The 57,671-nt window shown below is 51.8% G+C and carries 50 protein-coding genes (1 of these 50 cut by a window edge); 34 read left to right on the top strand and 16 right to left on the bottom strand.

Annotated elements, in window-relative coordinates; translation table 11 throughout:
* Positions 1-93: 93 nt before the first annotated feature.
* Complete coding sequence (locus tag JRJ22_RS24245; RefSeq protein ID WP_206101881.1) at positions 94-1,287, top strand: NAD(P)/FAD-dependent oxidoreductase; 1,194 nt, start codon at positions 94-96, stop codon at positions 1,285-1,287.
* 1 nt (position 1,288) lies between these two features.
* Entirely contained in the window at positions 1,289-1,564 is a 276-nt protein-coding gene (locus JRJ22_RS24240) for a hypothetical protein (protein ID WP_206101880.1), read from the top strand.
* Between the two features lie 75 nt (positions 1,565-1,639).
* Here the strand turns inward: JRJ22_RS24240 and hemQ are convergent, their stop codons facing one another.
* Complete coding sequence (gene hemQ, locus JRJ22_RS24235; protein ID WP_206101879.1) at positions 1,640-2,398, bottom strand: hydrogen peroxide-dependent heme synthase; 759 nt, start codon at positions 2,396-2,398, stop codon at positions 1,640-1,642.
* Between the two features lie 244 nt (positions 2,399-2,642).
* Between hemQ and JRJ22_RS24230 the strand changes: the two genes are divergently transcribed.
* From JRJ22_RS24230 to dnaI, 3 genes are all read left to right on the top strand, one after another.
* Complete coding sequence (locus JRJ22_RS24230; RefSeq protein WP_206101878.1) at positions 2,643-2,939, top strand: YuiB family protein; 297 nt, start codon at positions 2,643-2,645, stop codon at positions 2,937-2,939.
* A 256-nt stretch (positions 2,940-3,195) separates the two neighbouring features.
* Positions 3,196-4,743 carry a replication initiation and membrane attachment family protein gene (locus JRJ22_RS24225; RefSeq protein WP_206101877.1) on the top strand — a complete coding sequence of 516 codons (1,548 nt, stop codon included), beginning with the start codon at positions 3,196-3,198 and terminating at the stop codon, positions 4,741-4,743.
* 18 nt (positions 4,744-4,761) lie between these two features.
* On the top strand, positions 4,762-5,718 hold the full coding sequence (gene dnaI / locus JRJ22_RS24220) for a primosomal protein DnaI (protein ID WP_206101876.1): 957 nt from the start codon (positions 4,762-4,764) through the stop codon (positions 5,716-5,718).
* Positions 5,719-5,815: 97 nt separating this feature from the next.
* On the opposite strand, the gene JRJ22_RS24215 is transcribed toward dnaI, so the two are convergent.
* A complete protein-coding gene (locus tag JRJ22_RS24215; RefSeq protein WP_108722093.1) occupies positions 5,816-5,974 on the bottom strand; it encodes a YqzM family protein in 159 nt (52 codons plus the stop codon).
* A 350-nt stretch (positions 5,975-6,324) separates the two neighbouring features.
* Between JRJ22_RS24215 and trxA the strand changes: the two genes are divergently transcribed.
* Positions 6,325-6,642 (top strand): thioredoxin, encoded by a 318-nt coding sequence (trxA, locus tag JRJ22_RS24210; protein WP_206101875.1) that lies wholly within the window; start codon positions 6,325-6,327, stop codon positions 6,640-6,642.
* A gap of 168 nt (positions 6,643-6,810) precedes the next feature.
* The gene (gene uvrC / locus JRJ22_RS24205; RefSeq protein ID WP_206101874.1) at positions 6,811-8,778 is read left to right on the top strand and encodes an excinuclease ABC subunit UvrC; all 1,968 of its coding nucleotides are present in this window, start codon (positions 6,811-6,813) and stop codon (positions 8,776-8,778) included.
* A 304-nt stretch (positions 8,779-9,082) separates the two neighbouring features.
* On the opposite strand, the gene JRJ22_RS24200 is transcribed toward uvrC, so the two are convergent.
* The 3 genes from JRJ22_RS24200 to JRJ22_RS24195 all read right to left on the bottom strand — a co-directional run bounded on the left by JRJ22_RS24200 (position 9,083) and on the right by JRJ22_RS24195 (position 11,525).
* On the bottom strand, positions 9,083-10,810 hold the full coding sequence (locus tag JRJ22_RS24200) for a CPBP family intramembrane glutamic endopeptidase (RefSeq protein WP_206101873.1): 1,728 nt from the start codon (positions 10,808-10,810) through the stop codon (positions 9,083-9,085).
* A gap of 149 nt (positions 10,811-10,959) precedes the next feature.
* Positions 10,960-11,094, bottom strand: coding sequence for a hypothetical protein (locus JRJ22_RS29500; RefSeq protein WP_269751860.1), 135 nt, complete (start codon positions 11,092-11,094; stop codon positions 10,960-10,962).
* Between the two features lie 35 nt (positions 11,095-11,129).
* On the bottom strand, positions 11,130-11,525 hold the full coding sequence (locus tag JRJ22_RS24195; RefSeq protein ID WP_206101872.1) for a GntR family transcriptional regulator: 396 nt from the start codon (positions 11,523-11,525) through the stop codon (positions 11,130-11,132).
* Positions 11,526-11,758: 233 nt separating this feature from the next.
* Between JRJ22_RS24195 and JRJ22_RS24190 the strand changes: the two genes are divergently transcribed.
* The 6 genes from JRJ22_RS24190 (at position 11,759) to JRJ22_RS24165 (ending at position 20,410) form a co-directional block, all read left to right on the top strand.
* Positions 11,759-13,117: a TrkH family potassium uptake protein gene (locus tag JRJ22_RS24190; protein ID WP_232380942.1), complete on the top strand. Its 1,359-nt coding sequence runs from the start codon at positions 11,759-11,761 to the stop codon at positions 13,115-13,117.
* A gap of 15 nt (positions 13,118-13,132) precedes the next feature.
* Positions 13,133-13,804, top strand: a complete 672-nt coding sequence (locus tag JRJ22_RS24185) for a potassium channel family protein (RefSeq protein ID WP_206101870.1) — start codon at positions 13,133-13,135, stop codon at positions 13,802-13,804.
* A gap of 521 nt (positions 13,805-14,325) precedes the next feature.
* Complete coding sequence (locus JRJ22_RS24180; RefSeq protein ID WP_206101869.1) at positions 14,326-16,593, top strand: helix-turn-helix domain-containing protein; 2,268 nt, start codon at positions 14,326-14,328, stop codon at positions 16,591-16,593.
* Between the two features lie 241 nt (positions 16,594-16,834).
* Positions 16,835-17,791: an ABC transporter permease gene (locus JRJ22_RS24175; RefSeq protein WP_206101868.1), complete on the top strand. Its 957-nt coding sequence runs from the start codon at positions 16,835-16,837 to the stop codon at positions 17,789-17,791.
* A 15-nt stretch (positions 17,792-17,806) separates the two neighbouring features.
* The gene (locus tag JRJ22_RS24170) at positions 17,807-18,706 is read left to right on the top strand and encodes a carbohydrate ABC transporter permease (protein WP_206101867.1); all 900 of its coding nucleotides are present in this window, start codon (positions 17,807-17,809) and stop codon (positions 18,704-18,706) included.
* A 57-nt stretch (positions 18,707-18,763) separates the two neighbouring features.
* On the top strand, positions 18,764-20,410 hold the full coding sequence (locus JRJ22_RS24165; RefSeq protein ID WP_206101866.1) for a type 2 periplasmic-binding domain-containing protein: 1,647 nt from the start codon (positions 18,764-18,766) through the stop codon (positions 20,408-20,410).
* A gap of 106 nt (positions 20,411-20,516) precedes the next feature.
* Here JRJ22_RS24165 and JRJ22_RS24160 read toward each other — a convergent pair whose 3' ends face one another.
* Positions 20,517-21,416 (bottom strand): LysR family transcriptional regulator, encoded by a 900-nt coding sequence (locus tag JRJ22_RS24160; protein ID WP_206101865.1) that lies wholly within the window; start codon positions 21,414-21,416, stop codon positions 20,517-20,519.
* Positions 21,417-21,854: 438 nt separating this feature from the next.
* Between JRJ22_RS24160 and JRJ22_RS24155 the strand changes: the two genes are divergently transcribed.
* The 8 genes from JRJ22_RS24155 to JRJ22_RS24120 all read left to right on the top strand — a co-directional run bounded on the left by JRJ22_RS24155 (position 21,855) and on the right by JRJ22_RS24120 (position 29,982).
* Entirely contained in the window at positions 21,855-22,520 is a 666-nt protein-coding gene (locus JRJ22_RS24155) for a succinate dehydrogenase cytochrome b558 subunit (protein WP_206101864.1), read from the top strand.
* 180 nt (positions 22,521-22,700) lie between these two features.
* Positions 22,701-24,443 (top strand): succinate dehydrogenase flavoprotein subunit, encoded by a 1,743-nt coding sequence (gene sdhA, locus JRJ22_RS24150; RefSeq protein WP_206101863.1) that lies wholly within the window; start codon positions 22,701-22,703, stop codon positions 24,441-24,443.
* Positions 24,444-24,815: 372 nt separating this feature from the next.
* Positions 24,816-25,580: a succinate dehydrogenase iron-sulfur subunit gene (gene sdhB / locus JRJ22_RS24145; protein ID WP_206101862.1), complete on the top strand. Its 765-nt coding sequence runs from the start codon at positions 24,816-24,818 to the stop codon at positions 25,578-25,580.
* 255 nt (positions 25,581-25,835) lie between these two features.
* Positions 25,836-26,636, top strand: coding sequence for a DUF3891 family protein (locus JRJ22_RS24140; RefSeq protein ID WP_206101861.1), 801 nt, complete (start codon positions 25,836-25,838; stop codon positions 26,634-26,636).
* A gap of 68 nt (positions 26,637-26,704) precedes the next feature.
* Positions 26,705-27,436, top strand: coding sequence for an ion channel (locus JRJ22_RS24135; protein WP_206101860.1), 732 nt, complete (start codon positions 26,705-26,707; stop codon positions 27,434-27,436).
* Positions 27,437-27,465: 29 nt separating this feature from the next.
* Positions 27,466-28,398: a metallophosphoesterase gene (locus tag JRJ22_RS24130; RefSeq protein ID WP_206101859.1), complete on the top strand. Its 933-nt coding sequence runs from the start codon at positions 27,466-27,468 to the stop codon at positions 28,396-28,398.
* Between the two features lie 91 nt (positions 28,399-28,489).
* Complete coding sequence (locus JRJ22_RS24125) at positions 28,490-29,032, top strand: GNAT family N-acetyltransferase (RefSeq protein ID WP_206101858.1); 543 nt, start codon at positions 28,490-28,492, stop codon at positions 29,030-29,032.
* 212 nt (positions 29,033-29,244) lie between these two features.
* Positions 29,245-29,982, top strand: a complete 738-nt coding sequence (locus tag JRJ22_RS24120) for an NADPH-dependent oxidoreductase (protein ID WP_232381215.1) — start codon at positions 29,245-29,247, stop codon at positions 29,980-29,982.
* Positions 29,983-30,094: 112 nt separating this feature from the next.
* On the opposite strand, the gene JRJ22_RS24115 is transcribed toward JRJ22_RS24120, so the two are convergent.
* Both JRJ22_RS24115 and JRJ22_RS24110 read right to left on the bottom strand, forming a co-directional pair.
* Positions 30,095-30,904 (bottom strand): histidinol-phosphatase, encoded by an 810-nt coding sequence (locus tag JRJ22_RS24115; protein WP_206101856.1) that lies wholly within the window; start codon positions 30,902-30,904, stop codon positions 30,095-30,097.
* A 56-nt stretch (positions 30,905-30,960) separates the two neighbouring features.
* On the bottom strand, positions 30,961-31,863 hold the full coding sequence (locus tag JRJ22_RS24110) for a LysR family transcriptional regulator (protein ID WP_054942874.1): 903 nt from the start codon (positions 31,861-31,863) through the stop codon (positions 30,961-30,963).
* A gap of 406 nt (positions 31,864-32,269) precedes the next feature.
* Between JRJ22_RS24110 and JRJ22_RS24105 the strand changes: the two genes are divergently transcribed.
* The 5 genes from JRJ22_RS24105 (at position 32,270) to JRJ22_RS24085 (ending at position 37,151) form a co-directional block, all read left to right on the top strand.
* Positions 32,270-32,725 carry a chemotaxis protein CheX gene (locus JRJ22_RS24105; protein WP_206101855.1) on the top strand — a complete coding sequence of 152 codons (456 nt, stop codon included), beginning with the start codon at positions 32,270-32,272 and terminating at the stop codon, positions 32,723-32,725.
* A 28-nt stretch (positions 32,726-32,753) separates the two neighbouring features.
* Positions 32,754-33,530, top strand: a complete 777-nt coding sequence (locus JRJ22_RS24100; RefSeq protein WP_206101854.1) for an SDR family NAD(P)-dependent oxidoreductase — start codon at positions 32,754-32,756, stop codon at positions 33,528-33,530.
* Between the two features lie 171 nt (positions 33,531-33,701).
* Positions 33,702-35,189, top strand: a complete 1,488-nt coding sequence (locus JRJ22_RS24095; RefSeq protein WP_206101853.1) for a DEAD/DEAH box helicase — start codon at positions 33,702-33,704, stop codon at positions 35,187-35,189.
* Complete coding sequence (locus tag JRJ22_RS24090; protein ID WP_206101852.1) at positions 35,186-35,932, top strand: ABC transporter ATP-binding protein; 747 nt, start codon at positions 35,186-35,188, stop codon at positions 35,930-35,932. Before JRJ22_RS24095 ends, JRJ22_RS24090 begins: the two co-directional genes overlap by 4 nt.
* Position 35,933: 1 nt before the next feature.
* On the top strand, positions 35,934-37,151 hold the full coding sequence (locus tag JRJ22_RS24085; RefSeq protein WP_206101851.1) for an ABC transporter permease: 1,218 nt from the start codon (positions 35,934-35,936) through the stop codon (positions 37,149-37,151).
* Positions 37,152-37,315: 164 nt separating this feature from the next.
* On the opposite strand, the gene JRJ22_RS24080 is transcribed toward JRJ22_RS24085, so the two are convergent.
* From JRJ22_RS24080 to JRJ22_RS24070, 3 genes are all read right to left on the bottom strand, one after another.
* Positions 37,316-37,429: a YjcZ family sporulation protein gene (locus JRJ22_RS24080; RefSeq protein WP_206101850.1), complete on the bottom strand. Its 114-nt coding sequence runs from the start codon at positions 37,427-37,429 to the stop codon at positions 37,316-37,318.
* A 144-nt stretch (positions 37,430-37,573) separates the two neighbouring features.
* Positions 37,574-38,878, bottom strand: a complete 1,305-nt coding sequence (locus JRJ22_RS24075) for an aminotransferase class I/II-fold pyridoxal phosphate-dependent enzyme (protein WP_206101849.1) — start codon at positions 38,876-38,878, stop codon at positions 37,574-37,576.
* 137 nt (positions 38,879-39,015) lie between these two features.
* Positions 39,016-39,630 carry a pyridoxamine 5'-phosphate oxidase family protein gene (locus JRJ22_RS24070; protein ID WP_206101848.1) on the bottom strand — a complete coding sequence of 205 codons (615 nt, stop codon included), beginning with the start codon at positions 39,628-39,630 and terminating at the stop codon, positions 39,016-39,018.
* A 132-nt stretch (positions 39,631-39,762) separates the two neighbouring features.
* Between JRJ22_RS24070 and JRJ22_RS24065 the strand changes: the two genes are divergently transcribed.
* The 4 genes from JRJ22_RS24065 to JRJ22_RS24050 all read left to right on the top strand — a co-directional run bounded on the left by JRJ22_RS24065 (position 39,763) and on the right by JRJ22_RS24050 (position 44,349).
* A complete protein-coding gene (locus JRJ22_RS24065) occupies positions 39,763-41,376 on the top strand; it encodes an aminotransferase-like domain-containing protein (protein WP_206101847.1) in 1,614 nt (537 codons plus the stop codon).
* Between the two features lie 171 nt (positions 41,377-41,547).
* Positions 41,548-42,333 carry a helix-turn-helix domain-containing protein gene (locus tag JRJ22_RS24060; protein WP_206101846.1) on the top strand — a complete coding sequence of 262 codons (786 nt, stop codon included), beginning with the start codon at positions 41,548-41,550 and terminating at the stop codon, positions 42,331-42,333.
* A gap of 464 nt (positions 42,334-42,797) precedes the next feature.
* Positions 42,798-43,547 (top strand): 2,3-diphosphoglycerate-dependent phosphoglycerate mutase, encoded by a 750-nt coding sequence (gpmA, locus tag JRJ22_RS24055; protein ID WP_206101845.1) that lies wholly within the window; start codon positions 42,798-42,800, stop codon positions 43,545-43,547.
* A gap of 352 nt (positions 43,548-43,899) precedes the next feature.
* Complete coding sequence (locus JRJ22_RS24050; protein ID WP_206105285.1) at positions 43,900-44,349, top strand: DUF2569 domain-containing protein; 450 nt, start codon at positions 43,900-43,902, stop codon at positions 44,347-44,349.
* Between the two features lie 104 nt (positions 44,350-44,453).
* Here JRJ22_RS24050 and asd read toward each other — a convergent pair whose 3' ends face one another.
* Positions 44,454-45,245 carry an archaetidylserine decarboxylase gene (gene asd / locus JRJ22_RS24045; RefSeq protein ID WP_206101844.1) on the bottom strand — a complete coding sequence of 264 codons (792 nt, stop codon included), beginning with the start codon at positions 45,243-45,245 and terminating at the stop codon, positions 44,454-44,456.
* A gap of 89 nt (positions 45,246-45,334) precedes the next feature.
* Entirely contained in the window at positions 45,335-46,429 is a 1,095-nt protein-coding gene (locus JRJ22_RS24040; RefSeq protein WP_206101843.1) for a YheC/YheD family endospore coat-associated protein, read from the bottom strand.
* Between the two features lie 229 nt (positions 46,430-46,658).
* On the opposite strand from JRJ22_RS24040, the gene JRJ22_RS24035 reads away from it, so the two are divergent.
* On the top strand, positions 46,659-51,539 hold the full coding sequence (locus JRJ22_RS24035) for a WIAG-tail domain (protein ID WP_206101842.1): 4,881 nt from the start codon (positions 46,659-46,661) through the stop codon (positions 51,537-51,539).
* A 189-nt stretch (positions 51,540-51,728) separates the two neighbouring features.
* Positions 51,729-53,051 carry an IS4 family transposase gene (locus JRJ22_RS24030; protein WP_206101841.1) on the top strand — a complete coding sequence of 441 codons (1,323 nt, stop codon included), beginning with the start codon at positions 51,729-51,731 and terminating at the stop codon, positions 53,049-53,051.
* Positions 53,052-53,254: 203 nt separating this feature from the next.
* On the opposite strand, the gene JRJ22_RS24025 is transcribed toward JRJ22_RS24030, so the two are convergent.
* Genes JRJ22_RS24025 through JRJ22_RS24015 form a run of 3 tightly spaced genes read right to left on the bottom strand, consistent with a single transcriptional unit; the run spans position 53,255 to position 55,651 of the window.
* Positions 53,255-53,989 carry an ABC transporter permease gene (locus JRJ22_RS24025; protein WP_332461411.1) on the bottom strand — a complete coding sequence of 245 codons (735 nt, stop codon included), beginning with the start codon at positions 53,987-53,989 and terminating at the stop codon, positions 53,255-53,257.
* Positions 53,990-54,047: 58 nt separating this feature from the next.
* Entirely contained in the window at positions 54,048-54,851 is an 804-nt protein-coding gene (locus tag JRJ22_RS24020) for an ABC transporter permease (RefSeq protein ID WP_206101839.1), read from the bottom strand.
* Positions 54,848-55,651: an ABC transporter ATP-binding protein gene (locus tag JRJ22_RS24015; protein ID WP_206101838.1), complete on the bottom strand. Its 804-nt coding sequence runs from the start codon at positions 55,649-55,651 to the stop codon at positions 54,848-54,850. The genes JRJ22_RS24020 and JRJ22_RS24015 overlap by 4 nt, the downstream gene beginning before the upstream one ends.
* 421 nt (positions 55,652-56,072) lie before the next feature.
* Here JRJ22_RS24015 and JRJ22_RS24010 point away from each other — a divergent pair, with 421 nt between their 5' ends.
* Together JRJ22_RS24010 and JRJ22_RS24005 are read left to right on the top strand one after the other, a co-directional pair.
* Positions 56,073-56,921 carry a glycosyltransferase family 2 protein gene (locus tag JRJ22_RS24010; RefSeq protein WP_206101837.1) on the top strand — a complete coding sequence of 283 codons (849 nt, stop codon included), beginning with the start codon at positions 56,073-56,075 and terminating at the stop codon, positions 56,919-56,921.
* Positions 56,918-57,671, top strand: partial view of a glycosyltransferase family 2 protein gene (locus tag JRJ22_RS24005; protein WP_232380940.1) — the 5' portion only. It continues 149 nt past the right edge of the window; only the first 754 of its 903 coding nucleotides appear in the window; it begins with the start codon at positions 56,918-56,920; its stop codon lies beyond the right edge, outside the window. The genes JRJ22_RS24010 and JRJ22_RS24005 overlap by 4 nt, the downstream gene beginning before the upstream one ends.

Below are 57,671 nucleotides of genomic sequence, written 5' to 3'. Positions count from 1 at the left end.
TCTGAATTTAAGTGTATAAATTCACAAAAGAACCTGAATTATTTGACAAAAAATAACACATAGACAGATTCACCTGTTGGAAGGAGCCGGAACATGAGCAGTATTCCCAAAATTGTCATCCTAGGCGCGGGATATGGAGGTATTTTGACCGCCCAACGGCTGCAGAAAGCTTTAAACTATAATGAAGCAGATGTGACGCTGGTAAACCGCCATGAGTATCATTATTTCACCACCCATCTGCATATGCCAGCTGCGGGAACGGACAGCATTGAACATACACGTGTATCTATTTCCAAATTGATAGACGAATTTAAGATTGACCTCGTGAAATCTTCCGTGCAGGAAATCCGCACCCAACAGAAAAAAGTCATCCTTGAAGACGGCACGCTGTCTTACGATTATCTCGTGATTGCTCTCGGGGGTGAGCCAGAAACGTTCGGTATCCCGGGACTTGATAAATATGCGCTCACGATCCGCAGCATTAATTCCGTGCGGCTGATCCGGGAACATATCGAATATCAGTTTGCCAAATATAAAAATGAAAATAATGCCCAGGAGCATATTAATTTTGTGGTAGGAGGAGCGGGCTTCAGCGGTATTGAATTTGTAGCGGAGCTTGCCGACCGTATCCCGGCCCTGTGCAAGGAATATGATGTTGATCCAAGCATGGTGAACATCTACAATGTGGAAGCTGCGCCTACGGCGCTTCCGGGGTTTGCCCCTGAGCTTGTGGAACATGCAATGACTGTGCTGACGAAGAAGGGTGTTACTTTCAAAATCGGTGTAGCCATCAAGGAGTGCCTGCCGAATGGTGTCATTCTCGCAACCGGTGAAGAGATCAAAGCCTCGACAATTGTCTGGACCGGCGGTATCCGCGGTAACCGTCTGATTGAAGCGGCCGGCTTTGAAGCGATGCGCGGACGGGTGAAGGTGGATGAATACCTGCGTGTGCCGGGCCACGAGAATATCTTTATCATTGGTGACGGCTCCCTGATGATTAACCCTGAAGGGCGTCCATACCCGCCGACCGCACAAATCGCGATGCAGCAGGGGGAATGCTGTGCCTATAATCTGGTGGCCGCCATCCGCAGCCAGCAGCCGAAGAAGTTTGCCTTCAGCAACAAGGGTACTGTAGCTTCGCTGGGTAAAGGACAAGGCATTGCCGTAGTCGGCGACAAGAAGTATAAGGGATGGACAGCTGCACAACTCAAGAAGGTTGTCGATATGCGCTACCTGTTCATTATCGGGGGCATTCCGCTGGTGCTTAAGAAAGGAAGATTCTTCTAGGATGCGTCACTGCAGCGTGCAAGTTCGTGGGCTGTTGACGCGTGAGGAGCTGGACCGCTACAACGGTCTGATTGAGGTTGGATCCTTCCTTGAGGACCAGAGCCGGTATGATCTGGCTTATCATATCCAGAAGGAAATTGATCTGCTTATCCTGCCGGCGATTGAACGGCTAAAGGATAAGAGCCGGGCCCGCGACCGGGCAACGGCTGAATATTTGGAGAGTCTGCGCGAAGAGGACGATGAAGACGAAGATTCGGGCACAGAGCAGGTCCTTTAGTTCTCTGTCCGTTTGGTGAATGATACAACTAAAGGGTGTGACTCCGCATGAAGCGGAAGCACACCCTTTAGTGTTTTACAGTTTAAGCATGTCTTCAAAGGTCTCCGGAGTCAGCAGGTTGCCGACATAGAACGGGCCGAACTCGCCATAGCGGGCACTGACCTCGTCAAATCGCATTTCATACACCAGCTTCTTGAATTGCAGCGCATCCTCTGCGAAGAGGGTCACGCCCCACTCCCAGTCGTCAAAACCAACGGAGCCGGTAATAATCTGCTTCACCTTGCCGGCATAACCGCGTCCGATCAGTCCGTGTGAATGCATCAGCTCACGGCGTTTATCCATATCGAGCATGTACCAGTTGTCAGCAAGTTCGCGCTTCTTATTCATCGGGTAGAAGCAGATATGCTTCGCTTGCGGCAAAATCGGCTTCAGACGGGCGGCAACATGCGGATTCTGCATCGGATCGCTTCCATCCCCGGCATTCCCGCCGGCAGCATAGTTGCTTAGTTCAACAATACTGACATAGGAGTAAGACTTGGTGGTATATTGGGCAAAGGCGATTTTGTTAAAGGCAGTTTCAAGAGCATTCAGGGCTTCAAGGCTTTCCCGCAGAAACATCATCACGAAATCAGCCTTCTGGCCGACGATGGCATATACTGCAGAGCTTCCTTCCTTTGCTTCCTCCACAGGACCCCATTCTTCCATAAAAGCATGCAGCTCCTCGAGGGCTACAGCGCGTTCCTCGTCATCGGCAGCTGTCCAGGCTGTCCAGTCCAGAGAGCGGAAATCATGCAGTGCATACCAGCCTTCCAGTGTCAAAGCAGCTTCGTTCATGTTCTCACTCCTTAAAAGTTTTAAAACTTAGTTCGAAAGCATACGCTTCTATGTATGATCCGATTGATCTATTAGCATTGTATCGCAAGCGGGCTGCCAAGAGCAAACCCCCCTACCGGCATTTGCCGGGTTCGGAACTGGAACAGCAATAATGTTCATTGCTTCGCTACATTTTTTCTAGTAAACTTACTATTAAATAAGGTTTTGTGTGCGGTTCTTTATAGAGAGAGGGGATGGCGGTACGATGGGGTTTATTCCTGTGTTTGTTCTGGCCGTTTTATTCTTTGTCATGATGTTTGGCATCGGCTTTATCCTTAACATGTTAATGAAGACAACCTGGTTCCCCGCATATCTGTTCGTGATCGTAATTCTGCCCGTAGTCATCTATTCCATCTGGGACCGGAATGCCATGTCGCTCTGGGAGCACCTGAGCACCTTCCATGTTGTTGATTATCTTACCGGCATTGCCGGACTGGCTGGAGCAGTACTAAGCGGGTGGACCATCCAGAAGCTGCGGCTTGGCGGGTACAAGATGTTTTAATGAAAATTTATACAGCGCAGAAACGGCAGCTATCCCTGCAAAGGGACGGTGATGCCGTTTTTTTTCATTGTGACAGCCAGGACTTTTTTTTGCCTATTTCTATTATTTTTCGCTATCGCCAGCAAGCGTTCAAAAGATGTCGATTTTACGCTGAAAAGGAGGTTATTTGGTTCTTTTTTTACATTTCCGGCCGGGTGTTTTGTGATAGAATAGAAATCTATATGAATTCGTGTAGAAGAGGGGGAGGTTTCCGCAGATGCGCATGAGTAACCTGCATCATTTCACCGAACATCATCGGTACTGCGTTTCCCGCGAATTCGGTCTAAGCCATGTGGATTCACGTATGCTGGGCTCGGTCTATCAGCCGATGGTTGGAGCCTTTGCAATCAGCCTCTACAGGCTGCTGTTTGAGCATATTCCGGCAGAAGCGATCGGCTACTCCGCAGTGGAGCAGCAGCGCAGGCTGTTTATGACGCTGGGTGTCGAACCGAACGAGAAGGGCCGTAAATATTTAGTGGATCAGGCTTCCAGGCTGGAGGCGGTGGGGCTGCTTGCAACCTGCCGGATTTACATGCCGGAGAATGATGATTATATGTATGAATACGAGCTGATGCCGCCGCTGTCTCCGGCTGATTTTTTTGCAACCCAGCATCTGACACTGCTGCTGCGTGACAAGATCGGCAAGTTCGCCGTGCTGTCGCTGCGTGAGCAGTTCTGGAACCGGGAACCGGAAGAATGGAGCCGCCGCTCGATCGGCAAAGAGAATATATCCCTGCCATTTTATGATATTTTTGAGTTAAATACGCATGTGATTGATTATGAACTGGAGCAGGCCCTGGCCGAAGTGGCTACGGTGCGTCAGCCCGGATTCAGCGAAAACGGTGAGCCGGCGATCGGATACAGTGATATCATTCTACGGTTTCCAAGGGAGTCGGTGAACCGGGTTCATGTCGAGAAGCTGCGCTTTGACCATGCCCAGATGGGCGTGATTAACTATGTAGCCCGCAAGTACGGGCTGGGTCCGCAGGATTTATGCCGCTTGCTTGATGAGGATGACGTGTTTACACCGGACGGCGAAGTGATACTGGATACGCTGCAGCATAAGGCGAGCCAGCATTTCCGCCAGGATATGAAACGCCAGGAAAAACGGGAAATTGCTGCGGCGAAGGTGGTTTCACTGCGCTCGGCTGTCGCCGGGGAAACCGATGATTCCAATATCCTGCAGGAGCAGCCGGTAGAGATGGAGTATTATGTGGAGGTGCCTCCGCAATTCTTAACCAAATGCGATATCCACCAATATAATATGATGCTTCGCAACGAGCCTTATACCCGGCTGCTGCAAACTTTTTTTCCGGGTGCAGTTCCGGGCCAGCTAATGGATATTTTTGAGAAAATAGATCTCAATTATAAGCTGAGCGGGGAAGTTATTAATGTACTGATCCATTATTTGATGACGATGGTGGCTTCCGGCGGTGATCAGCGGATGAACCGCAATTTCGTCGAAGCCATTGCCTCCAATATGCTGGTGAAGCAAGTGAACACCTACGAGAAAGCCGTGCGTTACATCCGCGACCAGTCCAAGGTCAAAGGCAAAGGCGCTGCCACCGGGTCTTCCGGAGCAGCCTCCGGAACACGCCAGCGTTCATATGCCAAGAGCGGCGGACGCTCCGCTAAGCCGGAGATTCCGATTGTGCTCGATGACGGCAGTGCCGGGACCGTATCGGATGAAGAATTCGCGGCGATGATGAAGAAAGCGGCCGAGATTAAGGCCGGCAAGAAGAAGGGCGCTCTTAGGACGCCGTAAAGAAAGCGAGGTGCAGCAATGGAGTCTATGGGCGAAGTGCTGCGTTCGATGAACAATCCGGCTCTGCGCCAGCGTTCCCGTGATTTGGAGCAGAATTTACTGAACCATCCCTTGGTTAAGGAACTTCAAGCCGAGCATCCCGAGCTGGATGAGCCGCGGCTGCGGCTTCATATGAGCCGGCTGTACCAGTATGTACAGGAGAGCCGCAATTGCGCGAACTGTCCGGGTCTAGACAATTGCCCGAATGATTTCCAGGGCCATTACAGTAAACTAACGGTTGAGACGGTAAACGGCTCACCGGATTTATATGAACGTAAGACAGCCTGCAATCTGAAGGTAGCCCAAGACAACCAGGACAGCATCCGCAAACGGATCCGCAGCTTCTATGTAGATGAGCGCGTGCTGAACGGCGGCTATGATGAAATGGATATTATGGGCAAGGACCCGCGCAGGGCCTCAGCCGTGAACAAAATATTTGATTATATTACCGGAGTCAAAGAAGACGGGCTGACTTCGCAGGGGATCTATCTGCATGGTACCTTCGGGACAGGGAAAACCTTCCTGATGTGCTACCTGCTCCACGAGCTGGCGGTTGCCGGGTACAGCGGCGTGATTGTGTACATGCCTGATTTTATCGAGGATCTAAAATCGATTATGCTGGACGGCCAGAAGCTGAAGGAAACGGTAGATACACTGAAAAACTGTGATCTGTTGATTTTTGATGATATTGGTGCGGAGAATTTGAATCCCTGGGCACGCGACCATGTGCTGGGGGCCATTCTGAATTACCGGATGAACCGCAAGCCGACCTTCTATACCTCAAATTATCCGCTGGATGGCCTGGAGAAGCATCTCAGCTTCACCAGCAAGGACGGCGAAGAGGTCTACAAAGGCCAGCGGCTGATGGACCGGATCGCTCCTTTTGTTGATGTAATTCCTCTGCATGGTGAGAATCAGCGCGGAACAAAGCGGTAAAGCGGCTACCATGGTATACGCGCGGAAATAAAATAAACAGCGGAGCCGGGGACGAATAAGTCCTCAGCTCCGCTGTTTATTTTTGATACGTTAGCCGTTACTCGGAAAAAATGAACTTGACGATGACCATACCGAAGAATACGACAGTCATGAATCCGGTCATTCCGAAAAACCCGGTCATTAAATCGCCCAGATCGTTGCGGGGTTCCTCGTTGATATGCTCCCGCGGGTCCCGTACCTTAGCATTGACATCCATAGCTTCTTCCTCCTTGCGGCTTGCAAGTCTGTACTGCATTAGGTTACAGTTATACATGTGAGAGAAGTCATTGACAAATAATGCGCTTTCCTCAAGTATACGGAGTCTCCGGGAAGTTGTAAAGAAGCGGAGGATGCTAAAATAATTGATTTTATACAATGTAATTGTCTAAAACATTTCCCAAAAGCGTTGTATATATGTTATACTGTGAATGTGTCGGTAAATGGTAATCTGGTTATCATATTACATGAAGCATTTTTCCAGCTAACATTACGGAGTGAATTCGCTTAAGCTAGCGCAAGCTATGGAGGCGGATATTGCTTCGCAAAACTTAAAGGAGGAACAATATCATGGCTATCGTGAACGTGTCTGACCAATCCTTCGTTGGTGAAGTGGAAGGTCAAGGTACTGTAGTAGTAGACTTCTGGGCTCCTTGGTGCGGCCCTTGCAAAATGCTTGCCCCTATCTTAGAGGAATTGTCCACCGAGCTGGGAGACGGCGTAAAAATTGCCAAATTGAATGTAGATGAGAATCCGGAAACGGCTTCCCGCTTTGGAGTAATGAGCATTCCTACGCTGATCTTCTTCAAAGACGGTCAACCGGTAGATAAAGTTGTTGGATTGAACTCCAAGGATTCCCTTAAGAATATTGTAGCTAAACATCAATAAGTCTGATTATATCTGCTGAATCCGGGGCCTAGCGGCTCTGAACACAAGCGCCTTCGGTTTATCCGGAGGCGCTTTGTGTGTTAAACTTACCTTATCATTTCATTATTAAGTAAGCTCTGCTGTGCAGGGCTGTTTCATGACTGTGCAGTACTAGGTGGGGGAGAAATTATGGACTATAGCGATAATATCCGCAATAAGCTGGCACTGCTGCCCGACCTGCCCGGGTGCTATCTGATGAAGAATGAAGAAGGCACCATTATTTATGTAGGCAAGGCCAAAGTGCTGAAGAACCGTGTCCGGTCTTATTTTACAGGCAGCCATAACGGGAAAACCCAACGGCTTGTCGCCAATATTGTTGATTTTGAATATATTGTTACCTCCAGCAATATGGAAGCGCTCATCCTGGAGTGTAATCTGATTAAAAAGCATATGCCGCGGTATAACGTCCTTCTGAAGGATGACAAGACGTTTCCGTACCTGAAAATAACGAATGAAGCGCATCCGCGTCTGGAAGTGACACGCCGGGTGCTTAAAGATAAAGCTAAATATTTCGGACCGTATCCGAATAGCTATGCCGCACAGCAGACCAAAAAGCTGCTCGACCGGATGTATCCGCTGCGCAAATGCGGTGTGATGCCGAAGGAAGTGTGCCTGTATTACCACATGGGTCAGTGTCTGGCTCCTTGCGAGAAGGAAGTTCCTAAGTCAGCTTATGATGAAATAACGCGTGACATTGCCTCTTTCCTTGGGGGAGGGCATGAAGCGGTCAAAAAGGACCTGCAGCAAAAAATGCAGGAGGCTGCTGAGGAGCTGTACTTCGAACGTGCCAAGGAGCTGCGTGACCAGATTATCCACATCGATGCCCTGATGGAGAAACAGAAGATTAATACTGCGGATACGAAAGACCGCGATGTATTCGGCTATGCCGTGGACAAGGGCTGGATGTGCGTGCAGATTCTATATATGCGCCAGGGCAAAATGATTCAGCGCCATTCGTCTGCTTTTCCGTTCTATGGGGAAGCTTACAGCGACTTCATGTCGTATGTCACGCAATATTATAGTGACAACCCGGCACTGCCGCAGGAAATTCTGCTGCCAGAGGCGGTGAGCGAGGGGACGGAGAAACCGTCCGGAGCAACGGCTGCTGCTGCGGTGACAGCCGGCAGACTGGCCGCGGCGATTGACAGTGAAGATGCCGGCGGAGAGCTGGAGCCGGCAGAGCAGGACGCGGAACGCGAAGCTGCGGCCGCTGAAGCTACCGCAGTCGGTACGGTAGATGCGGCTGGCGGTGCTGCTGCCCTGCAGGAATGGCTGGGCGTTAAGGTGCTTGTGCCGCAGCGCGGGCTGAAGAAGCAGATGGTCGGCATGGCCTGCCAGAACAGCCGCGTGGCGCTTGACGAGAAGTTCCGGCTCATTGAACGTGATGAGGAGCGTACTTCCGGGGCAGCATTCGGCCTCGGCCAGAGCCTGGGGCTGGAATCCCTGAACCGGATCGAAGCATTCGATAACTCGAATATCCAGGGAACCAATCCGGTCTCAGCCATGGTCGTCTTCATTGACGGCAAACCTGCACGCAAGGAATACCGCAAATACAAGGTCCGCACGGTGCAGGGGCCGGATGATTATGAAACGATGCGTGAGGTGATCCGCCGCCGGTATGAACGGGTGCTGAAGGAGGATCTGCCGCAGCCGGATCTGATTGTCGTGGATGGCGGCAAAGGGCAGATTTCCTCGGCAATAGATATATTGCAAAATGAGCTGGGGCTCTACATTCCGGTCTGCGGTCTCGTTAAGGACGATAAGCATAAGACGGCCCAGCTGCTGATCGGCGATTCCGCCGAACCGGTGCCGCTGGCACGGGACAGCCAGGAATTCTACCTGCTGCAGCGCATCCAGGATGAGGTTCACCGCTTCGCGATCACCTTCCACCGCGAGCAGCGCGGCAAATCGATGGTAACCTCGAAGCTGGATTCCATTCCGGGGATCGGCGAGAAGCGGCGGAAGCTGCTGCTGAAGCATTTTGGCTCATTGAAGAAAATCAAGGAAGCCTCTATCGAGGATTTCCGTCCGCTGTCCATCGGAGAAAAGCTGGCAGGGCAGATCCTTGCGGCGCTTAACGATGAGGAGCTGTCTTAATTAGGGAGTATCCGGTAACTATATTAGTGAATTCTTAGCAGGCTGACCCTTACGGGTTGGCCTTTTATATTTTAATACACCTAAGTGGCCTCCAACCTGGCCCCATGGTGAAATCAAAGGTATAAATCCCTCTGGAGGTTCTTATGGAATTTATTTTTCTGCTTCCACAGTTTCTATTTCAGGTATTTACGATAGTAGTAGCACTGGTGATCTTTGACCGGTTCTTCAAGAGAAAGTAAAAGGAGGTGTTTCGCAGGCTGAGGGCAGCCGGTGAAACACCTCTTTCACTATAGAATAGCTTAGCTTAAATGCCAGCGGGCTGAAACGGCTCCTCCGGCCCTTTGGGCTGCGGATGCCCTGACTTGTTTGGCGGATTAAACCGATACACGATATAGCCTACCACAAACGGCATGATGATCGTGACGATGCCGGCGCCTATATTCACACTTTCCTGCATGAAGATCAGGGTCGCACCCATCAGGATGCTGTCAAATACGACATGGGCGAACATCACGGCAATAAAGCCGTAACGGAGGAAAATATAACTGAACAGCAGTCCGATGACCGTCAGTTCAATCGGCCGTGAGCTGACCGGATAAATCGGATACAGTGTATGGCCGAAAGCCCAGATCAAGGTGGTAATCAATGAAGCGATAAAGGTGTTCTTAACGAGCTTCTTGAGCATCCGGATGCCGAACAGGCGGTAGACGGCCTCCTCAGACAAGCCGGCAAGCCAGGCGACGATCGGCAGCAGCCAGGCATATCTCATATTATAGGGAGACTGGCTGGCGTCCGTGGTCGACCAGTTATGAAGGGTATACGATAGAATAATGAACATAACCGTCTGCACACCCAGCAAAATTAGCGCCCATACATATCCGGCACGAATACTGTCCAGTACATACTTGCCGTAACCGGGCTCTTTGGCTCGGGGCCAGGGATTCAGGCCTTCTTCCTGGCGCCACAGGCCGTTGCCTCCGACCAGTGAGAAGTAAAGCAGTGATGACATCAGCAGGCTGTAGAGTGCATAGATGATGAACATGACTACTGAAGTTATGCGGGCCTCAGCATTGTCGGCGCTTGATTCCGGCAGCATATTGTACGTGCTGATCATCATGATCAGAAAATGCACTGAGCTTAGAAAGATCCCCCGTACAAAAGAGGTATGGCCCCTTCTCAGGATGCTGAAGATCAGCGCGAGAATACCCAGAGCCAGGGTTGGCAGGCCATACCCGTAAAGGGTTAGCTTTTTAGCCAGAGAGGTTTGATCCTCTACATAGGTGTCATGCCAGGCTGGAGCGGTAAAACCGGCTCTGAAGTAGGAGACGTCCCCGTCCAGAAAACTAAACTGATAACTAAGCGGTGACTCGCCCACTTTGACCGAGCTGTCCGAATAGACAAGCCCGTAGCCTTCAGTGTTCGCTTCGATCTGCAGCTTGGCCGGGTTAGCTCCCCATAACTTAAGCCATGGGCGGGCGAGATTCTCTTTTTGCTCAAGCGTCAGGCCGCCGTTTTCGCTGTCTGCAGGGTATATCCCCTTCGAAGTGCCTGGGGCTGGAATACTTCCGTAGTTCAGTCCCTCGCCGGAATTCGCATTCGCGCCCAGTGCAAAGGCCGCAACCTCGCCTGTATACATATTGAGATCAACAGCGAGAAGGGGATCAGATGTACCGGAAGTATAGAGTACAGCATGGAAGACATCGAACGGATACCGTTGATCAAGCTTCTTTTTGCTATAGTCCTCCAGAAGCTTCTCCCGGGACATATAGCCGTAAAAGGAGGAGTCGGTCTGGTAGCTGACCATCCATTCATCCTGGGCAGTCTGTGAATGGCCGAGCTGCTGTGCTGCGAATGCTGCAGCTTTCGTACGAGCCTCGGTCTTGCTGATGACGGTAGTATCTTCCTGACCCGAACCTGTGAGGAGCTGAGGGGCCACCTGAAACATAATGAATACGATAAGACCAAGCACACCCGCGAGAATGACTCTGGTGGTAAGAGGCCGCTGCTGTAAAGGCTGGCCGACGGAATTCATGAAACGCCTCCTAGTAATGGATTAATCCGAAATTTTATCCCCTTACGTCCCGCAAATGAGCGGAGTCGATGTCTGTTGTGCTCACACCTTACTCATTATAATAGCACGGGCCGGGGAGTTACAAAAAATTCCCTGTTCTTCCTTTACATTTACGTAAGTGAAGCCAGGCTTATGCTTGTTTTGTTTAGCGCGAGGGGCAGACCAGTCAGGCTGCCTTGCGGAATGTCGAAGCTGATATCGTCGAGAATGATTTTTTCTTCATTATAAGTTTTAGGCCGCGACACTCTACCGCAGCAGGTCTGCCGCTTCAGTGTTGAGCTTATAAGGTGTCATTTGAATCCTCCTTATCGAATTCCAGCAATTGCTCAGCGGAGATGCCAAGTATATCCGCTGCAGCTTTAAATTCTATTATTGCCTTGCGCATAATAATCTTGCGTGCCTCGCCGATTACAGCATCTTCCCTGGTGACAAACGTTCCCTGCCCGCGGTAGGTAACGATCAGCCCCATACGCTCCAGCTCCTGATAGGTTCTGGCCGCGGTAGTGGGATTGACACCTCTCCCCGAAGCCAGATCTCTGACTGAGGGCAGCCGCGAGCCGGGCGGAATGAGGCCGCTGACGATTCTCCCCTGAATAGCCTCTACAAATTGTTCATAGATCGGCAGCGAAGGATTGATTTGAAACGGCTCCGGCAAAAGCTCAAAGGACGGATCCATAGGGTGCTCCTTCCGAATGAAGTACTAGCTTCATGTTGTTGTGTGTATGGATAGGCACCATACAATCTGTATTGGGAGTGTACCACTACACACCATACAATTTCAAGAGAGATTCCTCGCATCGGGAAATCAGTCTTTGTGATATTGGACAATAACGTTTATAATTTGTATGTTTATCTGATCAATATTACATTTGCTTAAACGAACAAGAAACTTGCGAGAGGATGAGAATATTGGCTTCACCCCTTCCTAAATTTACGGAATTCAGATTCCTTAAGCTGTCTCCGCCCCAGATTCTGGTGCTTGGCTTTGCTACGGCTATTCTGATCGGAACACTGCTGTTAATGCTGCCCTATTCCAGTGCATCTGGTCATTCCCTAAGATTTATAGATGCACTCTTCACTGCAACATCCGCAACCTGTGTAACCGGACTAGTCGTGGTGGATACCGGCACCTATTTCAGTACCTTCGGACAAATCGTTATCCTGGTGTTGATTCAAGTCGGAGGCCTCGGCTTTATGACGATGGCAACCTTGTTTGCACTCCTGCTGAAACGCAGAATTTCGCTGCGGGACCGGCTGATCCTCCAGGAAGCTATGAATCAAAGTTCAATGGAGGGCATTGTACGGCTGATCCGCAAGGTGCTGGTATATTCACTGATTATTGAAGCAAGTGGTGCGGTTCTATTGACGCTGCGCTGGGCTGCTGATATGCATGTTGGCCGCGCTTTGTATTTCGGTGTCTTTCATGCCGTGTCTATGTTTAATAATGCCGGATTTGACATCTTCGGGGACTACCGCAGTCTGACCGGATATGCCGGCGATCCTGTAGTCAATATTGTCGTCATGTTCCTGATTATTTCCGGGGGAATCGGATTTATCGTCATGGCAGACCTGATCGATTACCGCAAAAGCCGCAGGCTGATGCTCCACAGCAAGGTAGTACTGTCGATGACGGCAGCACTGATTTCGATCGGAACGGTAGTAATCTTTATCTTTGAGTTTACGAACCCGAATACGTTCGGCCAGCTTAACCTTGGCAGTAAAATATGGGCTGCATTCTTTCAATCCGTAACGCCGCGTACAGCAGGAGCCAATACCGTAGATATTGCCGGCCTTCGCCAGGCTACTCAGTTTTTTATGGTGATTCTGATGTTTATCGGCGCTTCGCCTGGCTCTACGGGCGGGGGGATCAAGACAACAACCTTCACACTAATGATCGGTGCCGTAGTCTCTATGCTGCGCGGACGTGAAGACATTGTGCTGTTCCGCTTCCGGCTGGCCCAGGAACGTGTCTTCAAAGCGCTGACGATTACCTTGCTTGCCCTGCTGCTCGTTGTTGCCGTCTCCATGGTACTCTCAACGACAGAGGGGCGGCCGTTCCTAATGATTTTATTCGAGACGACTTCAGCTTTTGCTACCGTAGGACTCAGTATGGGACTGACCCCGGAATTGTCGGAGACCGGCAAAATTCTGATCTGCCTGACGATGTTCGCCGGACGTCTAGGTTTGTTGACACTGGCCTATGCACTGGGTCCGAAACAGGGTAAAGCATTGTATAAGTATCCGGAAGGCAAAATGATAATTGGATAAGGGGTTAATGAAACTATGAAAGCACAGCAGTTTGTGGTGATCGGCCTTGGCCGCTTCGGATCAAGTCTGGCGCTTGAGCTAATGGCAATGGGCTATGAAGTGCTCGGAATCGACCACATGGAAGAGCGGGTGGAAGAAATGAGCGGGCAGCTGACTCATGCCGTGATGGCGGATGCGACGGATGAGGGTATCATGCGTTCCCTGGGTGTACGCAATTTCGACTGCGGTATTGTCGCGATTGGGGATAATATGGAGCGGAGCATTCTGGCGGCAATTTTGCTGAAAGAGCTGGGAATCAAGCAGGTAGTGGCGAAGGCGATCTCGATCCTGCACGGGCGTGCGCTGTCGAAGCTGGGTGTAGACCGGGTTATTTTTCCTGAACGGGATATGGGAATCCGTGTAGCGCATCAGCTGGTGACTCCCCATTTGCTGGATTACATCGAAATCTCCAAGGACTACAAAATTGTCGAGCTGAATGTGCCTTCCTGCATGGACGGAAAAAGCCTCTCAGAGCTGAATACCCGCGCCAAGTACGGCTGCAGCATTATTGCCCTCAACCGGAAGGACGGGATTATCGTTGCACCTACAGCCCATGACCATGTAAGCCAGGGGGACATTATGGTTGTCATCGGCTCCAATGAGAGTATTGAAGAATTTGAGGATCAGGCTGTGAATGTGGAGGCATAGAGCAGACATGGAAAGCCCGGACAACAGTCCGGGCTTTTGTTATTTGTGCGGCCAATGATTGATGGTTTCGAATACCTGCGAATAGGCAGATTTGATATTGGTGCTGTTAACCTTATCGTTATACAGACCGGTTCCCCAGTTCCCGCTTTCCAGCTGCGTTAAAGTACCCCGTTGCGTATATCAGCATCACCGGTTTCTGGTTGTGCTGCCATGAATTTTTCGATATTTCTAAATAAATTCCTAGACATATATATAAAACGTTTCTTTAAATGATAAAATAACAGTAGCCGGGGTATCCGTTATAACAAATTATGCAAACGCTTAATGTAAGCGCTTCTATTTATACGGGGTAAACAGGTCCTCATTCTGCTTCGTTTTTGAATTGTAGCTATTATTGAACTTAACAGGAACATGATGTTGCCGTTGCCAATCATGCCGTCGGGAGGCGCAGCTCCAAGAGCTGATCATGTTTTTCAAATAACCTTTCATAATCTTATATAGAGATCATAGGGGGATCGAACATGAAAAAAATACCGATGATACTGCAGCTGGCATTGATTCTATTCTGTATCATGGCCATTCCGACAGCCATCCTGACCTGGTACAGCGGATCACAGATTATAGAGAACTCAGAAGCAGCCATAGGAGAATCGACACTTGCCGGGCTGAATGCCAACCGCAAATTAAACGAGAATGCGCTCGCTAATCTGGCGCAGGACACGTCGCGGCTGGCGGCAACCAATATTTTTGAACCCATCCGCAGTGTGGATACGTACAGCGAGCTCAACTCCAATTACAACAATGTGAGCCGGTCGTTATCTGTATTCAAAGAGCTGCTCAATTTGAACCGCCGGGTGGACGGGGTATACTCCTCCTATTTTCACTTGGATGGTTCGGACTATGTGATTTCTACGGATAGCAGCATCACCAAGCTGGAGCACTACGAGTCGCTTGAATGGACGACTAAAGCCCTTGAAGGGCGGAGAGGAATCAGCGGCGTGTGGGTTCCCCGCAAGCTGGACTCCGGCGTCAATGTTGTGTCGTATGTATATCCCCTTAACCGTCTGTCTTCCACCACGCGCGGGCTAATCGTTGTCAATATGCGTGAGAGTCAGATCGGCGATTACCTGCATGCCACAGAGGTGGGGGATAATAACACCATGCTCCTGGAATCTGACGGCAAAGTGATTTCATACAATGACAAGTCGCTGCTGCTCACGGACGGCTTTGAGCTGCCGTTTCTCCGGGAAATGCTGACGGAGGAAGCAAATGAAGGGTATTCGTTCCATGAGCTTGACGGAAAACGGCTGGTTTATGCGTGGAGCCGCTCAGATGTTTCCGGATGGTGGAATGTAACCTGGAGCTCCATGGATGAGCTGATGTCCAAATCCCGTGATATGCAGGGAAATATCATACTGCTTACCGGTGCCATTATTTTGCTGGGAACTGTACTGGCTGTCCTTCTGGCGACGTGGCTGTCCAGACCGCTCCGGCAATTGGTGCAGACGATCCGGGCGAAAAGTGACTTGGGTGTGGTGAATAAGAATGAGCTTGCCTTCCTGGATCTGGCGTTCAAACGAATGCAGGAGGAAGAGGAAAGTCTGTTCCAACTGCTGCAGGAACGCGAACAGGATACCCGCAGTCTTGCCGTTCACCATCTTTTGCGCGGGGAGATTACGCCCCGGATCACGGAGGTTTTTCCGGAAGCATGTTACAGAATCGCCGTTGTCTCCATCGACCAGTATAGACGATATGTGAGCAATACCAATGTCGAGACACGCAGCTACCACCGGTATCTGCTCAATACGAAGTACGAAAGTCTTTTTCCGGAGGGAATTCTGGCCCGCTCTGTGTATCATAACGACGGTTGTATCGTTATTGTAATGAACTTTAGCCCGGATGGGTATGAGCATAGCGGCGGCCAGATCCATCAGGCACTGGAAACGATCCGCGACCAGTCCTCAGAGCTGTTGGGACATTCGGTCACGATTGGCGTAAGCGATTTGGCTGATACGCTTGAAATGGTCACCCAGCGGTTGTTTGAAGCGATGGAACTGATTAAGCAGCGGATCATCAATGGTGCCGGAAGCATCATGTACTGGCAGGAGGAAGAGGAGAACAGCCGTAAATATATGGATTCCGAAAGCAGCGAGCGGCGGATTCTCAACTTCCTGGATGCAGGCAATCTGGACGGGATTATCAAAGAGCTTCAGCTCATCCGCTGCCAGATTGGCTCAGAAGAGAATATTTCCTATGACAATATCATGTTCATCTATCATCAATTGATTGGTGCGACCATCAAGCATCTCCGTGAGAATCATATCGGCACCGGAAGAATGATTATGGGGAAGGGCAACATTTACTCCATTCTGGCTGCAATGGATACGCTTGATGAGCTGGAGGAGTATTTGCATGAATTTTTCCGAGAAATTGTGCAGAGCCTGGACCGAAGCGCCGATGACACCAATCATGGAGAGCGGATCATTCAATATTTGAAGGGAAATTATCGGGAAGAAATTGTATTCGAGGATATGGCCAAGGAAATCGGCATTAGTTACTCCTATATGCGCAAGATTGTGTATGAGCAAACCGGAAAAAGCATGATAGATTTTGTGAATCAGCTACGCATTGAGAAGGCCAAAGAGCTGCTGCTGGATACTGAATTCACGATTAAGCAAATTGCCGCTGAGGTTGGTTACTTCAATGTTCAGAGCTTCAACAGGTTCTTCCGCAAATATGAAGGCATGCCGCCGAGCAGCTACAAGTCGGCCAAGAGTAAAAGCTCCTAGGAGCCTCCTCTTGGCCGATTGCCGGCGGCCTTTGCCTGTAAATGAAAGCGTTTTATTTTTGGGAATGCCTATCATATTTGATCATAATGATGCTGTAGAAGCTGATAAAACCGCGCTTCGATCAAATTTGATGGGGATCATCAATACTCATGATTTTCAAAACAGGGCAAAGGGAATAGCATAGAACTCGAGCCGGTTGGCCTGACTGGCAAGGTGATAACTTGGTGTAGGAGGTGAAACTTTGAAAGTTGCAAGCGCTTCAAAAACAAATCAGACGGCTCTATTAAGTAAGAAAGAGGGAATCGGGTATTATTTGCAGCGTGACTGGCAGCTATATTTACTCGTATTGTTTCCGCTGGCTTTTGTAATCGTTTTCAAATATCTGCCGATGACCGGACTTGTAATTGCTTTTAAAGACTACAAAATAGCAAGAGGCTTTTGGGGCAGTGAGTGGGTTGGGTTTCAAATCTTCCAGGAGATCTTCTCCAAACCTGATTTTGCCCGTGCCGTCCGCAATACGCTGCTGCTCAACATTCTGGATCTCTGCTTCAGCTTTACGATGCCGATTGTGCTGGCGATCCTGCTGAATGAGGTCAAAAGTGTAAGATTCAAACGCGTAAATCAGACGCTGCTGTACTTGCCGCACTTCCTTTCCTGGGTCATTATCGGTGCCATCGGTTATCAGCTCCTGAGTGAGGGAAGCGGTGTTGTCAACAATTTAATTGAACTCATGGGCGGGAACCGTATCCCTTTCCTGCAGGAAGACACCAACTGGCTGATCAGCTATCTGGCAATCGGTGTGTGGCAGAGTATGGGGTGGGGAACCATTATCTACTTGGCAGCCATGAGCGGGATTAACCCGGAGATGTATGAAGCGGCTACCGTCGATGGAGCAGGACGCTGGAGAAAGGTATGGAATATTACCGTTCCTTCCATTCGTGCGACCATTGTAACCTTGCTGATCATGAACCTGGGGAAAGTCATGGAGGGCTCATTCGAGCGTATCTTCGCTCTGCAGAACAAGGCCACCACAGAATTCACAACAACCATACCGGTCCTGGTGTACCGTTGGGGGATCGAGAGCGGCAATTTCAGCCGTGCGACAGCGCTCGGGCTATTCCAGTCCGTCATCGGTATTATTCTTGTAATAACGGCTGACCGCGTAGCCAAGAAGCTTGGCGAGGATGGAATATTATAAGAAAGGAGAGAAACCATGAGCGCATCAACCGGCAACCCTGCCGCACCACGTAAAGGGCGTTTGGACATCTGGGAATTGCTGATCCGCCTCGTTCTAATTATTGCTTCACTAGCGTGCTTGTTGCCGTTTCTGCATGTCGTGTCCAAATCCCTGAGTTCTGACTCCTTTGTCATTGCCAACAAGGTCTTTCTTTGGCCTGAGGGGATCACCATAGAAGCTTACAAGAAAATATTTGCAGATGCCAGCATCCTTCGTTCACTGTACATCTCGGTTATAGTGACCGTATTGTTCACCATTCTGGGGATGGTCCTGACCATCTGCGCCGCGTACCCGCTGTCCAGAACACAGTTTAAAGGCCGTAGGGTAATCACCTTCATCTTCCTGTTCACGATGTACTTTAGTGGAGGTATCATCCCGGACTACATGAACATTAACAATCTGGGACTGATGGATACGATATGGTCAATGGTTTTACCGTTGTCGTTCAGTGCCTTCAATCTGCTGATTATGAAGACTTCTCTAACGAGCAGTATTCCCGTAAGTCTGGAAGAATCTGCGCGGATCGACGGTGCCGGGCATTTCCGAATTCTGCTCAGTATTGTCCTCCCGTTGTCCAAACCGATTATGGCGACACTGGCACTCTTCTATGCGGTTGGACGCTGGAATGCTTATCAGGATGCATTGTTCTACATTAAGCATGAAACGGATCTGCGGCCGCTGCAGCTCAAGCTGTATTATCTGGTCATTCAGGCAAGTGAAAGCTTCCAGCTGGAAGCAACCCAGGTGTCACTCAGTAATCCGGAAGTACTTAAAGCATCAGTCGTTGTGTTTGCCACTCTGCCTATTCTCTGCGTGTATCCCTTTGTTCAGAAATACTTCGTTCAGGGAGTTATGCTCGGAGCAGTCAAGGAGTAATCTGATGTTCCAAAATAGTAATTCTACAATCCGAAAATTCAAATGGGGGGAATTGCGATGAACAAAAAAAGATTTGTTTCGTTAATGATGGCAACTGTCATGACGGCCGGCATGCTGGCCGGATGCTCCGGGGGAAATAACAACAATAAGAATGCTGAGTCTAACAAGCCTGCGGAGTCTGCAGCCGCCAATAATCAGAGCGAAGGAAGCTCTAACGACTATTCAAAGGGCTTTAAGGAAAAGGTCAGTCTGGATATTCCGGTCTATGAGCGTGCTTTCGAGGGCTGGAATGTAAGCGATAACTATTACACACGCTGGGTTCAGAAGGAATTCGGTGATAAATACAATATTCAAGTCAATTATGTGCCAATTACCCGTAAGGGTGAAGTAACCGATTTCGAGCAGCTGCTGGCGTCGCATAAAGCTCCGGATATTATTTTCCACTACGATATGCCGCAGGCACTTACGTATTACGGCGAGGATGTGATGCAGCCGCTGGATTATGCTGAAATCGAGAAATATGCTCCAACGTACTGGAAGAACATGGGCGAGACGATCAAGCAATATGGGGTTGTTGACGACAAGAATATCTTCTTCTTCGCTGCACGCCCGGAGGCCGACAACTTCGTCAACGTTATCCGCAAGGACTGGGTTGAGAAGGTGGGGATGAAGGTTGAAGATTTGACTTCGCTTGAGAAATACAATGAGATGCTGGTGAAATGGAAGGAAGCCGGACTCGGTGTAACCGGCGGCAGCCTGATTCAACACAGCTTCAACTTTAACTACGCCTTCCGTGATTGGCCGGTTGACGCGAAATACCGCGCACTTTATTCCGATCTTAGCGTTGGTGACTTGACCACCGTTGAAACCGAGCGCTACCTGCGTAATCTGAACTATCAATACAATAACGGCCTCATTGATAAAGAGTTCTATCTGCGTAATGACGAGAATAAGGTCAAATCTGAATTCGTTGCCGGCAAGACAGGCAGCTACGGATTCTATCTGACAAACAATACGGATGTGTTTGCAGCTACTCTTGTGAACAATCCGGATGCGGAATTTGCAGTAGTTCCTCCATTTGCAGGTGTTCCGGAAGGCCTTAAGCCGCAGGGACGCGCTTACTGGCCGTTTGGCTTTATCATGGGGATCAACTACGAATCTACACCTGAGGAACGTGCAGCAGTCTGGATGTATCTCGAATGGCTCAGCCAGCCGGAGAATCTGTTCAAGTTCCAGAACGGTATTGAAGGGGAGAACTACACGCTTGATGCAGAAGGTATCGCTCTGAAGAATCCAGATTATAAAGGCGAATCCGTCCTGTCACAGAACAACAACAAAGACTATTGGGGCCTTGTGACTGAAATTGCGCAGTATCAGGATGAAGCCAAAACCCTTAAGGCTAATCTCCGCAACTGGGCACCGGCCGGCTATGAGGCTCTCGCCGATGATTTGGTAAAATATTATGATGAGACTGCGGAATTCCGTACACCTGATGCGCTGTTCACCGTTGTGCTTGATAAGGTAAACGAGTATAAAACAGACCTGGATACCCTATTCCAGGAATTGTACGTGAAGATTGCACTTGCTCCGGAAGCTGAGTTTGACGCAACCTATGAAGCCGCTAAGAAAACTTACCTGGAAGCGGGTTATCAGGAAATCCTGGATGAGAAGCAGGCGGCCATTGACGCAGGCAAGTTCCGTTAATCCCGCTTCGCCGAAATAACTGAATAACAGCACAGACAAACAATCCCCGGCGTGCCGATCCATATGATATATGGAAGCCTACCGGGGATTGTGTTATTCACGTGTACTATTCACGTCCGCTCAGGAATACTTCCTCCGTGACCTGTACGAGACAGCGTGCTGCTGTACTTAGCCCCCCGCTGCCCTGATAGATCAGGCAGGTGGTGCGCTGGGTCTGCTCCAGCTCCTTGATGTGCAGGGAGACGAGCCCGCCGCCGTTCAGCAGCTCCGGACGAAGGTACGACTTCGGCAGCAGCGCAGCAGCCTTGATGGTCGGCAGCAGCCGGACGATCGCTTCGAAGGAGTCGATCTCCATCCGCACGTCCGGATCGACTCCGCAGCGCTGGAACAGCTCATCCGTCATACGGCGGTACCAGGTGCCTTTGGAGAAGAGGATCATCGGCAGCCGGGACAGATGCTCCATGGACAGCTTCGCAGTTAAGGTCAGGGGATGATGCTCGGAGACGACCAGCCTGAGCTGGTCCTCGAACAATGGAATGCAGCGCAGGCCCGGCTCCTGGATCGAGGAGGCGATGATGCCGACATCGCATTTGCCCTCATTGACGGCTGAGACGATTTCATGTGTTTTGCCGGTGATCAGCTTCAGCTCCGCCGCCGGATATTTATTCATATATGCATTTACAAGCGGGGGCAGTGTCGTCTGAAGCGTCGTCAGGCTGGCCCCCAGGGTGACGAGCTGCGGCTCGCCTTCCTTGAATTTGGACAGGGCCTCAAGAAATTTGGAACGCTGCTGCCGCTGCTCCAGGGCATAGGTGTAGGTAAGGCGGCCCACCTCAGTCAGCTCCAGCCGTTTGCCGAAGCGGTTGAATAATGAAACGCCAAGACGCTCCTCCAGCTTGGAGATTTTACGGGAGAGGGCAGGCTGGGACAGATTGAGCTGGCGCGAGGCCCGGTTGAGGCTGGAATGCTCCACGACCGCGGCGAAAATGTCCAAATCATCAAACATAACGGAGTTCTCCTTTGAGGAAGTCTGTGGTAATGCTGCTACTTTACGCTTGAACGGATATGGATGAAAGTGATAAAAGGCATAGCCGAATCACTAAAGGAGGTTTGCTTTATATAGAAAACAGGCTGCTGTGTTGGGAAATGCTTGCTCTAAATGAGAATTATTATCACATTAAAAATATTCTTATGCAGTTATTGTATAACGTTTAATAATTAGATTGCAATTCCCTTATAAGCGAAAAAGGAGTAACATGAAAAGTGACACAAGATATTCACATATTGTGAATAATAGAGCAATGTCCGGGAAAACAATGGATAATGGTGAAAATAGAGATTTGGCGAGCTTCTGCAGCCTTCGTTCCCCTGTTTCAACTGTACTCCCGGCGGTGTATGCTCATTAATGAAAACGCTGTTTTAACTAGGAAAGGGGACACTTTGCATGAGAGGATTTTATTCCAGAAAGATTCATTCCTTGCTCGGCGTTATCCCGCTCGCATTCTTCTTCATCGAACATATGATGACGAACTTCGCGGCAGTAGAGGGTGGCGCTTCCGGTTTCACCGACAGTGTGCTATGGCTGAACAGTCTGCCGCTGGTCTTCTTCCTGGAATTGTTCGGTATTTGGCTTCCACTGCTCTACCACGGAGTCTACGGGCTGTATATCGCCTACCAATCCAAGCCGAACCTGAACCGCTTTAACCTGGAACGGAACTGGCGTTATACGCTGCAGCGCATCAGCGGTATTATTACCTTCATTTTTATCGTGTGGCATCTGTTCCAGACCCGTGTCCAGGTGGCAGTCGGGAATGTAGAGCATGAAGAGCTTGGCGGCGTAATGCATGACATCGCAACCCAGCCGCTGCTGCTAGCCGTATATGTAATCGGTGTTGTGGCTGCTTGCTTCCATTTCTCCAATGGCCTCTGGTCCTTCCTGATCAGCTGGGGAGTTACCGTCGGACCGCGCTCGCAAAAAGTGTCCTCTGTACTCTGTCTCGGCCTTTTCGTAATTGTTACTTCCATGTTCCTGCTGTCGCTGTTCACGTTCCGTGACAACGAATTCCAGGCTGCAGCTTCGGCTGCACAGATCCTCCGGTCCTTCTCTTAAGCGAGGCGTGGAATTTGACACGCTGCCCTTATCCGCCGCAGCATTCCATTTAGAGGCTGGACTGCACAGCAAACATTCTATATTAGCGGTACGACAAAACTTAAGTGTATGCTTCCGAAGCGAGTTTTGTCGAAACAAATTCAGGAAGCTATCCTAACAAAACTTTAGGAGTGAACAATCATGGCATCAGCCGATATCATTATCGTGGGCGGCGGGCTGGCCGGCCTGATGGCTACCATCAAGGCGGCAGAATCCGGCGCGCATGTTCATCTATTCTCTCTGGTCCCTGTCAAAAGATCGCACTCCGTCTGCGCACAAGGCGGCATCAACGGAGCCGTGAATACAAAGGGTGAGGGTGACTCCCCCTGGGAGCATTTCGACGACACCGTCTACGGCGGTGACTTTCTGGCGAATCAGCCTCCGGTCAAAGCGATGTGCGAGGCCGCGCCGGGCATCATCCATCTGATGGACCGGATGGGCGTTATGTTCAACCGCACCCCGGAGGGGCTGCTCGACTTCCGCCGGTTCGGCGGGACGAAGCGTCACCGTACGGCTTTTGCCGGAGCTACGACCGGCCAGCAGCTGCTGTATGCGCTGGATGAGCAGGTACGGCGCTGGGAATCGGAAGGGCTCGTCACCAAAAGCGAGAACTGGGAGTTCCTCTCAGTGATTCTTGACGATGCCGGCGTCTGCCGCGGTATCAGCGCGCAGAATCTGAAGACGATGGAAATCCAGACCTTCCCGGCGGATGCGGTGATTCTGGCCAGCGGCGGTCCGGGGATTATTTTCGGCAAAACGACGAACTCGGTTATTAATACAGGAACAGCGGCCAGTGCCGTATACCAGCAGGGTGTGCATTATGCTAACGGGGAATTCATCCAGATTCATCCGACGGCAATTCCCGGTGATGACAAGCTGCGTCTGATGTCGGAATCGGCCCGCGGGGAAGGCGGACGCATCTGGACCTATAAGGACGGCAAGCCGTGGTATTTCCTTGAGGAGAAATATCCGTCGTACGGAAATCTGGTGCCGCGCGATATCGCTACCCGGGAGATTTTTAATGTGTGTGTGGACCAGGGGCTCGGTATTAACGGCGAAAACATGGTTTACCTCGACCTGTCGCATAAGGATCCGAAGGAGCTTGATGTCAAGCTTGGCGGTATTATCGAGATTTATGAGAAATTCATGGGGGATGATCCCCGCAAGATTCCGATGAAAATCTTCCCGGCGGTCCATTACTCCATGGGCGGTATGTGGGTCGATTATAACCAGATGACGAATATCCCCGGACTGTTCGCAGCAGGGGAATGTGAATACCAGTATCACGGCGCGAACCGGCTCGGCGCGAACTCGCTGGTATCAGCGATTTACGGCGGCATGATGGCTGGGCCGAAGGCAGTGGAATATATTAAAGGGCAGAAGAAGTCCGTTCAGGATATTCCATCCAGCGTATTCGACAGCTTCCATAAGCAGCAGGTTGGCAAATACGAGACACTGCTGGGCATGTCGGGTACAGAAAACGCCTATGTGATCCACAAAGAGCTGGGCGAATGGATGACCGCCAACATGACTGTGGTGCGCGAGAACAAACGGCTTGAGGCAACCATCGGCAAAATCAAAGAGCTTAAGGAGCGTTACGGCCGCATTAACATGAGTGATACTTCGCGCTGGAACAACCAGGGCGTAGCCTTCACCCGCCAGCTGTGGAACATGCTTGAGCTGGCCGAGGCGATGACGCTGGGGGCGCTGCTGCGCAATGAGAGCCGCGGAGCCCACTACAAGCCGGAATTCCCGAATCGTAACGATGAGGAGTTCCTCAAGACGACCAAAGCGACCTGGACACCTGACGGACCGAAGATTTCCTACGAGGAAGTAGATGTGTCGCTGATCCCGCCGCGGGTACGTGACTATTCCAAGGACTAAAAAGCATCGTGAATATATGATAATGGTAAGTGCCGGATGGCCGGCATATACTGGCGGCAGAAATCTACGTATAAGTGTATATCGTGCAGCTATTTCAGCCCGACGGAGGCACGGGAGACGAATAATTGTATTCTTTACAGTTAAAATCTCCCGGATAGACGGAATTTAGCTATTTTGTAGTATATAAATGTACAAAGTGCAGTTAAATCGTGAAATAAACTTAACCCCCGGTTTTAGTTGTACGAAGTGCAATTAGCCTGAAATCGGAAGATCATCATAACGTTAAAAACTAAGCGTATGCTTCCGAAGTGAGTTTTGTACGAAGGAAAACCAGAGGAGTAACGCTCACAAAACTTTTAGGAGGTAACCGATATGGCGGAAACTGTTGCAGCTCCCAAAAACGTAAAGTTTATCATTACCCGCCAGGCCGAACCGGAGAGCTCGCCCTATACCGAGGAATTTGAACTGGCCTACCGGCCGGGGATGAATGTAATCAGCGCCCTGATGGAAATCCAGCGTAATCCGGTCAACGCTACGGGCGACAGTACAGTTCCGGTCTGCTGGGAATCCAACTGTCTGGAGGAAGTATGCGGCGCCTGCTCAATGGTAATCAACGGCAAGCCGCGCCAGGCCTGTGCTGCGCTGATCGATAATCTGGAGCAGCCGGTGCGGATTGAACCCATGAAGACGTTCCCTGTGGTGCGTGACCTCGTCATCGACCGCAGCCGGATGTTTAATGCGCTCAAGCGTGTCAAAGCATGGATTCCGATTGATGGAACGTATGATCTGGGCCCCGGTCCGCGGATGGCGGAGAAGAAACGCCAATGGGCTTACGAATTGTCCAAATGCATGACCTGCGGCGTCTGCCTGGAAGCCTGTCCGAATGTTAATGAAAAGACGAACTTCATCGGTCCGGCAGCCATCTCCCAGGTACGCCTGTTCAACGCCCATCCTACGGGCGAAATGAACGCTGACGAACGCCTGGAGGCACTGATGGAGGATGGCGGCATCGACGGCTGCGGCAACTCGCAGAACTGTGTACGTGCTTGTCCAAAAGGCATCCCGCTCACTACCTCTATCGCTGAGATCAACAAACAGACCACCAAGCATATGTTCAAACGCTGGCTGGGTGTGTAACGCAGCATTCATACTCTAATCAGTCACGGGCCGTCCCTCAAGGCATATTTTGCCGCAGGGGGCGGCTTTTTGCATGGGATGATATTATCAAAGTAATGTGTTTCTTTTGGCTGGAGAAATGGGTACATGGTATACATTCCGTGAATACATAGGAACAGCCCGGAAAAGGCAAACTTAAACAATTATAGATGGATATGTTATAATCTCCGTAGCTAATGCGGCTTTTAGGCCATGGAGAATCGAGGAGGAATTACGGTGATTTGTCGGGAGCAGGACGGGGCATTTGTAATGATTAAGCAGCATGAGCACGGGCGGCTGGCGGGAGAATTTGCAGCAAACTTCAAGGAAGAGCAAGTGCCGGTGCCCAGACGCCGGGCGGAAGTGCTGAGGGCAATCAGCAATCATGACCGGGGCTGGATCGACCTGGACGAAACGCCTTTCTGGAATGATGCGGAAGGAGCCCCTTACAGTTTTATCGATTTTCCGGTTGTGCCGAAACTTACGTTCTATAGACGCGGCCTTAATGAGATAGAAGCGGATACTCTGTATGGTGCCCTGCTATGCAGCCTGCATTTCGAACGGCTGATTGAGGTATCCGGCGAGGATAATCCGGAGCTCAACAACTATCTGAAGGATGAAGCGGAACGCAGAGCGCGCATTCACCGGGAGCTGGAACAGAACGCTGATCCGATTGGCGAGGCAGAGCTGTATTACGATGCCAGGCTGCTGCAGTTCTGTGACGATTTGTCGCTGTATCTGGGACTGAATGAACCGGGGAGCCCCAAATCCGAGGAGCATCCCTGGTGGACGGACGGTTTTTCGGGCAGCGAGGATTTCAGCTTTACCTCAGGACGGGTAATTACGGCAGAATGGCAGGATGCATCTACACTGCTGCTTGAACCCTTCCCGTTCACCCGGGCGGTTGAGGTGACCTTCAGTCTGCGCCGGGTCAGCCGTAGGGATATTGCGGATAAAGGTATTGCGCGCGCGTATCATGAGACACCGGATGAAGAATGCCGGATCACCGTGACCTCCCGTCCGGATGAGGCCGCATAACGAGCGGCGGGACTAACGGAGAGAATGGGAAGTGAGCCCGCAGGCCACACGGACAGGAGTGTAAAGCCATGGACTTTTGGATATGGACCTTCAATGCAGCTGTAATTATTATCCTGCTGTCGTTGTGGTTTTACCGGATGAAGTTAAGCTGGATGGGCAAAGCGGTGCTGCTCGCGCCAATCCTGATTTACGTGCTGATTTCGGTCGAGGATTTGCTGAATTGGATTGACCTCGGGGCGATTGTGCCGGGTACCCGCGGACTGCGGGGGCTGATTTTACTTTTTGTACTGGCCTCTGTTCTGTTCTATATCCTGTTTATCTTCCATGAAATTAAGCAGTCGAACAGCAAAGAAGTAAGAATGCAGCAAACGCTGGTCCGCATCAGCATCGCAGCCTTCACCTGCATTATTTTTTTTACGGTTGTATATACATCCATATATAAACTGTTTGGACAGTCTTCCTTCCAAGGGCAGGGGCTCGGTGCTGATCTGCTCAGCCAGCTGATTACCTTTCTATACTTTAGTGTGGCTACCTTTACGACAGTGGGGTATGGGGATGTGGCTCCGACGGATAATACCTCGCGGCTGGTGGTCGTTATGCAGATCAGCTTCAGCTTCATTACGGTGGCTTATGCCCTGTCCATGCTGGGATTGTTCCGCAAAATCCTCGGTTCGGGCACGGAGGAAGAGATTGAGGCTGCGATTGAAGTAAATATAGAGAATGCCGTTGAAAATAAGCAGGAGGAGATAGAAGAAGAGAAAGAGAAAGAGAAGTCAGCACAGTCTGATCCAACAAACTAATAATCAAGTTAAGAAAGGAGAATCTCCCTATGAATACAGGATCGCCCGGGACTTCTCCCAATCATGAACAAACAAATCCGGCAGACGGAAGCGGCCGTTATAGCGCTCCTGTACCGGAAAAGGGACGCAAAATAACCCGCCGCCAGTTCCTGGCCAGGGGAGCGGCCACAGTGTTTGGTGCAGGGCTGCTTACAAGCGGTTATGTCTGGCAGGGAGAGCCCAACTGGCTTGAGGTTACGAAGCTGGAGCTGGCCCTGAAGCAGCTTCCTTCCGCTTTTTCCGGGATCCGGCTGGTTCATTTCAGCGATGTTCATCTGGGCTTCAATAAAGATGCACATGATGTGAAACGCCTCGTGAAGCATATTAAGGAAGTAAAGCCGGATATCATCTGCTTCACCGGAGATATTGTAGACAGCAATGCCGAAGACCTGGAGGATTCTGTAGCTGTGCTTGCAGAGTTGACGGCCCCGCTGGGTAAATACGCGATTTTTGGCAATCATGATTATAAAAACACAGAGCTGTTAACCCGCTTATTGCAATCCGCCGGTTTTGTCGTGCTAAGGAATCAGTCCTATCTGATCCGGCAGGGCGGTGCGAGGATCGCGGTTGCGGGCCTTGAAGACATGCTGAAGAGTGCTCCTGATCCTGAAGCTGCGCTGAAAGCTATACCGGATGATACGTTCACGGTGCTGCTTATGCATGAGCCGGATTATGCGGATACTGCGGAAAGCTACCCCTTCCATCTGCAATTGTCCGGACACAGCCATGGAGGCCAGATCCGCCTGCCTTTTGTCGGAGCGGCATACACCCCTTACGGCTCGCAGAAATACATAAACGGATTATATTACACCGCGAAAAAAGCAATGCCGGTTTATGTGAACAGAGGTTTCGGCGAAACCTATATGCCTTTCAGGCTGCTGTGCAGGCCGGAGCTAACCGTGTTCACCCTGCGCCGGGCCTAGCGGAGGGTGACAGCATATCCGCTGTCCGCTGCTTGATGACAGAATGGGCTCAACGAACTTCAACCATCAGCTGCAGAGAAGAGGGGAAAATATGATTACTTACGAATCCATATCATTGATCGCCCAACAAGGAACAGCGGTTGAATTGAGGCCGATGCAGCCCGCCGAAGCCGGCAGGCTGCTGGAACTTCTCTCGCACCCCGGGGTACAGCCGCATATTGTGCTGCGCTGCGGAGCCGGCTCCCAGAAGGCTGTGCTGGACAAACTGGTGCACCGGTTGATCTATGCATATGATCCTTGCGCATTGCATGCCGGCATCTATCCAAAAGGCGGGGAGGAATTGATTGGAACGGTCTCCCTGCAGAACTGGAACCGGCATGAAGGCAAAGCCGTGCTTGGCTATATGCTGCATCCGGACAGCTGGGGAGCAGGGCTCGCTACCGAAGCAGTCGGACTGCTGCTGAGCTATGCACGGCAGGAGCTTGGACTGGCTAAGGTAGAGGGACGCTGCCGCGGCGATAACCTGAGAAGCGAGCGGGTCATGCTCAAGAACGGGCTGGCGCTCGAGCGTATTCTGCCAATGGCCGATGGCTCCGGCGATGTAATGAAAGTATTCACTTTGTTACACAATTGAAATAAAGCCGTTATCAAACTCTAACAGTGTCCGGTTAAACTAAGTACATGACCCCCTTTTGAAAATATAACTGCTGCTGGGACCCGAGGAATCGGGTCCATTTTTTTGCGTATATCCCCGGAGACTGGCGGTCCCTGAGTTCATTGGGGTATGATAAATGGACATGTTGTACGTTTATTTCACATTCGGGAGGTATTCATACTTTGAATGAAGTGCTAAGAACCTTGAACAACCACCGTTCGTTCCGCAAATATGAGCAGCGGCCGGTGGAAGCGGATAAGCTGAGACTCATTATCGAAGCTGCGCAATCGGCCCCATCCTGGGTCAACGGGCAGCAGGTAACGGTTATTGCCGTGCAGAATGAGCAGCGTAAAGAACAGCTGTCGGTGCTGAGCGGGAATCAGAAGCACGTGGCTGATGCACCGGTATTTTTAGTGTTCTGTATGGATTTTTACCGAACTAAATTAGCCGGCGAGCTGGAGGGGCAGCCGTTCGAGTCAGCCGGTGATGTGGATGCGCTGCTCGTCGGGGCGGTGGATGTGGGAATCGCGCTGGAGAGTGCGGTGGCCGCTGCCGAATCCCTGGGCCTTGGCATCATTCCCATCGGCGGAATCCGCCGCAATACGGCAGGCGTGATTGAGCTTCTGCAGCTGCCGGAGTATGTATTTCCGGTAGTCGGCCTGTGCGTCGGATACCCTGGTGAAGAGCTGCCCAAGAAGCCGCGTCTTCCGCTGGAGGCGGTGTATCATGAGGAGTACTACAATCCGGACCTGCGGGGGAGCATCGAGGAATACAACAAGGCATACCGGGAGTACCTTAAAGACCTGGGCCTGACGGAGCGGGACTGGAGTGCCACGATCGCCCATTTCTATGCCATGAATCCGCAGTACGGTGACGCCGGGCGGACACTCCCGCAGCAGGGCTTTACCAGCGATAATCTGCAGAAATAACAATAAGCACCGCCATGGTTGACGGCCGCAATTCCATATGAATGGATGGGCTACTCTCAACAAAAGCCTCCGTCTGCAAGTTCCTGCAGGCGGAGGCTTTTGTATTTCCCATCTAGAGTGCTACAGTCTGTTTTTCTTTTTGCTTATAGTAGACCCAGTGCGTAAACCCGATTTCCTTGAGACGGGCGGCCACTGCCCCCTGCTGATCTGCAACCCTTGAAGGCTTATGCGCATCGGAGCCGAAGCTGACCTCTACACCGAAATGCAGGGCGCGCTCCAGAATATCATCAGACGGATACCAGCCGCCGCACAGCTTGGTACCGCCTGAGGTGTTGATCTCAATCGCTACACCGCATTCGCCGATGACACGGAGGCACTCGTCAATCTCAGGGGCTGCCGGGATCTGCGAGAAGTTTGGATAGTTCCCCTTCATGGCATCAATATGTCCGAGAATCTGGAACATACCGCTGCGGGCAGATTCGGTGATCAGCCGGTAATACTCTGCTTTGACCGCGTGCATTTGCTTCGGCCCGAGCTTTTTCCAGCGGCTCTTATTGAAGATGCTGTCACCCTCGACGTTATGTACCGAACCTATGATATAGTCAAAGGGGTAGGCGGCCAGCGTGGTCCGGTACAGTTCAGCATGCTGGGGAAAATAGTCTGATTCGATGCCAAGCAGGACATCAATGGTGCCGGCATATTCTTTTTGCAGAGACAATACTTCATCTACGTAATTCGCTATTTCCGATTTGGCCATTGCAATACGGGGAAATGCCTGCTCGGAAGGGCTGGCAAAATAAGGCGTGTGATCGGAAATGCCAATAACGCTAAGACCGGCGGCGATCCCCGCCTCTATATAATCCCGGATGCTTCCGTCGGCATGGCCGCAGCGGAAATGATGGGTATGCAGATCAAACTTCATGAGTGGAACATCTCCTTTGGCCATAGTGTGTGTACGATAGCAGCAAATGATGCTGTTTACTCAGAACCGATAAACTGGGTCTCCGGCATGCCTTTCAGATCGCTCAGGAACTGCCGCATGGCGGAATTGACGTATTTGCCTGATTTGGTAATGACCCCGACAGGATGCGTGACCTCGAGCTCGATAATCGGGACGATTTTGAGTGTGCCGCTCCGGACTTCGGCCGTAACGGACTGCTTGGAGATTACCGCTGCGCCAAGATCCAGCTCGACCATCCGCTTGACTTCCTCACTGCTCGTCAGCTCCATGATGACCTGCGGCTGAATGCCGTGCTTAGCGAGCACCTCATCAACAAATTTGCGGCCGACGGTGTCTGGCGACAGCAGAATGAGCGGTGTTTTGCCGAGGGCTTCAATGCCTGCAGATTTGACTTGGGCCAGCGGATGCCTAGGTGATACTACCAGTTCAAAGGTGTCATAATAAAGGACGGAGGTAGTCATACCCGGACTTTGCCCGATCAGATAGCCGATGCCGACATCCACCAGGCCATTCTCCACATGCTGATAAATCTGCGATGAGGACATCGATGAAATCGAAGTTTTGATATGCGGGAACTGGTCCTGGAAATAAGACAGGATGCGCGGCAGAATCTGAATGGCAATGGAGGTTGTTGTCCCGAGAATAATATGCCCCTGGGGGTTCTCCTCCAAATCGGCCAGACGCTGCTTCAATTCCTCCACAATACTTACAATCTGCTCTGCATGCGTAAGGAACACTTTGCCCCTGTCGGTTAAGGTAACCGGCTGATTCCGGTCAACGAGCTGCGTCTTGAACTCTTCCTCAAGGCTCTTTATTTGTGCCGAAACTGCCGGCTGGGTCAGATTAAGCAGTTCGCCTGCCTTGCGAAAGCTCATGGTTTTGGAGATCGTGATCAGTGTTTCCAGCTGGCTAATGTTCATGGACTTGCCCCCTTTGGCCTACCGAATCGTGTCGCTGGTTATTTGTATAATGTGAAAACCGGGCGTTTTCACAGGATGGCTAAGCTGATTTTTACTCAGGAAAATAAGACTTTTTTCTTGTTGTCTTCTTATTCGAAGCCGTGCTGAACCGCCGCAATTGTGCAGGGTTTCTGGGTATGCTTTGCCGGAATAATCAGGTGTATCTTACGCGGAATGTTGGTATTTGATTAAATTATAGGAGATTACAACCTGCAGGGCAATGTCACCGCAAAAACTATCTTGAGAATTCATTCGACAAGGGCATTAATTTTTGGTGAATAATGCCGATATATGAAGTATAATTAAACATTATTACTTAGGACTTTTGGTATATGACTAAAGCCTGGTAGAGGGGGACAGCACTTTCATGAAAGCAGAAGTAATTAATCCGTTTCTAGAGTCTGCACGAATTGTAATTGAGCAGGTGATTCAAGTCTCGCCATCCACCGGTAATCTGGGAATTAAGGATATTGAACTGATCGATAATCATATATGGATTCAAGTGGGAATGACAGGTCAGTTAAGCGGAGATATCGTCTTTGGAATTGCTGAACAGGTGGCACTCAAGATCGTATCGGCAATGATGGGCGGCTATCCGATTGCAGAGATGGACGAAATGGGGCAGAGCGCGATTTCAGAGCTGGGCAATATGATCAGCGGCAATGCCAGTACGATTCTATCCAATCAGGGAGTAACCGTGGATATTACCCCGCCGAAGCTGATGAAGCTCGAAAGTATGTCGGTATTTCCGCGTAGAGCACTAAGTATCCCGCTTCTAATGGATGGAATCGGGGAACTGGATATTCAAGTGATGATTTCTTAGGGTGATCATTAGGAGCTGACGGATATTCATGCAACTTAAAGACAAAATTGTGGTTATTACAGGAGCTTCGAGCGGGATCGGTGCAATCACGGCGCAGATGCTCAGCAAGCGGGGGGCTGTTCCCATTTTGCTGGCCCGTTCGGAAGATAAGCTGAAAGAAACGGCGGCCGGTATTCCGGGCGTTTTTGGACTGTACACCTGCGATGTTACTAAAGAGGCCGAGGTTGAGCAGGTTTTCGCGGAAATTCTTGACGTTTACGGCAGAATCGATATCCTGCTGAACAACGCCGGTTACGGCAAATTTGCCGGATTTACCGAGATGGAGCCGCAGGAATTTGCCGATATGATGGACGTCAACTATATGGGGATCGTCCGCTGCACCAAAGCTGTTGTTCCGCATATGCTTCAGCGGGGAAGCGGACAGATTGTGAATGTGGCCTCCATGGCCGGCAAAATCGGCACAGCCCGGGCGGTTGCCTATACGGCTACCAAACATGCGGTACTGGGCTTTACGAATGCATTGCGCCAGGAGCTTCGCAAGAGCGGCATTATCGTATCAGCTGTCAATCCGGGACCGATTGCCACCGATTTCTTCAAAACGGCGGATCCTTCCGGCAACTACGAGAAAAGTGTAGCCAGAATGATGATGACCCCGCAGCATGTCTCCGCCAAGATCGTGAAGCTGATGGAGAAGGGCAAAGAAGAAGTGGATCTTCCGGGGCTTGCTGCTTTCGGTATCCGCCTGTATGCCTTATTCCCCCGTCTGGCGGATAAGCTGACTTATAACGCAATGAACCGTAAATAGATATGCAGGAAAGAAGAGGCCCGTTGTTATCCGGCGGATCATCCTCTTTTCTGCGGGCTGAGCTAAGCTGATATAAGCCCTACTCTAACGATACGGCCTTCCATTTGGTGGAGAGGCCTTTTTGGCATATAATGATGATATTAACTCAAGCGAAAAGGATGAAATACAATTATGACTAACGCATCTTTTGCGGCCATCGGCATCCAGGAAGACCTTGTTGCCAGATTGTCGGAATTCGGCATTACCGCCCCATCCCCTGTTCAGGAGCAGACGATCCCGCTTCTGCTGGAGGGAAGGGATGTGCTGGCCGCTTCCCAGACAGGAACAGGCAAGACTTTGGCATACCTGCTGCCGCTGCTTCAAGGAATTAATCCGGAGCAGAGAGTGGTGCAGAAGCTGGTGCTGGCCCCAACCCAGGAACTGGCGATGCAAATCCTCCGCGAGGCAGAACGGTACGGAGATCATCGCGGCATCAAGGTGATGGGACTGATCGGTGGTGCTGCGATTAAACGCCAGATCGACAAGCTGCGTGAACACCCGCAGCTTGTCGTCGGCACCCCGGGCCGCATCCGGGAGCTGATTGGCCTGCGCAAGCTGAAAATGCACGAAGTCACCACGATTGTCATCGATGAGGCGGACCAGATGTTCCAGCTTAGCGGAGCCGGTGAGGTAGCCAAGATCGTCAGCAGCGCCTTGCGCACACGCCAGCTCATTATGCTGTCGGCAACCATCGGGCCGGAAACCAAAGCATTGGCTGCCCGGGAAATGAAAGACCCGGCCGAAGTCGGGATTGATCCGGGGGTTATGACCGCACAGTCCCTGGAACATCATTATGTGGTGGCCGAGGAGCGTAACAAGATAGATATGCTGCGCCGCGTCATCCGCCATTACAACCCGGAACGGGCGATTGTATTCGTTAACGCTACTGAGGACATAGCCGAAGTACAGGCGAAGCTGAACCATCTCGGCCTGAGCGCAGCGGCACTCTACGGCGATGCCGACAAGGTTACGCGCAGTAATGTGCTGGCTAAGTTCAAGAGCGGGAAGTTCCGGGTGCTGGTAGCCAGCGATGTAGCAGCCCGGGGTCTGGATATTGAGAATCTGACACTTGTGGTCAGCTACGACCCGGCATTTGATTCCGAGCACTATGTGCACCGGGCCGGACGTACGGGACGCATGGGCAAGCGCGGCCTGTCGGTTACGATTGTTACCGAGCAGCAGACCTTCATCATGCGCAAGTTTGCCCGTGAGCTGGACATCCAGCTGGATGAGCGGGCGATGTCCGCCGGCAAGGCGCGGCCGGCGGATGAAGTCCGCAGGCCTGCAGGCAGCAGCCGGGGAAGCGACGGAACTGATGCACCGCGCCGGGAAAGTGCTGCACCGGGCAGCAGCAAGCCGGTGCGGACGGCAACTGTGCAGCCCGATGCTCCAGGTGCCAGACCGGCGACAGCGCGTCAGGGACTGTCGGGTAGCCCAAGTACCGGCGGAGAGGTACGGCGTGAGCCGCATCATGGTGCAGGCCAAGCCGCAGGCGGACGCAGTCCGGCCGCTCCTGCGGGCAAAGCACGCATCAGCAGTAGCGAGCGTGAGAAGAACCGTAAGAATAAGGGAGCTCCGAAATGGCTCAAGGACAAAACCCCGAGAGGTGACGGTCAATGAATACTGCCCCCGTACTGCAAATTACGGGCTTAAGCGGAGGATATAGTCTCAACAAGCCGGTACTTCATGATATCGGCCTTCAGGTACAGCCCGGTGAAATGGTTGGACTGATCGGACTCAATGGAGCGGGCAAAAGTACGACCATGAAGCATATTCTGGGGCTGATGTCGCCCCACAAAGGTGAAATTACCGTGCAGGGCAAGACCCGGAGCGACGACCCGGAAGGGTATCACAGTGCGCTGACATTCGTGCCGGAATCGCCTCTGCTGTATGAGGAAATGACGGTCCGGGAGCATGTCGAATTTACAGCCAGGGCTTATGGCGTGGATCGCAGCGATTATGAATCGCGCACCGGTCAGCTGGCGGCACTGTTCAATATGGAGGACAAGATGGATACATTGTCCTCCCATTTGTCCAAGGGTATGAAGCAGAAGGTAATGATTATGTGTGCCTTCGTGGCACGGCCGGCGCTCTATGTGATTGATGAGCCTTTTTTGGGACTTGATCCGCTCGGTATCCGTTCCCTGCTCGATTTCATGCTGGATCTGAAGAAATCAGGGGCCTCCATCCTGCTTAGCTCTCATATTCTTTCTACCATCGAGAATTACTGCGACCGCTTCATTGTGCTGCACCGCGGCAAGGTTATTGCCCAGGGTACGCTTAAGGAAATGACCGAAGCCGCCGGACTTCGCGGCCTTAACCTGGAGCAGCTGTTCTACGAACTGGTGCAGGGAGGGAAATGATATGGATTTGAAAGAGCTGCGCCGGCAGCGGCGCAGCCGATTCATGGGAAGCATGCTCCCGTATGTGGGCTATGTCATTAAGAGCGGTGTAGCGATGCTGCTGCTGCTGGTGCTGATAGTCTTCTCCGCCTGGTACACTGCGCTGCTCCGTGATACTCCGGCAGATCTGCCGATCCGCTGGATTATGCTGATTCTGCTGCTGCCTGCAGCAGTGCACAGCAGCTTCCGGACCTATCTGCAGAGCCCGGATACGGTCTTTTTGCTCCCGCAAGGCCACCGGATGAGAGAGTACTTCGCTCCGGCCTGGGTGAGCGGGAATGTGTGGAAAATTCTGCGGTTGGCTTTTATCCTCATTACACTCTGGCCTTTGTACATACGTACGGACCATTCTCCGAAGCAGCTGCTGCTTACAGCCGTGGTGTTGATTGCGGTGAAGTTGCTGTCGAGCTACGGGCTATGGCGGGAAATCGTGATGCTCTCGCGTCCTGCTTCGGCCGGATTTAGACTGCTGCGCTGGGCAGCCCTCGGGCTGATGATTGCAGCATGGCTGTGGCAGCCATCGCTGCAGGCATTAATCTTTATCGTCATTCTGGCTGCGGCTTATCTGGCAGCACTCAGCGTACCGAACCGTCATAGCGTACCGTGGGAGCGGCTGATTGCCACGGAGCGGAATCAGGGGACAAGAGCCCTGATGATGCTCGGCTGGTTCGTGGATGTTCCGGGCCGCGAGCAGCGGGTCTATTCGCGGCGTTACCTGTCCCGCTGGGGCGGAGGCATCGCCTGGCGCAGGGACAGCGCATACCGCTTTTTGCTAACTAAAAGCTTTGCCAGGGGCGATATCTTCGGTATTGTTATGCGGATTGCTGTCCTGGCGCTGCTGCTGGTCTGGTGGAACCGCGCCAGCTATGCCGGCAGCGGCATCTATCTGCTCTTCCTGTTCCTTATCGGCATCCAGCTGTCGGCGCTGCGCAAGCTGCACAGTGAGTCGTTCTGGCTGACCGTCTATCCGCTGCCTGCAGGCAGCAAGGGAGATAACACAACACAATTTATTTTCCGTACCCAGTTGGTACTGGTATTGGTACTGGGATGGCCTTTTCTGTTTACTTTGGGAGAACGTCCGCTGCCCGCAATCGGCAGTTTACTTGCCGGTACGCTGCTGGCTTATTTCTTCAAGGTCTATATGGAGCGCAAAGCATTGGATCAGGACGACGATTTATAACAGCAAAGAGGCCTTGAGAAGAGCAAAAGCTCTCATTTAAGGCCTCTTTGCTGTATATCAGGAAAGTTTCACATACCCTCGTAGCTTCCGCCTGATAGGGAATGGCGTATAACACGGGAGAGGGGAGAGAGCCAGGGGCTCCCTCCCGGGATCATCATTCCCGGTTAGACAAAGAGTGAACGGCTGATGATAACCAGCAGGATAAAGAGAACAAGAATTGCACCAGTGCTTGTAAATCCAGGGTATCCGTATCCGCCGCCTCTTACTTCTTCGCTCATGTTCATTCCCCTTTCGAATGTGTGTTGTACTTGTGTACATCGTATTGTATGTGCCGGGGGAAGAACGTGTATAGGCCAATGCCGTGAGATTCGTCAAAAAAACAGCTCCGGTTATCCCGGAGCTGTTCGCTGTACTCTAATTCGTTATTCGGCTTTTTCCAAGTCACGGACGCCTGCATATACCAGATCAAACAGATCCTCAAGCTGTTCTTCTTCTATGCAGGAGAAGGCCACCCGCAGATCGGTCTCACCCAGGGCAATGGTGCCCAGACCATATTGATGGATCAGATGGAGCCGCAGGTCTTCAGCTGACACAGTGTGCAGCTTCAGGCACATGAAATAACCGGAATTGAATGGATAATAGGTCCAGACGTCATCGCCGTACTTACCACTGTCCAGCAGCGCCTTCACTTTGTTGGCACGGCCTTTCATAATCTGGAACTTCTCTTCCTTCTGCTCTAAGAACTGTGGGGATTTCAAGGCATCCAGCACAAACGTCTGCGACGGGTGCGCCCCGCTGGAAATCGTAGCACGGATAATGCCCAGCGTTTTCTGTTCGAGAGCGGCCAAGAGATCCTTATCCTCGGAAGCATAAGTGATGAAGCCCACACGGAAGCCCCATACGAATTCTTCCTTGGTAGCTCCGTCAATCTTGATGGCAAGCACGCGCGGATGCAGATTGGCCAGACGCCCGAATAGGGATTCCTTGAGTGAGTTTTCGAAAAAGAGGCCGAAATAGGCATCATCGCTGACGACGACGACATTAATGCCTTCCTCAGCCGCACGGAGAATGGCGGCAACAATGGCTTCCCCTTCTTCAAGGCCAGGTGTATAACCGGTAGGATTATTAGGGAAGTTCAGCAATACGATAGCTTTGCCGCGGTCCTTCTGGGCCAGCAGCGCATCCAGCAAGCCTTCGCTGTTGAACTTCATATCTTCAGTAAAGAGCGGATAATTGACGATTTCGCTGAGACGGCGGATGCCGAAGGTCAGCTCGTAATTCTCCCAGTTCTTATCCGGATAGATGATCGCATCGCCTTCTTCTGCGAACAAGTCGGCAACAATACTAAGCCCGTGTGTCAGGGCATTGGTCACGATAGGGTTGCTGATGGATTTGCCTTCCAGCGACGGATTCTCGCGCAGCATCTTTTCCCGCCATACGGTGCGTAGCTCCGGTTTGCCGGCAGGTGGAGCATAGCCGTACAGGTCTTTGGGACTGTAAGAGGATAGCTTATCCTGAATGACGGCAAGGTGCATAGGCATGCCCTTCTCCGTCGCGATACCGATGGTTGCATTGTATTTCTTGGCATGAGCTGTCGCTTCAGCGGATTGGCTCAGGATGCCCTCTTTCGGGAAATAGATTGCTTTGCCAAGACCCGAGAGCATATCGTACACATGTTCATTGCCTGCCTTGATGCTTTCGTTCAATTGTCCAGCCAGTGGATTCATCAGTTTCATCCTTCCGGTATTCTTCTGGGATATACGTTAACATTGCCTAACATTATATCACCGCGGTTTGCTGTCGTCACTTAAGAAAGCCGCATTTTTTGAATACTTTTCGAAAAATTTCCGAGGAATCTGCCACCCTAACTGTGGTAAGGGCAATATTTTTTCATCATTTCCAGCGTTTCAGCATCGCGCTCCCCATTCCGCTCGGCAAGCCCCCGGGTGACCCCCGCCCGTTCATCCTCCTTCAGATTCTGGCCGAATTTAAATTTGGCCGTTAATTCCTCAGGCACGATCCGCACGACGGCAACCCCCTTTAACCGTGAACGGTACCTTGGGTCATCAGCAACAATTGGCGCATAGCCGCCCTGCGGCTGAAGCTTCTGCATGAAAAGCGACAATACGGCGGCCTTCTCATTACTATCTTCAACAATTTCAGCTTGTCCGTAGGCGGTTACGCTTTTGAAGTAAGCGGTAGCAGGGCAGGCCAGCTCGGGGTCGCTGAAGTAGGAGGGAATAAGTGCATATTCATCCGCTACTGTGAAGCAGACCTTCTTCTGCTGCCGGATGCTCTCCATTTTGCCGCCAGCATGACTGCCGTGAAAATAAAAATTGCCCTGATCGTAGACAAAGTTCAGCGGGGTTACCCTAGGGGCTCCTTGTTCGTCACTGGTTCCCAGAAACCCAAAGCTCATCCCCTGTAAAAATTCCCTGATTTCCTCTTCCTGCTCAATCTTAAACTCTTTTCTGCGCATCCTGCTCATCCTCTCACTTGATGTGAAGCGTATGCTCCATGGAATTTTATTTAGCATAGAGGAGGAATTGACAATGAAAAAGTACCGGTTTACATTAATTTTAATGGTCCACTTTTGAAATGAGGGAAAAACATGAATTTTACGCTGCCGTATGACCAGTATCTGGACATGTACCGCTACAAATATCTGGCGTTATATCATGCGCTCCGTGCAGCGATTCTTGACGGGACCCTGCCGGGAGGGGCCCGGCTGCCTTCCACAAGGAAGCTGGCCGGGCTGTACCTGCTATCACGCGGGTCGGCCTCGCAGGTATACGATATGCTGCTGGCAGACGGATATATCAAAACGGAGCGGGGGCGCGGCACATTTGTTTCGGTTGACGGCTTCTTTACCGGAACGGAAGGAAGCAGCGGAGCTGGAGCTAGTAAGCCGGAATCCGGTGAACCGCGTGCAGCGGGCGATGGTTCCGTTAGCCTTCTGGCTGTATCACCAGAACATGAGGAAGAAGCTGCAAACGGGGGATACAGCGGGTATGCAGCGGGTGTAAACAGGACCTCCCGCTCAGCATCTTCTGCCGTAGCGCCGATTAGGCTCACGGCCTGGGGGGAACGCCTGATGAAGCGGAAGCTCTCTGTCTATGAACGGGCCGGTGCGGACTTTATCAGCTTCCGCAGCAGCGGAATGCAGATGGAGCACTTTCCGTATGCCGAATGGCGGAGTGCACTCAACTATGCGGGAGGCAAACAAGGCGGACTGCTGGAGAGCTATTGTCCTCCCCAGGGTGATGAAGGCCTGCGGCGGGCGATTGCCGCCCATTTGCGGATGACCCGGGGAATCCGCACTGATGCGGGGCAGATCGTGCTGTTCAGCGGCTCGATGCAGGGTATCGTTATTCTAACGCAGCTTCTGCTGGAGCAGGGGAGCAGCGCTGTGGTCGAGGATCCCGGATTTCACGGCATCCGGAGGGCGGTGGAGATTGGCGGCGGCAGGCTGCTGCCGGGCCGGGTGGACGAGGCCGGACTTGTCCCGGAGAATTGGGAGGCACGGCTGCTGTTCGTCACACCGAGCCGCCAGTTCCCCACCGGCGCGGTGCTGCCGCTGGACCGGCGCCGCAGCCTGCTGGAATGGGCACGGCGGCACCAGGCGGTCATCATCGAGGATGATTATGACAGCGAGTTCCGCTGGGGCGGCCGGCCCATAGAGCCGCTCAAAGCGCTTGACCGGGAGGAGCGGGTTGTTTATGTCGGCTCCTTTTCCAACAGCATGTTCTTCGGGCTGCGGCTCGGTTACGCCGTGCTGCCGTCTTCACTGGCAGAGCCGGTCACTGAGGCCAAAGCCTTGTATGAGCCGCTCCCGGCGGGCCAGCTGGAACAGCGGGCCTTGGCGCGGTTCATGGGCACCGGCGGGTACAGCCGCCACCTGCGGCGCATGACGCGCATCTATGGCGAGCGCGCACGGATCTTCCGCGCCTTGCTGGCCGCGCGGCTCGGGACGATCTTCCAGGCGCTGCCGGGCGATGCTGGCCTGCATATCTATGCGCGCTGGCTGCGCACTGATGCGGAGTTCGCCGCCTTCCGGGCGGCGGCACGGCGGCGCGGCACGGACTTCCGTGACGCCGCGCTGTACCGGATCAGGCCGGGGAGCGCAGCGGCCTGCTTTTCTTTTGCCCACCTCGATGCTGAGGCGCTGGAGGAGGGCGTGAACCGCCTGCTGTTAGCCTGGAACGATGTGCAAAATGGAACGTGACAAGGTATTATGTATTGTAAGGAAAATGCTTACGGAGATAGTTTTGTTCACGAAGTAATTTCATAGAAGATTATGCTGAACAAAACTAAGCTGATGCTTACGAAGATAGTTTTGTTCACGAAGTAATTTCATAGAAGATTATGCTGAACAAAACTTTTAGGAGGGAATATTATGCTGCATGCATCGCCATCCTCTTTTGTAATTCTGCCGGCCCTGGCGAAGATTGTCTGCGAACCGGGCTGGAGATGGCAGAAAAGAGAGAAGCCGCTGCAAAATTATGATTTATTTTATGTCTGGAGCGGGGAAGGTACGGTTGTACGCAGCGGTGTGCCTTTTCAGGTGGGCAAGGGAAGCTGCTTCCTGTTCCGCCCGGGTGACTCTACTTATGCGACACATAATCCGCAAAAGCCGCTGGTAATTACATACATTCACTTTGATGTTGCCGAAGAGGTGTCAGAGATCCCCCAGCCATACCGTGAGCTGACAGAAACGGTGGAATTCGAGCATCTGCTTGCCCGTTATGTCCGTTTATTTCTGGTCAAAACCTTTGCTGCCGAGGAGGAAGGGCAACTGATTCTGAAGCAGCTGATGATCCATCTGCTGCGTGAGGACCGGATGATGCCGGTGGAGCGGCATGCAAGCAACCATCTGACTGAAATTATCCACGAGGTAGCCAATTATGTCAGCCAGCATCCGGGAGCTGCACACCGGGTAGAGGACCTGGCCGCCCGGGCGGGATTGTCTCCCCGTTACTTCTCGATTAAATTTAAGGAAATTACCGGCTCCTCGGTCCAGTCGTATGTAATCCGTGCCCGGATCGAACGGGCCCAGCATCTGCTGCTGTACGCGGGAATGAATGTCACCGAGGTGGCGGATGCGCTGGGCTACCGTGATATTTTCTTTTTCAGCCGCCAGTTCAAGCAGCACACAGGGAAAAGCCCGTCCGAGATCCGCTGATCGTTGTCCCGTCCTCCCTCTTCCGGCTGCTTTGTTTCAGCTTTTTACTCCAGGGGTAAATACGTTGCAACCTGGTTTACAGAAGATTTACATACAGCCTGGAAGGGGAGAACACAGGTATGACAAGAGGACGCCGGATTTCAAACAATGCTCTCAAGTGCGGGAGCGCCGGATTATGCCGGAACCGCTGGAGACGCTTGAAGCAGAATAGCGGCATGACCACAGACCAGTGGTTCTAAAGCAAGCAGACTAAGACGCAAGGATACAGCGATAGATGTAAGAGAACCGGGGCCGGAAGGCATCCGGTTTTTTAGAATTTGAGTGAGACGGGCCGGCCTCTCAGCTTCTGGCGTATCCGCATGGACTTGCCGGGGTATAAGGATAAAGAGGATTGGCGGCTAGAGATGACATATACTTAAGCGGAGCAGAAAGAAACTGAAACCAAAGGTTAGAGGTGAGAGAGAATGTACGAAGTGGTGTTGATCCGGCATGGAGAGAGTGAATACAACCGTCAGAATCTGTTTACAGGCTGGAGCGATCCCGATCTGACGGACAAAGGAATTGATGAGGCCAAGGCCGCCGGCAAGCTGTTGAAAGAAGCAGGCTACTCCTTCGATCTGGCCTTTGCCTCTGTGCTGAAGCGTTCGATTAAGACGCTTAACTATGTGCTGGAGGAAATGGATCTGCTGTGGATTCCTGTACAGAAATCATGGAAGCTGAACGAGCGCCATTACGGGGCATTGCAGGGTCTGAGCAAAAGTGAAACCGCCGTTAAATACGGCGAGGAGCAGCTGCATATCTGGCGGCGCAGCCTGTCGGTCCGCCCCCCTTTGCTTACGCCGGATGACCCGCGCTATGCCAGAAACGACATCCGCTACAAGGAGGTGCGTCCGGGCGATATTCCGCGAGGGGAGAGCCTGGAGGATACGGTCGCCCGTGTCGGCGATTTCTGGGGCAAACGGATTGTGCCGCTGATCCGCAAGAAGGAGCGGGTGCTAATCTCGGCGCACGGAAATACGCTGCGGGCGCTGATTAAATTCATGGAGGATTTGGATGAACCGACATTGCTTGAGCTGAATGTTCCCACCGGTGTTCCGCTTGTTTATAAGCTGGATGATGACGTGAAGCCGATCAGCCGCTTTTATCTCGGGGTCCCTGAAGAAGTGCAGGAGAAGGCCCGTGAGGTGGCGAACCCGAGCAAGGTGACGGAATAAGCTTAAGCAATAACCTGTACGAACGAAGAGAACGGAGCTGCCCTGCAGATGAAATCTGCGGGGTTTTTGTTATGGGTTAAGAGCAGTGTTGATCTTAATTCATCAGCCAACGCATTCTTTTTACCGCCTGAGTACACAATTTCTACATACACAGGATCACATAGTAGATCTTATTATGATGATTTTACGATATGATTGAAAATATTTTAGTTCCTTATAATGATTAAGAAGATTCGGAGAATGAAACATGATATGGAGCAAGCGCCCGACACTACAATAATTAGGAGGAAAATGTATGGAAACGGAGATTCAACAGTAAACGCAAGCATACAGGCCGCTAGGGCCGTCTGGTCTGGGGAGCTGGCTGATTCTGGTACAGATTGGACTGATTGCAACGCTGGTATTGGTCGCGGCACAGCTGCTGAACTATAACCTTCCAAGCTTTCAATCGGAGTACTGGGACATAGCCACATCCAAACAGGGAGAATTATATCATCCGCTGTGGGCTACCCTGCTTGTATTCGAGGCTTCGGCAAATCTGCTGCTGCTGCTCTTCAATGTCGTTACTTTGGTGTTGTTTTACCGGAAAAAATCGATATTACCCCGCATCATCATTCTGCTCTACTGCTGCAATCTGCTAATCGCTATTATTGATTATATTCTGCAGCTGAACATACCGCTGATCAGAGAGACGGGTCAAGGCAGCAACCTTCGTGATCTTATAAGAACAGGCTTTACCTGCATGATTTGGGTGTCTTACTTTCTAAAATCCGAGCGGGTAGCCAACACTTTTGTGCGGTAAAAGTACATATATATCTTGGTTGAGAGTTTTAATACAAATCAAAGCCCCGTCCAAAGGCGTGCCTGCGCTCCCTTGGACGGGGCTTTGTAGTATGTGTTGGCGGTTCAAGTAGGGCGCCGCAGTGTCCCCAGCAGTTCCCCCATCTTAACCTTGGTCTCGGTTGTGAGTCCGGGCCGCGGAGTAAAGGTGCCGTTCTCAAGAAGCAGCACGACAGTGGAGCCGAATTCGAAGTAAGCGAGGTCCTCTCCGATCTGCCACTGATCCGCTTCAGGATGCGAATAATGGATGCTGCTGACATTCATCGCACCTACCTTCACAACGGCGGCTTCCCCGTTTGCTCCGGCAATATAAGTAATGAGCCGTTCATTGCGGCTCAGCACACTCTTCATATGTCTCATGCCGAATTCGTTGACGGGGTAAGCCCGGCCGCGGATGTAGTCGCTCTCAATCCTGCGTCCGGTAAGCGGCGCGTGAATCCGGTGATAATCCGTCGGGCTTAAGTACAATACGAAGAAAAAGCCCTTTTTGTACAGCTCCATATGCGGAGAATGATTAAGCAAATCTTCCAGCAGGTAATCCTGCCCTTTCACATTCATAATAGTTCCGGCTTGAATCTCACCCATGGCGGTAATCAAAGCGTCTACCGGACTGGCGACAACATCAGCCCCATCCGCTACCGTGCGCATTCCAGGCTTCAGCCGGCGGCTGAAAAATTCATTTAGCGTGTGGTATTCCCCGGACGGCTTCTCCGCTTCGGCGGCAGGAATATGATAAGTCCGAATAAATACCGGGATCAAAAAACGGCTGAGTCTGCTATGGGAAAAAGCTCCCATTAACCGGGAAAGCCATCTTCGTGAGGACAGCTCAGTCATCAGCCGCAGCAATTGTTTAACCATGATTATCTCCCTTCCATCATGCAGAGTAACGGTCCCGCTTCCGGGACCGTTACCGCTCTGCATTATATTGACATAGAATAAGAGACAAATCAATAACGGATATACCTTGCGGGATCTTCAAGCAGGAAACGGGCATAGCCCATCGGCCTGCGGTAGCTGTCTTTCCAGGTTCCGCTCAGCCCTGCTTTCTGGAATCCATAGCGCTGGTCGCGCCCGTTGCATTCAATGAAATACAGGCGCTGGTCCCGGGTGATTCCAATATCGAGGCCGATGTCGGCCAGACCGGGCAGATGGTTCTCCAGCTGGTGTGCGATGGAGAGACTAAGCGCTGTGACGGACATGCGGATGTGTGCCGCTGCACTACCGGTGAAGACCTGATTCAGAACAGCGGATGCGTTTAACGCTTCTCCGCCTCTGGCGATGTTCGAGACAAAGCCCCCGGGTGCCGCAAGTTTGGCGAACATGCCGGTTACCTGCCACTCTCCGCCCCAGCCGCGCTGCACGGTGACCCGCAGATCAAAGGGCCGGCCGCTGACCTCAGCCAGCGGAATGCGCTCCTGCACCAGATAGGGTACTGACGCGAAGCGTAGCCGCAGTGCCCTGGGCAAAGCCTGCGGGTCCACCGTGCTGCTCAGCCAGCGGCGCGAACCGGAGGGGAGGTAACTCCAGGTCCAGCGGCGCGCACTGATCCGGGAGAGGCGCATGACGCCCTTGCCGACACTGCCGCGACACGGTTTGAGAATGAGGTCAGAATAGCGGTCCATCATTTCCTTAAGCCCGGACATTCCGGTCCTAGAGTCAGGCAAAAAGCACTGCAGTGCTTCATTCTGCTCCAGCAGCCCGTGAATCTGATCTTTTCCGTAGCGGTTACATGTATTGAATATCAGGAGGCCCTGCCGCAGCAGCCGGTCGATCCCGGTGCTGCCCTGGCTGTAGATCGCCCTGTTATGAATTACGCCCGGTGTCGGGATGACGGTTCTGACGTATCCCTGACTTCCTTTCACGTAAGCGATGCTGAACCCTGATTCCGGATTGATGTCGGAGAGCTGCAGAAAGCCGGGGATCATTCCGTATGCGGCGGCAGCCTCCTCATAGCTTTCCAGCGACTCCTGTCCCGTTTTTAACCGGGGAACGCCCCGGTGCATAGCGGCATTCAGCAGTATTCCCACGAGCTTTTGCCCCATGTTCGTTCCTCCCGTTATCTTCTGTAGTTACGGCGGTTCCCCTTCTTTAGCATTGTATGTTTGTACGGGGCCTCGGGGGATGGACGAATGCGCGGCGGCAGATGCCCTTTTTTGAACCAGGAGTTTAAGGGTGTAAAGAATGGCAGGCATGCTGCAAAAGGGTGTCATCCGCCTACCTTACTGCATATGATGCCTAGGAGAAACATTCGATGGAAGGAGGAGACTGCTTGTGAAGAGCTCCAGAAAGAACCGGCATACCAGCTCTAAAAAACGACTCTATTATGTAGATAATCCCAATTTAACAGAACTGAGCATGCTGCGAAGCGGTCCAAAGGTACAGGAGGGGGAAGCGTCAGCCGAAGGCACAGAAACGGTGGCGGAGGTTAGTACACCAGACCAGACTCTGCAGGTAAGCGGCGTAGGCACGGCGGAGCTTCCGGCACAGCCGGCCGCCCTTGAAACGAATCAGCTGCTGAAGCCTGCAGTGGAAGAAGCGCTTGAGATTGAGGCGGCTGCTCCAGTAAATGTGCCGGTGGTACCGCTTATGACAGAGAAGGAACGTCTGCAGAAGGTCTATACCGATGACATTTCCGAAGCGGCGGTTACCGGCTCCAAAATCGCCCCCCGAACCATTGACGGGTCCAAGCTGAAGTTCGGCATTATCGGTACACCGTGGCTGCAGGATTATGCGGTACAGAGCATCAACATTGCCGAAAAGGCGGTTACCTCCTCCAAAATCGCCCATGAATCCATTTCAGGAGAGCATTTGGCGGAAGGCAGTATCAGCGGCGGCAAGCTGCTGGATCATTCGATCGGCGGCGAGAAGCTGAAGAACGGCAGTATCGGCCCTGAAAAGCTGGCTGACCGCACGATCGGAGGAGAGCAGATCGCCGACCGCTCGATCGCCGGACGCCATTTGAGCGAGCTGCTGATTACCTCCGAGCTGCTGGAGGATGGTGCCGTTAGCGGCGAGAAAATTCTAAGCAGCAGCATTGTCAGCCGTCACCTGGCAAACGGGGTTATTGACCGCTCCAAGCTGGCGGATGAAGCGGTATCCGGTGATAAAATCGCCGATGGCGAAATCAGCGGTGCCAAGCTGGCTGATGGCAGCATCGACAGCCGCCATCTGAAGGAAGGGGCAGTGACCGCGAAGCATCTGGCTCCGGGTGCGATCGGGCGCGAGCAGCTGGCCGGCAAGCTGATCGGCAAAGAGCAGCTGGGCTCCGGCGTGATTGACAGCGGGCATATGGCAGATGGTTCGGTTGGCTCACGGCAGCTCGGGGAGAAGGCAGTACGCAGCCAGCACCTGAGTCCCGAGAGCGTAAACGGGACCCATATCGGTGATGGGGAAATCAGGGGGAATCATCTGGCTGACCGGAGTATTTCTTTTGTAAAACTGGCGGAAGGGGCTGTGGGGACGGCGCAGATTGTTGAGCAGGCGGTCACCTCCTCCAAAATCGCCGACCAAAGCATCCTCACGCATAAGCTGGCGGATGAAGCAGTGACGACCCGCCATCTGGCGAAGTCGGCAGTCCGCAGTCCGCAGATTGCCATGCAGGCGGTGACCTCCGCTCACATCCAACGTGAAGCAGTAGATCAATCTCACTTGAGCACTGAATCCGTGGGTTCAGAGCAGCTGCAGGCAGGTGCAGTGCTGAACACCCACCTGGCTTCCGGTGCAGTAACCGGCAAACAGCTGGCGCATGAGTCAGTCACGGCAGATCATCTCCTTCCGCATAGTGTAACTACTGCCAAATTGGCAGACGGGGCGGTTACCGGCGCGAAGCTGGCTCCCGGTTCCGTGAACAGCAATACCATTGTCCGTGAAGCCGTGAGCGGGGAGCATATCGCTTTCTGTGCGGTGGAGGAAAAACATCTGGCAGATGCCAGCATCAGCGGCCGTGTGCTGCAAAATGCGGTGGTAGATACCGAACATCTGGCTCCGGGCGCCGTTGAGCGCAAACATCTCTCCGAGAACAGTGTCAGCAGCACAGCTCTGCAGGCCGGAGCGGTGACCGGCGATAAGCTGGCCTCCGGTGCCGTGAAGGAAGTCCATCTGGCTGCAGGGGCGGTGCAGCCGCATCACTTGGCAGATCATGCTGTGACTTCATTGAAAATATCGCCGGAAAGCATCTCGACCGATAAGCTGAACGATTTGTCCGTTACGTCCATCAAGCTGGCTGATGGCAGTGTGAGTTCTCCCAAACTGGCGTCTGCTGCAGTGACCACAGAGCATTTAGCACCGGGAGCGGTCGTTCCTGCCTCCATCAGCGATACTGCTGTACAGGGAAGACATCTGGCGCCGGGAAGCATCGGCGGAGCGCATATCCGTCCGATGTCGATCGGAAACGGACATCTGCTCCCAAGCTCGGTCTCTTCTATACAAGTGCAGGAAGGCAGTATCGTCAGCTCCAAGCTGGCAGATGAAGCTGTAAGCTCCCGCCACCTGTCACCCGGCAGCATTGACGGCAGCCATCTGGCGGAAGCCGCAGTGGAGAGCCGGCATATCGGCGAAGGCGAGATTACGTTGGCCCATCTGGCCGAAGAAGTCCGCAGCGCGGACATTCTGCCGGATGGCAGCATCGGTGCAGATAAGCTGGCTGACAGCTCTGTTGGCTCCTCCCAGTTGGCTCCCGGCAGTGTATATGCAGGCCATATTACACCGGGAGCAGTGGATAGCCGCCATATCCGGAGCGGCAGCATTACCTTGAAGCATCTGTCCAAGGAGGCACTGACTTCCGATCTGCTGCCGGACGGCAGTGTCGGCGGCGCTAAACTGGCTGACGCTTCTATAGGCTCCGAGCATCTGTCACCCGGCAGCATTGACGGCAGCCATCTGGCGGAAGCCGCAGTGGAGAGCCGGCATATCGGCGAAGGCGAGATTACGCTGGCCCATCTGGCCGAAGAAGTCCGCAGCGCGGACATTCTGCCGGACGGCAGCATCGGTGCAGATAAGCTGGCAGACGGCTCTGTTGGCTCATCCCAGCTGGCTCCCGGCAGTGTATATGGAGGCCATATTACACCGGAAGCGGTGGATAGCCGCCATATCCGGAGCGGCAGCATTACCTTGAAGCATCTGTCCAAGGAGGCACTGACCTCCGATCTGCTGCCGGACGGCAGTGTCGGCGGTGCTAAACTGGCTGACGCTTCTATAGGCTCCGAGCATCTGTCGCCGGGCAGCATTGACGGCAGCCATCTGGCGGAAGCCGCAGTGGAGAGCCGGCATATCGGCGCAGGCGAGATTACACTGGCCCATCTGGCCGAAGAAGTCCGCAGCACGGACATTCTGCCGGACGGCAGCATCGGTGCAGATAAGCTGGCAGACGGCTCCGTTGGTTCCTCCCAGCTGGCTCCCGGCAGTGTATATGCAGGCCATATTACACCGGAAGCGGTGGATGGCCGCCATATCCGGAGCGGCAGCATTACCTTGAGCCATCTGTCCGAGGAGACACTGACTTCCGATCTGCTGCCGGATGGCAGTGTCGGCGGCGCTAAACTGGCTGATGCTGCTATAGCATCCCGCCATTTGTCGGCTGGCAGCATTGAGGGCAGCCATCTGGCGGAAGCCGCAGTAGAGAGCCGGCATATCGGTGCAGGCGAGATTACGCTGGCCCATCTGGCCGAAGAAGTTCTCAGCCCAGATATTCTGCCGGACGGCAGCATCGGTGCAGATAAGCTGGCAGACGGCTCCGTTGGCTCATCCCAACTGGCTCCAGGCAGTGTAAATGCAGACCACCTTACACCGGAAGCGGTGGATAGCCATCATATCCGGAACGGCAGCATTACGCTGAAGCATCTGGCTGAAGAGACACTGACTTCCGAGCTGCTGCCGGACGGCAGCATCAGTACAGATAAGCTGGCAGACGGCTCTGTCGGCTCAAGGAAGCTGGCAGCCGGCAGCGTATATGGAAGTCACCTGGCTCCGGAAGCGGTGGATAGCCGCCATATCCGGAACAGCAGCATTACCTTGAAGCACCTGTCCAAGGAAGTGCTGACTTCTGAGCTGCTGCCTGATGGCAGCATAACCTCGAAGAAGCTGGCAGAAGGCTCTATCGGCTCCTTCCAGCTGGCCCCCGGCAGTATATATGGAGGCCACTTAGCATCAGAGGCGGTGGATAGCCGCCATATCCGGAGCGGCAGCATTACGCTGAAGCATCTGTCCGGGGAAACGCTGACCCCTGATCTGCTGCCGGACGGCAGTATCGGCGCTGCAAAGCTGGCGGAGGGCGCTGTCGGCTCCTTCCAGCTGGCTCCCGGCAGTGTATATGGAGGCCACTTGGCTGCAGATGCGGTAGAAAGCAGTCACATCCAGCGTGGCAGCATAACGGCCGATCATCTCGCTGAAGGGACACTGAATGCTGAGATGCTGCCGGACAGCAGCATCGGCGCTGAGAAGCTTGCAGCCGGAGCGGTGCATTCACACCATCTCCAGCAGGAAAGTGTATACGGTGAGCATCTCGCCGACGGCATTCTGGAAGAGCGGCATTTGCTTCCGGAAGTCATTAAACTGACGCATCTGGCCGAGGAAGTCCGTAGTGCCGAGCTGCTCCCGGACGGCAGTATTACCAGCAGTAAGCTCGCAGCCGGCAGTGTTGGCGAGGAGCATCTGGCAGATGGTGCCGTTAATACTTCCGCGCTTCAGGATGAAGCGGTGGATGCTGCTAAACTCGCTTCCTTCGCTGTTCAATCCCGGCATCTGGAAGAAGAGAGCGTGCAGAGCTACCATATCGCGCCCGGCGCAGTCACCGGAGACCATCTGGCCCACGGCGCAGTCAGTGCAGAACATCTGTCCTTCAGTCCGGTACAGAGTGCCGGAAACCGGGAGGTGCTGCAGCAGTTTGGGATGACGGCATTCATGTTCAACGGCAATGCAGAGAGCGTGGAAGTTACTGTGCCTTTCGATGAAGCCTTTGGCCATACCGGTTATGTGCTCGTGGCGATGACGAACCAGCCGTTCTTCCATGTTTCACTGAAGAGCAGAGCCAGCGGGGAAGCAGTGGTCGTCGTAGACCGTTTACGCGAAACTCCGCATTTCTATGGCGTATTGTCGTGGATTGCCCTTGGCGCCCCGCAGGCTAAACCGGCGGCAGAACACCAGGCATTTGATTGAATAGAAGGGGGAAAAGCGCAGCCGGTGGCTCAATGTCATTAAGTTAAAGCATAGAGCCAAAAATTATGAAAAAGAGCAGGTTATCGAAAAGATAGCCCGCTCTTTTTTTGCACAAAAAGAAGAATAAGACTTGACAAAAAAATAAAAATGTGTGGCGAAGCCCCTTGAAACAACAAGGAGGTTACGCCAATGAATGAGTACGCAAATGCGCTAAAAGAAACGCTGACATCCCTCATCCGAGAAATGTCAGCCGAACCCGCACCTTTTGTCAAAAACCCAGAAAAAGATTTTACCCGAAAGAAAAAGCTGCCCTTTGAAACGGTTATGCACCTCCTGATTTCTATGGGAGGAAACAGCCTATATAAGGAACTCTTGGAATCGCAGGGCTACGACGTATCCACCGCAACCACTTCTGCTTTTGTCCAGCAGAGGAATAAAATCCTGCCCTCTGCTGTAGAATTCTTGTTTCACAAATTTACAGAGTCCTATACGGATATCAAGCGCTACCGAGGGTATCAATTACTGGCCATTGACGGTTCGGATTTGCATATCGCAACGGACCGGTCGGATACGGACACCTATTTCCAAAGTCAACCGAATATGAAAGGCTACAACCTTCTGCATTTGAACGCAGCCTATGACTTATGCAACAGACTTTACGTAGATGCCATCGTTCAGCCACGAAGATTGTGTAACGAGGGAAAGGCGCTGGCTGCTATGGTTGACCGTTCCCCGATTCAAGGAAAAACGATTGTTATCGCCGATCGAGGGTATGAAAGTTACAACAATTTTGCGCATATGGAACGCAAAGGGTGGAACTATGTTGTCCGGGTTAAGGATTTGAGTTCGAATGGTATTCTATCCGGATTGTGCCTGCCCTCTGGTGGAGCGTTTGATATTGACATTCATCTGACACTTACCAAAAAACAAACCAAAGAAGTCAAGGCTCTTCCCGAAATATACAAGTTCGTCCCTTCCACATCTACCTTTGATTTTTTGGATTTGCGGGAGAACTTGTTTTACCCGATTTCCTTTCGGGTAGTTCGTTTCATCCTGCCGAGCGGCGTTTATGAAACGGTCATTACGAATCTTTCTGCCGCTGATTTTCCACCCGGTGAGATCAAATCGATTTATAACATGCGATGGGGTATTGAAACCTCTTTTAGGGCCTTAAAATATACCGTCGGACTGACGAGTTTTCACGCAAAGAAACAAGAGTCCATCGCCCAAGAGATATTCGCAAGAATGATCCTGTACAATTTCGTTGAAATGACTACCTCGCACGTAGTCATTTCCCAAACGGATAAACGCCACCCTTACCAAGTCAACTTCACGGTTGCCGTTCATGTTTGTAGACATTTCTTGCGCTCACGGGACGATGAACCCCCGCCCGATGTCGAAGCACTGATTCGAAAAAACATTTTGCCGATTCGATCCCTTCGCCCAGGACAGCAGAATACGCGCAAAATCCGCTGGAAATCAGTCGTTAGCTTCGTCTACAGAGTAGCATAATTCATTTCATATGAACATTTTTTAAGCGGATATTTTATGCGCTTTGTTTGTTGTACGCTTTTTTCCTTGTTTGCACAAAAAACAAACGACACAGGGCTTTTCCCCATGCCGTTTTGGATTCCATTTTATTGCGAGTCTTATCTTTGAGCTTATCTTAATGACATTGGCCGGTGGCTGCGCTTTTTTGCGGGAAGTATGTGCTTCTAGGAGCTTGCAGAACTGTAGTGTTTTAAAGAAAACCTCCATACGCCGATCGAAACTGCAAAAATGGACCAGCTGAGTACAAGGAATAGAGTATACTCCGGAGAATGAATCGTTTTTATAGCTGCTTTGGAGGCAACCGTTAAGGCTAATCCATACGGCAAAACATAGCTGAGTACAAAACGGATAAAGCCTTTATATATATCTACCGGCCGGGTTGAAAAGTAACAGAGAATTCCGTGTATGGAGTCTACAAAGTCTGCTTTTACCAGCCAAAACGATGAGCACGTAAGGATGAAATAGACGGAGTATTGAATCATTAAAGCGTGAAAGACGGAAACAACGTAGAGTACAGCTCTTCCAAAGGTTAACTCCATTCCTCCCTGGATAAGCGCAAATGAAATCAGTATAATGCCTGTCAGCGCGCTTATTAATGAACCAGGATCTATATTTCTGAGACTGATCAGAAACTGGGCGTTCACCGGCTTGGTGAGATAATAGTCCAGTGCCCCGCTCCTAATCATGCCCGGAATTGCCAAAAGGTTAAAAAATGGACCAAACGTCCATAGCGAATCGATAATATTAAAAGTGCCGATATAGAAAAACATTTCGTATTTTGTCCAGCCGGCCAGTGTATCTACATTCGAGTAAACAAGATGCATAAAGATTAGCTGTACCGAAAAAAATGCGGCATTTGTAACGAACACTAATATAAAATTAACTTTGTAGGCCGCCATTTTCAACAGACTCTGCCTGATAAATACCCGGTATAATCTCACGTATCTCATATCAGCCTCACGCGCCTGTTCCCGTATATTTTTTTAGACCCAATCTCCAAATGATCCTTATCAAGCCGCAAAGCACTAGAATCCACACCAGCTGTATCCCCAGACCGCGGTAAAATTCCGCAGCAGACAATCCCTTCGTAATAATTACGGCCGGAAAATATGTGCAATACATAAAGGGAAGCACCGAAAATGCGTTAAGCAAGGATCCCGGGAACAGATCTAACGGAAACACTCTGCCTGAGGCAAGATCAAGAAGAATGTCTTTTAGAAGGAATAATGAGGCCGCCTCTGTCATCCAAAATACAAACAAACTGAGGATGATATGGATTAAAAAGCTCAAGATCAGAGAGCATAGGACCACCAACGGGAGTAAATAGAATTGCGCTGCAGAAATTCCTACCTGAAAATTCCCAAACCGGAAAATGATCACCGGTATAAACATCAATATGGCGATGATCAGGTTAAGCAGCTTCTGGGATACAATTTCAGTGAAGCAATACCCCACATAATTGATGGGCCTGACCAGTAAATTATTTAAACCCCCGTCTTTGATCTCATTAGCAACCTTGTAACCGATACTTCCAACATTCGTGAAAGAAGCAATAATAAACATGAAAATGTAGTAGGTGATGATGGAATTGAAATTGTACCCGTTAATCTCACTGCCTTGAGCATTGTCGAATAATACTTTCCAGAAAGCAATTTCCGCGATTACCCTGAATACATCCATCAATGAAGTGAAAATAAAATTTCCTTTATAAGCAAGGGAGGTCTGCAGATTAAGTTTCAGTACCTGAACATATTTTCTCATCGTGTACACCCATCCATTTTGAATAAGCTTTCGAAAATATCATTGATAGGCCGCTCTCCGGTCGTCATATCATGCAAAGTTCCATCGTAAATGATGTTCCCGTGGGAGATCGCAATAATGCGATTACACAGCTCTTCTATATCCTCCAGATAATGACTGGTCAAAATGACCGTAACCTTCTTTTCCATATTGATATACTTTAAAAATTCCCTGATCCTGCGCCTGGATGAAACGTCCAGCCCAATCGTAGGCTCATCTAAAAATAATACTTTTGGGCCATGCAGGAGAGCGCCGATGAGTTCGAATTTCATTCTTTCACCTAAAGACAGATTTCTTAAAGGTGTATTAAGGATAGATTGTACCTCTAATAGTTCCGTTAATTCCTGAAGCGTACGCGTATAATCAGCCTCCGTGATTTCGTAAATTTCTTTAATTAACTGAAACGAATCTATAGCCGGAAGGTCCCACCACAGCTGATTTTTTTGTCCCATCGTGATTGAGAAGTTTTTCTTGAAGCTATGCTCTAACCGGTGCGGGATATATCCCATTACGTTAATTGCACCTTCTGAAGGATGTATGATTCCCGACAGCATTTTTATGGTTGTCGTTTTTCCTGCACCATTAGGGCCAATGAAACCAACAAACTCCCCCTCCTGGATCGAGAAGTTAATGTGATCAACAGCCACCTTTTCCTCGAATTTTTTTAAAAATAGATTTTTAATCCCGGCTAACAATCCGGGCTCCTTTTTTGTGATTTTGTATACCTTTGAAACGTCATTCACTGAAATGATCTCAGTCACAATGTCTTCACCCCTATACTTATGTACTTATAACTATGTTATAAGAAGTTTGCTTGGTTTTCTTCCCCGGCTTTCCTTCCTCTTAAGGATGTGGTGGCCAGCAGCTCAAGCATCGTCTTATAACAATAGCGTAAATTATACCATTGGAAAAATATAGACTTATAATTAAAATTTTGGTATGATGTTGAATAAGCTCTTGAAAAAAATTGTCATACGAACCACGGATGATCCATTGATCCGTGGTTTTTTTGTTGTCCCGGGCAGATCCGGGAAATTAAAGGGATTTCATCTGCAGCCGGGAGGGACGGCATTTGTCCAATTTTCTGTGCGAAGGGAGACATGTGCCGTTACGAGGGACAGCGGATTACATAGACTGTGTTGTAACCCTCAGCCCGGGAGTATGCCCTCCGAAGGAAGGTGGATGAGCTTGAAACAGCATAGACGAACATCTGCCCGCCGCTCGGGGCGGCGGGCTTCTCAAGCAGCGCGAAGAAACTCCCGGCCGCGGCCCGCGGCAGTACTGCCTGCCGTGAATCATCCGGAGCCCTATGTGTCGGTGATTATTCCGGCTATGAATGAGGCGCGGACGATTGCCGCAGTCATTGCTGAAGCCAGAGGTGTTCATCCGCGTTGTGAGGTTATAGTGATTGTCAACGGCTCTGCCGATAATACGGCGGAAATTGCGTCCAGTATGGGTGCGAAGGTCATCTCCTTCACACAGCCGCTCGGGCACGACGTAGGCCGAAGTGTTGGAGCGGAAGCAGCCAGGGGGGAAATCCTGCTGTTTACTGACGGGGATCTTGTTATTCCCGCAGCGGAACTGCGTCCGTTCGTGGAAGCGATCAGCGGCGGGGAGGATGTGGCTTTGAATAATTACTCCGGTCCGGTCCGCAGCAGGTTTCCGCATCCCGTGGTGCTCTCCAAGTATGCGCTCAATATTATGCTTGGACGGCCGGATCTGCAGGGATATTCCCTGACAGCAGTTCCCCATGCGCTCAGCCGCGCGGCGCTTACGGCTATGGGGAGCGCCTCTCTGTCCAGGCCGCCGCTGGCCTATGCACGTGCAGTACTGGATGGGCTGAAGGTGAAGGCGGTGCACAAGGTGCCTGTTGGCCGGATGAACGCTGTCCGCCGTAAAGCGGAAGGCAAAGATCCCTTACAGGAGGTTATCCTCAGGGATCACCTGGAGGCGGTCGCGCTGCTGCTTGCGCGCAGGGGGAAACGGGCTGGGTATGGCGATGCCGGACGGCGAAGGGAGATGGTGAGATGAAGGCCACCAGCACTAAGGCGGTAATCCGCCCGAAGCAGAAACGGCGGAGTCCTGCCAGCACTTCCATCCGCCGGAACGCAGCCGGTACAGCACGGTGGGCTGGCCGCAAGCCTGCAGGCCGTCAGCCGCAACGGCTGCTCCGGGGGCTTCGCGGATCGCTGTCAGTGATCATCTCGGCAAAGAATGAAGCACGTACCCTTCCGCCGCTGCTGAAGCAGGTAATGCGCCTGCATCCGCTGGAAATCATCGTTGTGCTTAACGGGTGCACCGATAACAGCTTTCAGCGCACCAGATTGTGTCCGCAGGCGATGATCGTGCATTGTCCGGAAACGGCGGGGCATGATGTGGGGCGGGCGCTTGGTGCCAAGCTTAGCCGCGGGGATATCCTGCTGTTCCTGGATGGAGATATGGTTATCTCCGCTTCGCAGCTAGCCGGGTTTGCTGCCGCTGTAGACGGAGGAGTGGATGTGGCGCTGAATGATCTGGATCACCTGCTGCCGCCGTTTGGACTCAGTGATGATGTTACCCGCTGTAAGCTGTACCTGAATGCCGTTCTTGGCCGGAGCGATCTCGGGGTTAGCTCTATGACTGCGGTGCCCCATGCTTTGTCGCGGCGTGCGCTGGAAGTGATCGGCTGCCGTGAACTGATGGTTCCGCCCAAAGCACAGGCGATCTCGCTAATGAAGCAGCTGCGGGTGGAGAAGGCGGGGACAGTCAATGTGTTCAAGCAGAACCGGCTGCGGCAAGGCA

The organism is Paenibacillus tianjinensis (assembly GCF_017086365.1).
In the GTDB taxonomy this organism is placed as follows: Bacteria; Bacillota; Bacilli; order Paenibacillales; family Paenibacillaceae; genus Paenibacillus_AQ; species Paenibacillus_AQ tianjinensis.
Note: the sequence above shows the minus strand (reverse complement) of the source record. Positions and strands in the feature narration are given on the sequence as shown.

Bases quoted from the DNA above. Each gene is read 5' to 3' on its own strand.
- JRJ22_RS24070 (WP_206101848.1), bottom strand. From the start codon at position 39,630: ATGCGCAGAAAAGAGTTTAAGATTGAGCAGGAAGAGGAAATCAGGGAA.
- JRJ22_RS24225 (WP_206101877.1), top strand. From the start codon at position 3,196: ATGCGCATGAGTAACCTGCATCATTTCACCGAACATCATCGGTACTGC.
- JRJ22_RS24085 (WP_206101851.1), top strand. From the start codon at position 35,934: ATGGATTTGAAAGAGCTGCGCCGGCAGCGGCGCAGCCGATTCATGGGA.
- JRJ22_RS24100 (WP_206101854.1), top strand. From the start codon at position 32,754: ATGCAACTTAAAGACAAAATTGTGGTTATTACAGGAGCTTCGAGCGGG.
- trxA (WP_206101875.1), top strand. From the start codon at position 6,325: ATGGCTATCGTGAACGTGTCTGACCAATCCTTCGTTGGTGAAGTGGAA.
- JRJ22_RS24065 (WP_206101847.1), top strand. From the start codon at position 39,763: ATGAATTTTACGCTGCCGTATGACCAGTATCTGGACATGTACCGCTAC.
- JRJ22_RS24200 (WP_206101873.1), bottom strand. From the start codon at position 10,810: ATGAATTCCGTCGGCCAGCCTTTACAGCAGCGGCCTCTTACCACCAGA.
- JRJ22_RS24060 (WP_206101846.1), top strand. From the start codon at position 41,548: ATGCTGCATGCATCGCCATCCTCTTTTGTAATTCTGCCGGCCCTGGCG.
- JRJ22_RS24155 (WP_206101864.1), top strand. From the start codon at position 21,855: ATGAGAGGATTTTATTCCAGAAAGATTCATTCCTTGCTCGGCGTTATC.
- uvrC (WP_206101874.1), top strand. From the start codon at position 6,811: ATGGACTATAGCGATAATATCCGCAATAAGCTGGCACTGCTGCCCGAC.
- JRJ22_RS24165 (WP_206101866.1), top strand. From the start codon at position 18,764: ATGAACAAAAAAAGATTTGTTTCGTTAATGATGGCAACTGTCATGACG.
- JRJ22_RS24030 (WP_206101841.1), top strand. From the start codon at position 51,729: ATGAATGAGTACGCAAATGCGCTAAAAGAAACGCTGACATCCCTCATC.
- sdhB (WP_206101862.1), top strand. From the start codon at position 24,816: ATGGCGGAAACTGTTGCAGCTCCCAAAAACGTAAAGTTTATCATTACC.
- JRJ22_RS24105 (WP_206101855.1), top strand. From the start codon at position 32,270: ATGAAAGCAGAAGTAATTAATCCGTTTCTAGAGTCTGCACGAATTGTA.
- JRJ22_RS24160 (WP_206101865.1), bottom strand. From the start codon at position 21,416: ATGTTTGATGATTTGGACATTTTCGCCGCGGTCGTGGAGCATTCCAGC.
- JRJ22_RS24230 (WP_206101878.1), top strand. From the start codon at position 2,643: ATGGGGTTTATTCCTGTGTTTGTTCTGGCCGTTTTATTCTTTGTCATG.
- JRJ22_RS24195 (WP_206101872.1), bottom strand. From the start codon at position 11,525: ATGGATCCGTCCTTTGAGCTTTTGCCGGAGCCGTTTCAAATCAATCCT.
- gpmA (WP_206101845.1), top strand. From the start codon at position 42,798: ATGTACGAAGTGGTGTTGATCCGGCATGGAGAGAGTGAATACAACCGT.
- JRJ22_RS24125 (WP_206101858.1), top strand. From the start codon at position 28,490: ATGATTACTTACGAATCCATATCATTGATCGCCCAACAAGGAACAGCG.
- JRJ22_RS24135 (WP_206101860.1), top strand. From the start codon at position 26,705: ATGGACTTTTGGATATGGACCTTCAATGCAGCTGTAATTATTATCCTG.
- JRJ22_RS24170 (WP_206101867.1), top strand. From the start codon at position 17,807: ATGAGCGCATCAACCGGCAACCCTGCCGCACCACGTAAAGGGCGTTTG.
- JRJ22_RS24180 (WP_206101869.1), top strand. From the start codon at position 14,326: ATGAAAAAAATACCGATGATACTGCAGCTGGCATTGATTCTATTCTGT.
- asd (WP_206101844.1), bottom strand. From the start codon at position 45,245: ATGGTTAAACAATTGCTGCGGCTGATGACTGAGCTGTCCTCACGAAGA.
- JRJ22_RS24130 (WP_206101859.1), top strand. From the start codon at position 27,466: ATGAATACAGGATCGCCCGGGACTTCTCCCAATCATGAACAAACAAAT.
- JRJ22_RS24245 (WP_206101881.1), top strand. From the start codon at position 94: ATGAGCAGTATTCCCAAAATTGTCATCCTAGGCGCGGGATATGGAGGT.
- JRJ22_RS24110 (WP_054942874.1), bottom strand. From the start codon at position 31,863: ATGAACATTAGCCAGCTGGAAACACTGATCACGATCTCCAAAACCATG.
- JRJ22_RS24075 (WP_206101849.1), bottom strand. From the start codon at position 38,878: ATGAATCCACTGGCTGGACAATTGAACGAAAGCATCAAGGCAGGCAAT.
- JRJ22_RS24020 (WP_206101839.1), bottom strand. From the start codon at position 54,851: ATGAGAAAATATGTTCAGGTACTGAAACTTAATCTGCAGACCTCCCTT.
- JRJ22_RS24010 (WP_206101837.1), top strand. From the start codon at position 56,073: ATGAGCTTGAAACAGCATAGACGAACATCTGCCCGCCGCTCGGGGCGG.
- JRJ22_RS24095 (WP_206101853.1), top strand. From the start codon at position 33,702: ATGACTAACGCATCTTTTGCGGCCATCGGCATCCAGGAAGACCTTGTT.
- JRJ22_RS24090 (WP_206101852.1), top strand. From the start codon at position 35,186: ATGAATACTGCCCCCGTACTGCAAATTACGGGCTTAAGCGGAGGATAT.
- dnaI (WP_206101876.1), top strand. From the start codon at position 4,762: ATGGAGTCTATGGGCGAAGTGCTGCGTTCGATGAACAATCCGGCTCTG.
- JRJ22_RS24040 (WP_206101843.1), bottom strand. From the start codon at position 46,429: ATGGGGCAAAAGCTCGTGGGAATACTGCTGAATGCCGCTATGCACCGG.
- hemQ (WP_206101879.1), bottom strand. From the start codon at position 2,398: ATGAACGAAGCTGCTTTGACACTGGAAGGCTGGTATGCACTGCATGAT.
- JRJ22_RS24025 (WP_332461411.1), bottom strand. From the start codon at position 53,989: ATGGCGGCCTACAAAGTTAATTTTATATTAGTGTTCGTTACAAATGCC.
- sdhA (WP_206101863.1), top strand. From the start codon at position 22,701: ATGGCATCAGCCGATATCATTATCGTGGGCGGCGGGCTGGCCGGCCTG.
- JRJ22_RS24215 (WP_108722093.1), bottom strand. From the start codon at position 5,974: ATGGATGTCAATGCTAAGGTACGGGACCCGCGGGAGCATATCAACGAG.
- JRJ22_RS24185 (WP_206101870.1), top strand. From the start codon at position 13,133: ATGAAAGCACAGCAGTTTGTGGTGATCGGCCTTGGCCGCTTCGGATCA.
- JRJ22_RS24240 (WP_206101880.1), top strand. From the start codon at position 1,289: ATGCGTCACTGCAGCGTGCAAGTTCGTGGGCTGTTGACGCGTGAGGAG.
- JRJ22_RS24080 (WP_206101850.1), bottom strand. From the start codon at position 37,429: ATGAGCGAAGAAGTAAGAGGCGGCGGATACGGATACCCTGGATTTACA.
- JRJ22_RS24115 (WP_206101856.1), bottom strand. From the start codon at position 30,904: ATGAAGTTTGATCTGCATACCCATCATTTCCGCTGCGGCCATGCCGAC.